Annotated in this window: 49 protein-coding genes, 1 tRNA gene, 1 rRNA gene, 2 pseudogenes and 1 riboswitch (1 of these 54 running past the window's edge); of the genes and pseudogenes, 22 read left to right on the top strand and 31 right to left on the bottom strand. The window is 47.8% G+C overall.

Features of this window, described 5'->3' with window-relative positions:
• The 4 genes from G614_RS0114410 to G614_RS0114395 all read left to right on the top strand — a co-directional run.
• Positions 1-924: the 3' portion of a PEP/pyruvate-binding domain-containing protein gene (locus G614_RS0114410; protein ID WP_027642510.1), read on the top strand. The gene continues 966 nt to the left of window position 1, outside the view; only the last 924 of its 1,890 coding nucleotides appear in the window; the start codon falls outside the window, past its left edge; its stop codon occupies positions 922-924.
• Positions 925-1,234: 310 nt separating this feature from the next.
• Positions 1,235-1,453, top strand: coding sequence for a spore coat associated protein CotJA (locus G614_RS0114405; RefSeq protein ID WP_002585055.1), 219 nt, complete (start codon positions 1,235-1,237; stop codon positions 1,451-1,453).
• On the top strand, positions 1,446-1,742 hold the full coding sequence (locus G614_RS0114400; protein WP_002576990.1) for a spore coat protein CotJB: 297 nt from the start codon (positions 1,446-1,448) through the stop codon (positions 1,740-1,742). The genes G614_RS0114405 and G614_RS0114400 overlap by 8 nt, the downstream gene beginning before the upstream one ends.
• Positions 1,743-1,761: 19 nt before the next feature.
• Positions 1,762-2,379, top strand: a complete 618-nt coding sequence (locus G614_RS0114395; protein ID WP_027642509.1) for a manganese catalase family protein — start codon at positions 1,762-1,764, stop codon at positions 2,377-2,379.
• A gap of 73 nt (positions 2,380-2,452) precedes the next feature.
• On the opposite strand, the gene G614_RS0114390 is transcribed toward G614_RS0114395, so the two are convergent.
• From G614_RS0114390 to gdhA, 3 genes are all read right to left on the bottom strand, one after another.
• Entirely contained in the window at positions 2,453-3,151 is a 699-nt protein-coding gene (locus tag G614_RS0114390; protein WP_027642508.1) for a GntR family transcriptional regulator, read from the bottom strand.
• A gap of 168 nt (positions 3,152-3,319) precedes the next feature.
• Positions 3,320-4,483 carry a DUF819 domain-containing protein gene (locus G614_RS0114385; RefSeq protein WP_027642507.1) on the bottom strand — a complete coding sequence of 388 codons (1,164 nt, stop codon included), beginning with the start codon at positions 4,481-4,483 and terminating at the stop codon, positions 3,320-3,322.
• A 320-nt stretch (positions 4,484-4,803) separates the two neighbouring features.
• Complete coding sequence (gene gdhA / locus G614_RS0114375) at positions 4,804-6,138, bottom strand: NADP-specific glutamate dehydrogenase (RefSeq protein WP_027642506.1); 1,335 nt, start codon at positions 6,136-6,138, stop codon at positions 4,804-4,806.
• Between the two features lie 140 nt (positions 6,139-6,278).
• On the opposite strand from gdhA, the pseudogene G614_RS0114370 reads away from it, so the two are divergent.
• Positions 6,279-6,527: pseudogene (locus G614_RS0114370) on the top strand (WYL domain-containing protein); the annotation flags it as partial.
• A 9-nt stretch (positions 6,528-6,536) separates the two neighbouring features.
• Positions 6,537-7,525 (top strand): annotated as a pseudogene (locus G614_RS27525) (WYL domain-containing protein).
• Positions 7,526-7,642: 117 nt separating this feature from the next.
• Here G614_RS27525 and G614_RS0114360 read toward each other — a convergent pair.
• Positions 7,643-7,903, bottom strand: coding sequence for a hypothetical protein (locus G614_RS0114360; RefSeq protein ID WP_027642504.1), 261 nt, complete (start codon positions 7,901-7,903; stop codon positions 7,643-7,645).
• A 134-nt stretch (positions 7,904-8,037) separates the two neighbouring features.
• Between G614_RS0114360 and G614_RS0114355 the strand changes: the two genes are divergently transcribed.
• Positions 8,038-8,298, top strand: coding sequence for a helix-turn-helix domain-containing protein (locus G614_RS0114355; RefSeq protein WP_027642503.1), 261 nt, complete (start codon positions 8,038-8,040; stop codon positions 8,296-8,298).
• An 86-nt stretch (positions 8,299-8,384) separates the two neighbouring features.
• Here G614_RS0114355 and adhE read toward each other — a convergent pair whose 3' ends face one another.
• The 11 genes from adhE to G614_RS0114295 all read right to left on the bottom strand — a co-directional run bounded on the left by adhE (position 8,385) and on the right by G614_RS0114295 (position 22,731).
• On the bottom strand, positions 8,385-10,997 hold the full coding sequence (adhE, locus tag G614_RS0114350) for a bifunctional acetaldehyde-CoA/alcohol dehydrogenase (protein ID WP_027642502.1): 2,613 nt from the start codon (positions 10,995-10,997) through the stop codon (positions 8,385-8,387).
• A 363-nt stretch (positions 10,998-11,360) separates the two neighbouring features.
• Positions 11,361-12,548 (bottom strand): methionine adenosyltransferase, encoded by a 1,188-nt coding sequence (metK, locus tag G614_RS0114345; protein WP_027642501.1) that lies wholly within the window; start codon positions 12,546-12,548, stop codon positions 11,361-11,363.
• A gap of 140 nt (positions 12,549-12,688) precedes the next feature.
• Positions 12,689-12,819: riboswitch (SAM riboswitch) on the bottom strand.
• A gap of 121 nt (positions 12,820-12,940) precedes the next feature.
• A complete protein-coding gene (locus G614_RS0114340; RefSeq protein WP_027642500.1) occupies positions 12,941-14,785 on the bottom strand; it encodes a bifunctional metallophosphatase/5'-nucleotidase in 1,845 nt (614 codons plus the stop codon).
• 326 nt (positions 14,786-15,111) lie between these two features.
• Positions 15,112-16,527 carry a glucuronate isomerase gene (uxaC, locus tag G614_RS0114330; RefSeq protein WP_027642499.1) on the bottom strand — a complete coding sequence of 472 codons (1,416 nt, stop codon included), beginning with the start codon at positions 16,525-16,527 and terminating at the stop codon, positions 15,112-15,114.
• Between the two features lie 15 nt (positions 16,528-16,542).
• Positions 16,543-17,343, bottom strand: coding sequence for an SDR family NAD(P)-dependent oxidoreductase (locus G614_RS0114325; RefSeq protein ID WP_044917818.1), 801 nt, complete (start codon positions 17,341-17,343; stop codon positions 16,543-16,545).
• On the bottom strand, positions 17,343-18,623 hold the full coding sequence (locus G614_RS27520) for a UxaA family hydrolase (RefSeq protein ID WP_242828095.1): 1,281 nt from the start codon (positions 18,621-18,623) through the stop codon (positions 17,343-17,345). Before G614_RS27520 ends, G614_RS0114325 begins: the two co-directional genes overlap by 1 nt.
• A complete protein-coding gene (locus G614_RS0114315) occupies positions 18,616-18,954 on the bottom strand; it encodes a UxaA family hydrolase (protein WP_027642497.1) in 339 nt (112 codons plus the stop codon). Before G614_RS0114315 ends, G614_RS27520 begins: the two co-directional genes overlap by 8 nt.
• A gap of 26 nt (positions 18,955-18,980) precedes the next feature.
• Positions 18,981-19,688 carry an RraA family protein gene (locus G614_RS0114310; protein ID WP_027642496.1) on the bottom strand — a complete coding sequence of 236 codons (708 nt, stop codon included), beginning with the start codon at positions 19,686-19,688 and terminating at the stop codon, positions 18,981-18,983.
• Between the two features lie 41 nt (positions 19,689-19,729).
• A complete protein-coding gene (locus G614_RS0114305; RefSeq protein WP_027642495.1) occupies positions 19,730-21,031 on the bottom strand; it encodes a TRAP transporter large permease in 1,302 nt (433 codons plus the stop codon).
• Positions 21,031-21,522 carry a TRAP transporter small permease gene (locus G614_RS0114300; RefSeq protein WP_027642494.1) on the bottom strand — a complete coding sequence of 164 codons (492 nt, stop codon included), beginning with the start codon at positions 21,520-21,522 and terminating at the stop codon, positions 21,031-21,033. Before G614_RS0114300 ends, G614_RS0114305 begins: the two co-directional genes overlap by 1 nt.
• 93 nt (positions 21,523-21,615) lie before the next feature.
• Positions 21,616-22,731: a TRAP transporter substrate-binding protein gene (locus tag G614_RS0114295; protein ID WP_044917812.1), complete on the bottom strand. Its 1,116-nt coding sequence runs from the start codon at positions 22,729-22,731 to the stop codon at positions 21,616-21,618.
• Positions 22,732-23,022: 291 nt separating this feature from the next.
• Here G614_RS0114295 and G614_RS0114290 point away from each other — a divergent pair, with 291 nt between their 5' ends.
• Complete coding sequence (locus tag G614_RS0114290; RefSeq protein WP_027642492.1) at positions 23,023-24,147, top strand: enolase C-terminal domain-like protein; 1,125 nt, start codon at positions 23,023-23,025, stop codon at positions 24,145-24,147.
• Between the two features lie 91 nt (positions 24,148-24,238).
• Here the strand turns inward: G614_RS0114290 and G614_RS0114285 are convergent, their stop codons facing one another.
• On the bottom strand, positions 24,239-25,312 hold the full coding sequence (locus G614_RS0114285; RefSeq protein ID WP_027642491.1) for a LacI family DNA-binding transcriptional regulator: 1,074 nt from the start codon (positions 25,310-25,312) through the stop codon (positions 24,239-24,241).
• A 93-nt stretch (positions 25,313-25,405) separates the two neighbouring features.
• On the opposite strand from G614_RS0114285, the gene G614_RS0114280 reads away from it, so the two are divergent.
• On the top strand, positions 25,406-26,155 hold the full coding sequence (locus G614_RS0114280; protein WP_027642490.1) for an SDR family NAD(P)-dependent oxidoreductase: 750 nt from the start codon (positions 25,406-25,408) through the stop codon (positions 26,153-26,155).
• Positions 26,156-26,223: 68 nt separating this feature from the next.
• Here G614_RS0114280 and G614_RS0114275 read toward each other — a convergent pair whose 3' ends face one another.
• The 6 genes from G614_RS0114275 to G614_RS0114240 all read right to left on the bottom strand — a co-directional run bounded on the left by G614_RS0114275 (position 26,224) and on the right by G614_RS0114240 (position 35,090).
• A complete protein-coding gene (locus tag G614_RS0114275) occupies positions 26,224-27,252 on the bottom strand; it encodes a transglutaminase domain-containing protein (RefSeq protein WP_027642489.1) in 1,029 nt (342 codons plus the stop codon).
• Positions 27,253-27,370: 118 nt separating this feature from the next.
• A complete protein-coding gene (locus G614_RS0114270; protein ID WP_027642488.1) occupies positions 27,371-28,663 on the bottom strand; it encodes a UDP-N-acetylglucosamine 1-carboxyvinyltransferase in 1,293 nt (430 codons plus the stop codon).
• A 163-nt stretch (positions 28,664-28,826) separates the two neighbouring features.
• Entirely contained in the window at positions 28,827-31,307 is a 2,481-nt protein-coding gene (locus G614_RS0114265; RefSeq protein ID WP_027642487.1) for a hypothetical protein, read from the bottom strand.
• Between the two features lie 1,555 nt (positions 31,308-32,862).
• Positions 32,863-33,375: a DUF4446 family protein gene (locus tag G614_RS0114250; RefSeq protein ID WP_002569293.1), complete on the bottom strand. Its 513-nt coding sequence runs from the start codon at positions 33,373-33,375 to the stop codon at positions 32,863-32,865.
• A 24-nt stretch (positions 33,376-33,399) separates the two neighbouring features.
• Entirely contained in the window at positions 33,400-34,320 is a 921-nt protein-coding gene (locus G614_RS0114245; RefSeq protein ID WP_027642485.1) for a ParB/RepB/Spo0J family partition protein, read from the bottom strand.
• Positions 34,320-35,090: a ParA family protein gene (locus G614_RS0114240; protein ID WP_027642484.1), complete on the bottom strand. Its 771-nt coding sequence runs from the start codon at positions 35,088-35,090 to the stop codon at positions 34,320-34,322. Before G614_RS0114240 ends, G614_RS0114245 begins: the two co-directional genes overlap by 1 nt.
• 291 nt (positions 35,091-35,381) lie before the next feature.
• Here G614_RS0114240 and G614_RS0114235 point away from each other — a divergent pair, with 291 nt between their 5' ends.
• Together G614_RS0114235 and G614_RS0114230 are read left to right on the top strand one after the other, a co-directional pair.
• On the top strand, positions 35,382-36,332 hold the full coding sequence (locus G614_RS0114235) for an alpha/beta fold hydrolase (protein ID WP_027642483.1): 951 nt from the start codon (positions 35,382-35,384) through the stop codon (positions 36,330-36,332).
• A 126-nt stretch (positions 36,333-36,458) separates the two neighbouring features.
• On the top strand, positions 36,459-37,289 hold the full coding sequence (locus G614_RS0114230; RefSeq protein ID WP_027642482.1) for a deoxyribonuclease IV: 831 nt from the start codon (positions 36,459-36,461) through the stop codon (positions 37,287-37,289).
• Between the two features lie 242 nt (positions 37,290-37,531).
• Here G614_RS0114230 and rsmG read toward each other — a convergent pair whose 3' ends face one another.
• The 9 genes from rsmG to G614_RS0114190 form a co-directional block, all read right to left on the bottom strand.
• Positions 37,532-38,311 (bottom strand): 16S rRNA (guanine(527)-N(7))-methyltransferase RsmG, encoded by a 780-nt coding sequence (gene rsmG / locus G614_RS0114225; protein ID WP_027642481.1) that lies wholly within the window; start codon positions 38,309-38,311, stop codon positions 37,532-37,534.
• Positions 38,312-38,322: 11 nt separating this feature from the next.
• Entirely contained in the window at positions 38,323-40,200 is a 1,878-nt protein-coding gene (gene mnmG, locus G614_RS0114220) for a tRNA uridine-5-carboxymethylaminomethyl(34) synthesis enzyme MnmG (protein ID WP_027642480.1), read from the bottom strand.
• 110 nt (positions 40,201-40,310) lie between these two features.
• Complete coding sequence (mnmE, locus tag G614_RS0114215; RefSeq protein ID WP_027642479.1) at positions 40,311-41,690, bottom strand: tRNA uridine-5-carboxymethylaminomethyl(34) synthesis GTPase MnmE; 1,380 nt, start codon at positions 41,688-41,690, stop codon at positions 40,311-40,313.
• 96 nt (positions 41,691-41,786) lie between these two features.
• Positions 41,787-42,578: an RNA-binding cell elongation regulator Jag/EloR gene (jag, locus tag G614_RS0114210; RefSeq protein WP_027642478.1), complete on the bottom strand. Its 792-nt coding sequence runs from the start codon at positions 42,576-42,578 to the stop codon at positions 41,787-41,789.
• A gap of 11 nt (positions 42,579-42,589) precedes the next feature.
• Positions 42,590-43,906 carry a YidC/Oxa1 family membrane protein insertase gene (locus G614_RS0114205; RefSeq protein WP_027642477.1) on the bottom strand — a complete coding sequence of 439 codons (1,317 nt, stop codon included), beginning with the start codon at positions 43,904-43,906 and terminating at the stop codon, positions 42,590-42,592.
• An 18-nt stretch (positions 43,907-43,924) separates the two neighbouring features.
• Entirely contained in the window at positions 43,925-44,137 is a 213-nt protein-coding gene (gene yidD / locus G614_RS30050) for a membrane protein insertion efficiency factor YidD (RefSeq protein WP_080664513.1), read from the bottom strand.
• A gap of 7 nt (positions 44,138-44,144) precedes the next feature.
• Positions 44,145-44,489 carry a ribonuclease P protein component gene (gene rnpA, locus G614_RS0114200; protein WP_002569303.1) on the bottom strand — a complete coding sequence of 115 codons (345 nt, stop codon included), beginning with the start codon at positions 44,487-44,489 and terminating at the stop codon, positions 44,145-44,147.
• Positions 44,490-44,604: 115 nt separating this feature from the next.
• The gene (rpmH, locus tag G614_RS0114195) at positions 44,605-44,739 is read right to left on the bottom strand and encodes a 50S ribosomal protein L34 (protein WP_002578936.1); all 135 of its coding nucleotides are present in this window, start codon (positions 44,737-44,739) and stop codon (positions 44,605-44,607) included.
• Between the two features lie 228 nt (positions 44,740-44,967).
• Positions 44,968-45,609, bottom strand: coding sequence for an ECF transporter S component (locus G614_RS0114190; RefSeq protein WP_027642476.1), 642 nt, complete (start codon positions 45,607-45,609; stop codon positions 44,968-44,970).
• Positions 45,610-46,056: 447 nt separating this feature from the next.
• On the opposite strand from G614_RS0114190, the gene dnaA reads away from it, so the two are divergent.
• The 11 genes from dnaA to G614_RS0114135 form a co-directional block, all read left to right on the top strand.
• On the top strand, positions 46,057-47,427 hold the full coding sequence (gene dnaA / locus G614_RS0114185; RefSeq protein WP_027642475.1) for a chromosomal replication initiator protein DnaA: 1,371 nt from the start codon (positions 46,057-46,059) through the stop codon (positions 47,425-47,427).
• Between the two features lie 280 nt (positions 47,428-47,707).
• The gene (gene dnaN / locus G614_RS0114180) at positions 47,708-48,826 is read left to right on the top strand and encodes a DNA polymerase III subunit beta (RefSeq protein ID WP_027642474.1); all 1,119 of its coding nucleotides are present in this window, start codon (positions 47,708-47,710) and stop codon (positions 48,824-48,826) included.
• Positions 48,827-48,850: 24 nt separating this feature from the next.
• Complete coding sequence (locus G614_RS0114175) at positions 48,851-49,060, top strand: RNA-binding S4 domain-containing protein (RefSeq protein WP_002569308.1); 210 nt, start codon at positions 48,851-48,853, stop codon at positions 49,058-49,060.
• Positions 49,061-49,079: 19 nt separating this feature from the next.
• Positions 49,080-50,165, top strand: coding sequence for a DNA replication/repair protein RecF (recF, locus tag G614_RS0114170; protein WP_027642473.1), 1,086 nt, complete (start codon positions 49,080-49,082; stop codon positions 50,163-50,165).
• A gap of 33 nt (positions 50,166-50,198) precedes the next feature.
• Positions 50,199-52,112: a DNA topoisomerase (ATP-hydrolyzing) subunit B gene (gene gyrB, locus G614_RS0114165; RefSeq protein ID WP_027642472.1), complete on the top strand. Its 1,914-nt coding sequence runs from the start codon at positions 50,199-50,201 to the stop codon at positions 52,110-52,112.
• Positions 52,113-52,143: 31 nt separating this feature from the next.
• Entirely contained in the window at positions 52,144-54,690 is a 2,547-nt protein-coding gene (gyrA, locus tag G614_RS0114160) for a DNA gyrase subunit A (protein WP_027642471.1), read from the top strand.
• Between the two features lie 143 nt (positions 54,691-54,833).
• Entirely contained in the window at positions 54,834-55,676 is an 843-nt protein-coding gene (locus G614_RS0114155) for a fumarate hydratase (RefSeq protein WP_027642470.1), read from the top strand.
• A gap of 22 nt (positions 55,677-55,698) precedes the next feature.
• Positions 55,699-56,250: a Fe-S-containing hydro-lyase gene (locus G614_RS0114150; protein ID WP_027642469.1), complete on the top strand. Its 552-nt coding sequence runs from the start codon at positions 55,699-55,701 to the stop codon at positions 56,248-56,250.
• Positions 56,251-56,259: 9 nt separating this feature from the next.
• On the top strand, positions 56,260-56,982 hold the full coding sequence (locus G614_RS0114145; protein ID WP_027642468.1) for a lysophospholipid acyltransferase family protein: 723 nt from the start codon (positions 56,260-56,262) through the stop codon (positions 56,980-56,982).
• Between the two features lie 85 nt (positions 56,983-57,067).
• Positions 57,068-57,155 (top strand) — tRNA-Ser (locus G614_RS0114140).
• A gap of 413 nt (positions 57,156-57,568) precedes the next feature.
• Positions 57,569-57,671, top strand: a 16S ribosomal RNA gene (locus tag G614_RS0114135); the annotation flags it as partial.

The raw sequence follows: 57,671 nt of genomic DNA, 5'->3' as shown, positions 1-57,671 counted from the left end.
CTCTGTACCAAATCCCTGGAAAAAATACTGGACCTCTTTCCCAAATGGCAGAAGAAAATGGTCCTCAGCAGGGATACGGACGCCGAGGACATGCTGGCCGAACGCCACATATACAGAACCATCTATTTTGCGGACTGCCAGGGCCTGGTGGACAATCTGGAGTTCATCCGGATGATGCGCTCCCTCATGAAGATGCTGGAGAAAGAATATGAACGCCCGGTGGATGTGGAGTTTGCCGTCACTAGTCCGGAGGAAGGCGTATGGAGGCTGAACCTGCTGCAATGCCGTCCCCTCCAGACTGCCAAATCCGATCAGGTACATATACCGGACGGTGTGGACCACGAATTTCTCTTTGACGTGCGCAGGACATCCATGCGCCGGTCCAAGGAGGAACGCATCGACTATATTGTGTGGGTGGACCCTCAGAAATACTATGAATACGAATATGCCAAGAAGCCGGATGTGGCCCGTTTAATCAGCCGTATCAACCAGCATTTCGAGGACACGGATAAGAAGCTGATGCTGCTGGTGCCCGGCCGCATCGGAACCTCATCCCCTGAATTAGGCGTACCCGTGGTCTACGCGGAAATTAGCCAGTTCAGCGCCATCTGCGAGGTGGCCTACGGAAAGGCAGGCTACCACCCGGAACTATCTTACGGCAGCCACATGTTCCAGGACATGGTGGAGGCAGATGTGTATTACGGCGCCATCAATGATAACAGCAAGACCAGGCTGTACCGGCCTGAACTCCTTACCAGATATCCTGAGGTGTTAAAGGATATTCTGCCCGGTGAATCCCAGGAGCTGGCTGACATCGTAAAGGTCCATGACGTAAGCCGGTCCGGGGCCACCCTGACCCTGGATGCCCAGGAGGGCCGTGCCGTGTGCCGGATACGGGGCGCGGGGCAGACTGCCGAGCGGTAATGGGCTGACAGCGCGCTCGGACTGTTCCGCCTTGCGGACATAAGAGCACACGCTCCAGTTTGCCAACCTCTATTTTTAAATCAGAATCTTACCCAGCAGCAAAGCCCCCACCGTCGGTGAGGGCTTCAGACTGTGCTTCCCCGCCTTTTTTTATTTAAAAATGAATTTCCAGGCAAAAAATCCCATAAAAAACACTCCGACTATTTCTGGATATACTGACAGTTTTTAAATAACCTAAAAAAACGCATCAAGCTCATACTAATCATGAAGCCTGCAAAAGGCCATCAACAGAAAGGAGTGAATCAATCATATGAATTTATGCAATTGTGACGCCAAAGTACCTGTATCACAATGCGGGTGCGGCAAAGAGCTTCCCGCTCCCGGACCAGGAGTACAGCTGGCCATTGCCACTGTTCCCATGCAGCCCTGGGAAACGCCCTATGAGCCATCCAAAGCCCTGAAACAGGGGACTATTTTCCCCTGCCTGGATCTGCCGTTTTTTATAGTAGGAGGTGAAAAAAATGCCTGACCGCTGCCAGCTGCTTCAGCAGATTAATGAGATAAGTTTTGTTGTCAATGACCTGAACCTGTATCTGGATACCCACCCCACAGACGACCAGGCATTAGACGCGTTCAGCCAGGCTATGGCCCAGAGAAAACAGCTTCTGGATTCCTTTGCAAAGGAATATGAACCCCTTACCCTGAACTGTGTCTGCCCTGAAACCAATAACAAGTCCGAATCCCATACCAAGTATCCCGGCCAGAAGCATTTTACCTGGTCAGACGGACCTCTGCCTTGGGACTGCCCGGAACATTAAAATAAGGAGGTGTCTAACCATGTGGACTTATGAAAAACGGTTACAATTTCCCGTAAAAATTACCAAGACCTGTCCCAAGACAGCGTCTCTGATTATCAGCCAGTTCGGCGGGCCTGACGGCGAATTAGCTGCTTCCATGCGTTATCTTTCCCAGCGTTACACCATGCCATGCAAGGAAGTGGGCGGACTGCTGACAGATATTGGCACAGAAGAGCTTGCCCATCTGGAGATGATCTGCGCCATTATCTATCAGCTGACCAAGAATCTGACCCCGGAACAGGCCAAGACAGCGGGCTTTGACGCTTATTATATCGACCACACCACGGCTCTGTGGCCAACGGCTGCTGCGGGCGTTCCCTTTAATGCCTGTGAATTCCAGTCCAAGGGAGATGCCATAACAGACCTCCATGAGGACCTGGCAGCGGAACAGAAAGCCAGGACCACGTATGACAACCTGATCCGTATTATTGAAAACCCGGAGGTAAGAGAACCCCTTAAATTCCTCCGGGCCAGGGAAGTCGTTCATTTTCAGCGTTTCGGGGAGGCGCTGGAAAAGATAAAGTCCAAGCTGGATGAAAAGAATTTCTACTACTTCAACCCAGAGTTTGATAAGCAGTTTGTACAGAACCAGAAATAAAAGATTAAACACGACGCCGCTTCGTATACTGAACTGTATGAGGAGCGGCGGATTACATACAATCCGCTTCTTTTCACACCCAACCATCGATCACATCAATTGAAAACTTAAAATGATCTTCCGGCATGCCCTGTTCCTTCAGCCGCCGTCTGATGGTCTTCATATAATGGTTTGATATCGCCCTGCATATATCCTCCGTATTCCCGGTGCGGCACACGTCCACCAGCTCCTTATGAATTGGGTACTGGCGGTCTATCATGGCCCTGCTGTCAGGGTTGCCGGCATAATAATTGATGGCATTTCCATAGTTTAAGTCCGTCCACCCCTTAATCAGCCGCGGCAATCCGCTGGAGCGTATGATGGCCTCATGAAGCATGTTATCACAGGCAATGGATTTGTTATAATCCGTTTCCTTTAAATCCTTCATAGACTCCAATGCCGCATCCATCTCGGCAAAGGCAGCCTCTGAAAACACTCCCCTGCACAACTTCACTGCCAAAATCTCATAGGTGGCCCTCAGCAGATAAATCTCGTAAATGTCCTCCAGGGTGATATTCTTCACTGAACACCCCACATTTCTCACATATTCCACCAGGCCTTCCTGTTCCAGCTGTCTCAGGGCCTCCCGAATCGGACCGCGGCTCACCCCAAGTTCGTCTGAAATGTCCTGTTCAATAATTCTCATTCCCGGCGCCAGCTCGTGGTTGAATATCTTCATACGAATGACGTCCACTACATTTTCACGCAGTGTCTGATACGTTAATTTTCCCATAAAAGCGTTTCCTTTTCATATTCCAACAACATTTTTCAATTATTCTGTCACAAAATAATATTATCATAAGAAAATCCCACGGTAAACATGTTCTGAAAAAATGGCAATACTCCGGCACCTTAGACCACAAGCGCCGGAGTTTGTCTTAGGCTTACGCCTTTCTTATGTTTACAGGCCGCATATACCCTTGATGACATAGGATACAAAGATTCCCACATAGTTTCCGCAGGCCCCGGATATTACACCCATAATTAAGCCGACGTTAATCAGGGATTTCCAGTCTGCACCTGCCGCGGTCAGGGATGAGGTTGGTCCGTCTACAATACATCCCACCATGGACAGGATTACATACTCATACTTAATCTTAAATATGCGGCAGATAATAAGGTGCAGTACGATACAACCAATCAGCATGAACAGTACATACAGGGTCATCATAAGCGCAGAACCGATGAACTGCTGCAAATCCACTGCAAATCCGATGGTTGCAAGGAAGGTCAGGGATATAAACAGACCTAGGTCAAGATTTCCGCGCAGCTTCTGGACAGGCTTTAACTGTGCCAGGCCAATGGATACCGTTGTAAGAATCAGCAGCCGTCCCGCTTTCCAGAAGGTATCCGGAAAAATGGACTGTGCAATCACAGTACATACAAAGGACACGCCGAAACCAATGGTCAAAAGCCATGCAATATCCCGGATGGACCATCTCTTATCGGACATCAGGGGCTCGTCCTCTCCGTCGTCCAGCTCCTCTTTTGTAAACTGATAAGGCCACAGCTTGTTCCAGCGTTTGGAAGCCTTTAAGATGGCCGGCGCCGCGAACAGAAATACCATTAACGGAGTTGACACTACGTAGTCAGCTGCATTGGCTGCCGCAAGGGTTTCCCTTGAACAGTCCAGACCTGTTGCGATGGCTGTCAGGTTAGGTGTTCCGCCTGTGTAGGTGCCTACAAACATACCGGCGCACTTCCAGCCCTCGGTAATCCTTGGGGCAAAGAATAATCCCAGTATGATGGCAATAAAACATACGGAAAAAATAGCCGATACCAAAGCAATGACCGGCTCCCTGTTCAGCTTCTTCAGCTCATGCATGTCCATGCTGAGCAGACAGATGGATATGGCGGGTGTCACGCAGTATGTAGACAATGCGCTGTAAAAATCATGTGAAATCGGCACCACATGGGTGTTGGAAAGAATGATTCCCAATACCACAACTGTCAAAACCGGCCCCAGTGACTTAAATGCTTTGAATCTCTGTAGCCAAAGTGCAAATGCTACCATGATTAAAATCACGAATATCAGGCCTTCCGTACGTGTAATAAGTGCTTCCATCTTTTTTTCCTCTTCACCTTTCATATGTATTGATGATTGTAGATTGTGGATTGTTAACAATCTGTATTAACATCATATTAACATAACTTTTAAATATATTCAATATCTAAAAGTAAAAACTCTGTTTTTTATGCATTATTTCCAGTCTCTGTTGATTCTTCAGACGAAAATGGCCTGCCAGTATCCTCTTCGGATAAAAAATGTTTCAAAAAAATCCCGCAGACAAACCATTTTGGCCTGCCTGCGGAATTCATTCCGCATTATATTCCGATTATATTACGGCTGCATAATACCCTGCTGACTGCACCTTACCTTACAGACTACACAATACCCTGTCCCAGCATAGCTTCAACCACCTTCTCAAATCCGGCGATATTAGCACCAGCCACATAGTTGCCCGCAACTCCGTAGCGCTCTGCTGCCTCTGATACCTTTGCAAAGATATTTACCATGATTGTGTGAAGCTTATCATCCACTTCCTCAAAGGACCATGACATCCTTAAGGAGTTCTGGCTCTGCTCCAGTCCGGAAGTTGCCACGCCGCCTGCATTGGCAGCCTTGCCCGGCATGAAGAGGATCTTCTTCTCCACAAACAGGTCTGTGGCCTCTCTGGTGGAAGGCATGTTAGCGCCCTCTGCCACTGCAAAACATCCGTTGGCAAGAAGTGTCTGGGCATCGTCCAGATTCAGCTCGTTCTGTGTTGCACATGGAAGGGCGATATCACATGGGATGCTCCAGATTCCTCTTCCCTCTGTATACACTGCGGTTGGAACCTCATCCACATACTCCTTGATACGTCCTCTGCGCACTTCCTTGATTTCCTTGACAATATCCAGCTGAATGCCGTCCTTGTCATAGATATAGCCGTTGGAATCGCTTAAAGCCACTACCTTTGCTCCCAGCTGCTGTGCCTTCTCAATTGCGTAGATAGCCACATTGCCGGAACCGGATACAACTACGGTCTTGCCTGCCATATCCTTGCCGTTGTGCTTTAACATCTCATTCAGAATGTATACCAGGCCATATCCGGTTGCCTGTGTCCTGGCCAGGGAACCGCCAAAGGTAAGTCCCTTGCCTGTAAGTACGCCCTCATATAATCCTGTGATTCTCTTATACTGTCCAAACAGGTATCCTACTTCCCTGCCGCCTACGCCGATATCTCCGGCCGGGATATCCGTATCCTTGCCTATGTGGCGGTACAGCTCTGTCATGAAGCTCTGGCAGAAAGCCATGACCTCACGGTCTGATTTACCTTTGGGATCGAAGTTGGAACCGCCCTTGCCGCCGCCCATGGGAAGGCCTGTCAGGGAGTTCTTAAGTGTCTGCTCAAAACCAAGGAACTTGAGAATGCTCTGGTTTACAGATGGATGGAAGCGTAAGCCGCCCTTATATGGTCCGATGGCGCTGTTGAACTGCACCCTGTATCCCTTGTTCACCTGGACTGCCCCATTGTCATCTACCCACGGTACCCTGAAAGAAACAACTCTTTCCGGCTCTGTGAAACGCTCGAGGATACCTTCCCTGCGGTACTTCTCCTCATTGGCATCGATGACCAGCTTCAGGGAATCCAATACTTCCTTGACAGCCTGATGGAACTCCGGCTCACCCGGGTTCTGTGCTACAACTCTCTCGTAAATCTCATCAACGTATGACATTTCAATCGACCTCCTGGATTTTTGTTTGTGAAGTGTGGGGATGCTGTGCCAGCAGTGGGTCCGGCACACACTTTAGAAAAAGTATAGCAAGTTAATATGCTAAAGTCAAGAAGTATGTAAATCGATTTCACTCCTTTGGCATCGACGAGGAAAAGGAACCTTACATCCTAAACCGCCTCTACCGTGAAGGCCGGGGAGGGGAGGTTATGAAGATACGTGAGAACCAGTTTCTCTACACGGGTACATTTTTCGATACCAATGAAATGCTGTCCTGGGTCAAGACCTTTACAGGCCGTATCATGGACATTCAGGGCACCAATTCCTTTGCCATAGCCAAAATAACCCGCGATTGGGAGAAGATGTATGAGATGAACTGCGGGAATGAGTAGTAAGAGACCATGGAGTTATATCACAAAATATACAGCTGTTATTACAATGTGGTCCGCCACATACTGGATGAAGCCTGGCAAAGCCCCATAACCAGGCAGGACATGGAGCATATATGCCGTGCTTACGGTTTCCAGGAAAGCGCCCTGTCCATCATCCCCAAACTGACGGACGGCACATGGGCCCTTCTGGAGGAACAGGACATACATGCCTTTACGTCCCGCCTGGGCCATGGGGTTCCTGCCGTCCCGCTTACCAACCTCCAAAAAGCATGGTTAAAGTCCCTGACTCAGGACCCTCGTTTCCAACTGTTTTTCACAGACAGACAGTTAGAACTACTGGACAGGGAATGGGAGGGTTTGCCCTTCCTTTACCGTGAGGACGACTTTTACTGCTATGACCGCTACAGGGACGGGGATTCCTATGGTTCCCTTGCCTACAGGAAGCATTTCCAGGCCATCCTTAAAGCGATCAGGGAGGAACGGATTATTCTGGTGGCTTATGAGGGAAAACACGGCCGTATCCACGCCTTTGAAGCCGCTCCTTACCAGCTTCAGTATTCATCCAAGGATGACAAATTCCGGCTCTGCTGTCTCCAGTTCCACAGAAATACGTTCAGCCGCAGCACCATACTGAATTTAGCACGTATAAAGGACTGCCGCGTCACCGAAAAACCATGTCCGGCGGACTTAGAATACCGCTGTTTTAAACCTGTTCAGAAGGCTCAGAACCAGTGGTCCTGGAAATCAGCGGGGAGCGCAACTCCCTGGAGCGGTGTATGCTGCATTTTGCCAACTATGAAAAACACACGGAATATGACGGGGAAAAGAAATGCTGGATCTGTACCATCCACTATGATTTGGCAGATGAGACAGAACTTCTCATAGATATACTCTCCTTCGGTCCTGTGGTCCGCGTACTCGGCCCTTCATCCTTTGTTCGGCAGATTCGTAAACGGGTCAAACGGCAGCATGAGCTGTTTCACAGCGATATTATATAGGGTATGGCCGGTGACACTGCAAATCACAGCAAGGGGTCTACAAATTTAAAAAGGATGCTGTATGGCAGCCCGGGTGTATTAGTATACACCCGGACCGCCATACAGCATCCTTTTTATCTATGGTTCCTTATTTTCCTCTAATCTGAGAATCAGATTCTTAACAAGCTCTTCCTTACTCTTAAATTCCATCCTGATGCCAGAAATATACCGGAAAGCCTCCTCCCATTCGCTAATGGAATAAGATGATATGCTTACCGTGCGCACGGCATATATAATATCCTCTATATAAAACGGACTGTGAAGGTCCGAAAGGTACTGGCAGCAGGAGAGAGCCTGCAGTCTGGCCAACAGCCCCCCCTGGGATTTATCTGACATCATATAAAACTCCTATTCTACTTTCTGCATGTATATTTCCAATTTCCTCTGTGCAATCTATACATTGCAATTATATATTACATTTGTCGTAAAATCAAGGAAATGCAACCTATTTCTTGCATATTCCGGAGGAAGCCATGGATCAAAAATTAAAGCAGGATTTAAGGATAGGGCCAAACATCAGAAAATACCGTCTGCAGTCACATCTCACCCAGGATCAGGTCACTGCAAAGATGCAGCTGATGGGGATCAATATTTCACGCAGCATATATTCCCAGATAGAAAGCGGCACATATAATATACGAATCTCCGAGCTGGCTGCCATGAAGGAAATCTTTAACATCAATTATGAATCTTTTTTTGAGGGTATCATGCTGAACCACAGGGATAAACAATAACACAACATGAACAGGCCGCCTGTCAAGCGACAGACGGCCTGTTCCAAACACAAAGGATAAAGGTATTTACCCGCAATGGGTACGAATTATTTACCGTAGTATGCTTTTAAATACATTTCTTTAATCTCGCTCATAAGCGGATATCTTGGGTTAGCGCCGGTACACTGGTCATCAAATGCCTGCTCAACCATTGCATCCAGCCTGTCTAAGAAGTCTTTCTCATCAATGCCATAATCCTTGATGCAGGACTTGATGCCTACGGTCCTCTTAAGCTCCTCAATCTTGACAATCAGCTTCTGAACTGCCTCAGCATCATCCTTAGCCTGGATTCCGCAGAATCTTGCGCACTCCGCATACCTTTCACGGGTATGTGGATACTGATACTGGGAGAATGTACCCATCTTACGCGGATTCTCAGCAGCATTGAAATCAACCACCAGGGAAATCAGCAGGGCATTGGCAACACCGTGTGGCAGGTGATGGAATGCACCCAGCTTATGAGCCATGGAGTGGCATACGCCCAGGAATGCATTGGCAAACGCCATACCAGCCATACAGGAAGCATCAGCCATCTTCTGACGTGCCTCAACATTTGTTGGCTCATTGTAAGCTGTTGGAAGGTAATCAAATACGTTCTTCATGGCCTTCAGTGCAAGGCCGTCTGTATAGTCGGTAGCCATGACGGAAGCATATGCCTCCAGTGCATGGGTCAGTACGTCAACGCCGGATGCGCTGGTTAGACCTTTTGGCTGGCTCATCATGTTGTCTGTATCAACGATTGCCATGTTAGGCAGCAGCGCATAGTCTGCCAGAGGATACTTGATACCGGTCTCCTGGTCTGTGATAACCGCGAAAGGAGTAACCTCGGAACCTGTACCGGAAGAAGTAGGAACAGCAATGAAATATGCTTTCTCACCCATCTTCGGGAAGGTGTATACACGTTTTCTGATATCAATGAAGCGCATGGCCATATCCATGAAATCCACTTCCGGATGCTCATACAGCACCCACATAATTTTGCCTGCGTCCATAGCGGAACCGCCGCCCATAGCCAGGATTACATCCGGCTCAAATTCCCTCATGAGCTTGGCGCCGGCCTGTGCGTTAGCCAGTGTTGGGTCAGGCTGTACATCAGAGAATACGGTATATGTGATGCCCATTTCGCTCAGACGGTCTGTGATGACATGGGTGTATCCGTTCTTATACAGGAAGGAGTCTGTTACGATGAACGCCCTCTTCTTGCCTAAAACGTCCTTCAGCTCTTTTAATGCTACAGGCAGACAGCCCTTCTTAAAGTAAACCTTCTCAGGTGCGCGGAACCACAGCATGTTCTCTCTCCTTTCAGCAACGGTCTTGATATTCAGTAAGTGCTTGACCCCAACGTTCTCAGATACGGAGTTGCCGCCCCAGGAACCGCAGCCCAGTGTTAAGGACGGAGCTAACTTGAAGTTATACAGGTCACCGATGCCGCCGTGGGAAGAAGGCGTGTTGATTACGATACGGCAGGTCTTCATCCTTGCTGCATGCTTTAAAATCTTCTCTTCTTCATTTACATTCACATACAGGGATGAGGTATGGCCGTAGCCGCCGTCTGCTACCAGACGCTCTGCCTTGTCCAGAGCCTCGTCAAATGTCTTGGCCTTGTACATAGCCAGTACAGGAGACAGTTTCTCATGTGCGAACTCTTCGCTGATGTCAACAGATTCAACCTCACCAATCAGAATCTTGGTATCCTCAGGAACCTCAACGCCTGCCAGCTTGGCAATGGTTGCCGCCTTCTGTCCGACAATCTTGGCATTCAGGGCGCCGTTTACGATAATGGTCTTGCGGACCTTATCAATTTCACCCGGCTTTAAGAAATAGCAGCCTCTGTATTCAAATTCTTTTCTTACTTCGTTGTAAATGGATTCCATGACTGTTACGGACTGCTCGGAAGCACAAATCATACCGTTGTCAAATGTCTTGGAATGAACGATGGAGTTAACCGCCATCTTAATATCTGCTGTGTCGTCGATGATGACCGGTGTATTGCCGGCGCCAACGCCCAGTGCAGGCTTTCCTGAAGAATAAGCAGCCTTAACCATGCCGGGACCGCCTGTTGCCAGAATCAGGTCGGCATCCCTCATTACCTCATTGGTCAGTTCCAGTGAAGGAACATCAATCCATCCAATGATGCCTTCCGGTGCGCCGGCCTTCACTGCCGCGTCCAGAACCACCTTAGCCGCCGCAATGGTGCAGTTCTTAGCACGCGGATGTGGGGAAATGATGATTGCGTTGCGTGTCTTTAAGGCTATCAGTGTCTTAAAGATAGCTGTGGAAGTAGGATTGGTGGTAGGAATAACAGCTGCAATCAGGCCGATTGGCTCGGCAATCTTCTTAATTCCGTATTCCTTATCTTCCTCAATCACACCAACCGTCTTGGTGTCCTTGTATGCGTTGTAGATATACTCTGCTGCGTAGTTGTTCTTGATGACCTTATCCTCAACCACGCCCATGCCGGTCTCTTCTACTGCCATCTTTGCAAGCGGAAGACGCATTTTGTCAGCTGCGCTTGCTGCTGCAAAGAAGATTTTATCTACCTGTTCCTGTGTAAAGGTAGAAAAAGCTTTCTGCGCTTCGCGCATTGCATTCATTTTTGCATTCAGTCCGTCTACGCTGTCAATGATTTCCGGAACAACCTGCTCGATTTTCTTTGCCATTTCCTTATCCTCCATTTTCCTTGTGTTTGTTTCAGTACATTAAGGCTGTACCTGCCTGTCAAGTTATTTTTAATTGCTGCTTAATTTGTATTGATAATTAATTAACAATCTTACTGTTTGCATTATATACCTTCGTTAAAAAAATGTCAATATATAAATGAAAGATTTTATAATTTTTTTAGGAGGACTTTAATCCCTAATCTTTAGCCATGTATACCCTTGCGGGCGAGGGGGCTATTTGCTGCGATGATTTTAACAGCCTGTAGGGAAAATTGCCGCCACGGAAGATGGCTAGGTTGCAAAACTAAATCAAAAAATCGCTGCAAGCCTGCTAATATACCGGCTTACAGCGATTTTCCCTGCCTATAAATAACTTTTTAACAGTTCCACCTTATCCAACCGCTCCCAGGGCAGGTCCAAATCATTGCGGCCAAAGTGACCATAAGCAGCTGTCTGCTTATAAATCGGACGGCGCAAATCCAGCATCCTGATGATTCCGGCCGGACGCAGGTCAAAGTTGGAACGGATGATATCCACCAGCTTCTCATTGCTCAATTTACCGGTTCCATAGGTATCCACCATGATGGAGGTAGGATGGGCCACGCCGATGGCATAGGACAGCTGAATCTCGCACTTATCAGCCAGACCGGCTGCCACGATGTTTTTGGCAACATAGCGGGCTGCATATGCAGCAGAGCGGTCCACCTTGGTGCAGTCCTTTCCTGAGAATGCACCGCCGCCGTGACGCGCATAACCGCCGTAGGTGTCAACGATGATTTTACGTCCTGTCAGACCGCTGTCGCCCTGCGGTCCGCCGATAACGAAACGTCCCGTAGGGTTGATAAAGAACTTCGTGTTCTCGTCGATCATATCCTGCGGAAGGATCTCGTCAAAGATGTACTTCTTCACATCCGCATGAATCTGTTCCTGGGTCACGCTCTCATCATGCTGTGTGGATAATACCACGGCATCCAGGCGGACCGGCTTGTCATTCTCATCATACTCCACAGTTACCTGGCTCTTGCCGTCCGGACGGAGATACTTAAGCGTGCCGTTCTTGCGGACATCCGTAAGACGCTTAGCCAGCTTGTGGGCCAGGGAAATGGGATAAGGCATGTATTCCTCTGTCTCATTGGTGGCAAAACCAAACATCATGCCCTGGTCTCCTGCTCCAATGGCGTCCAGCTCCTGGTCTGACATCTTGTTTTCCTTTGCCTCCAGAGCCTTATTCACTCCCATTGCAATGTCCTGGGACTGCTCGTCAATGGCTGTGATGACGCCGCATGTATCACAGTCAAAACCATATTTGGCACGGTCATAGCCAATCTCTCGCACGGTCTCACGCACCAGCTTCTGAATATCCACATAGGCGTTGGTGGTTATCTCTCCCATGACAAGAACCAGTCCTGTGGTGGTAGCTGTCTCGCATGCCACACGGCTCATTGGGTCCTGCTCCATCAATGCGTCCAGAATCGCATCGGATATGGCATCGCACATTTTATCCGGATGCCCTTCTGTTACGGACTCAGATGTAAATAGTCTTCTCTCCATTTCAAATCTCTCCTTCTTGTTCAGATAAATGATTAACAGCAGCTGTAACATCAGACATTTACAAAAAACAAAGTCCGCAGCAATTGCGGACTTGAAAATATCTTTAAATCTTCAAATCCTCTTATTGCTCGACCAAGCATGCTTTATCCTGCCAGCATACTCCTCGCTCAGGCTGGCACCTTCCGACCCTTTCGCATATCATGCTGATATACTCAACCGGGGTTGCCGTGACTTCACAGGTCCTTTGTACCTCCATCACTCTGAATAAGGGATATTCACGAACTCTTTAATTGTAAAATGTGTTACCTTCCATATCTTATAGCAATTATATATATATGTCAATATTAAAATTTATCATTGCCTGTTCTTCCATTGCCTGTTCCGTCCTGTTTCTATCTTATGGAAATCCTTCCCTGCCCGGCCGGGTTCCCATACTCAGATGTCACGGAACCTCCCATCCGCCTTATATAGGAAGATAAGATATCCACGTCCACCATGACCTCATCCCGGATTACATTACATCCCTTGAACATGGTCATGCCGTCTCCGCCCTGTTTCAGCATATAGTTATGGGACGCTACGGTATATGTCTTGGTAAGGTCAATGGGCTCTCCCCCAACCTTGATGTCCGTTACCCTGTAAGCGCCTGACACACCGGTAAAATTTCCCTTGTCGTCTGTCCGGACGCCGGATTGCACAGATGGGTCAATGGTGTAGGTCAGACCGGACACCTGAAGGAAACCGCCGCTCTCTTGCGGATAATTCTTAGACGCCATCTCCAGTGCATCCTTAATCTGCTGTCCCGTTGCCTCGATGACACATCCCATATTTCCATAAGGGAACACGGCCAGGGTGTCGTTATATGTAATGTTACCCGGCTTAATAATGCTTCGGATTCCGCCTCCGTTGCTGAGTCCGATATCAGCCCCCAGCTCCACACGGTAAGCATCCGCTGTCAGGTCCCCCAGATTGGTCTCTGCATTTCTGACAATACGCTGCCCTGTGGCAGGGTCATTGACAGTCAGCTCGTAGGGCGTGGTGCCCAGAACAGTCTTTAATGTCTCATTGTATTGGTTCTCAATGGACAGGATGAACTGGCTGGTTCCATAATCCACAGCCCTTCCGTCCTCATTGATAAAGCTTCCGCCGGGAATCACAAGCTTAAGACCTACCGGGAGTACGTTAGTATCTTTTATCTTATCCAGATTGCTGTTATAAATGTCAATCCAGCGGTTGTAATTTCCCAGCTCCCTTTTTGCAATCCTGCTTAAGGAATCATGTTCCTTTACCGTATATTCCCTGGCCAGGTCCACGGCAGGCACCTCTGATACCAGCTCGGACCGAATGGAACCATTGGCAGATATGATCAGCTTTCCAATATGATTCAGCTTGGTTCCTGTCTGGGTCAGGACCACATTCTGTCCATTCTTATTCTTTATGTTCTCCGACGGAACGGTTTCATGGGAATGGCCGTCAATACATGCGTCAATTCCCGTGGTATTGGCAATCACACTGACGGATGACCATTTCCGGGTAATGCCGTTTTCCCCAAGATGGCCTGCCAGAATAACATAATCAGCCCCGGCTGTCCTGGCTGCATCCACGCTGGCCTGCACCTGACTGTACAGCTTCTGTCCGCTCTCATCCTCACAGAAGGAATACATATAATTTCCCTGGCTGTCCTGGAAATATGCAGGCGTGGATTTTGTAAAGCTCTCCGGCGTGGTCACGCCTACAAATGCCACCTGGGTATCCCCGTATGCAAACATCTTATATGGAGCAAAAACAGGAGCGCCTGTGGCGGTGTTTAAGAAATTGCAGGAATAATATCCGCAGTTTAATTTACCGGCCAGCTCCAGAAACCTGGACATTCCATAATCAAACTCATGGTTGCCCGGAACCGCAAAATCATATCCCACATAGTTCATAATATTGATAAGATAACCGCCGTCTGAAAGCGTACCAATGGGCGCCCCCTGAATGGCATCCCCTGTATCCACCAGAGTCACATAAGGTGTCTGCTGCTGCATCTCCTTCTTGTACAACGCCAGACCGGCATAGCCGATGTTGTCATCCACCCCGCAGTGGACATCATTGGTATACAGCACCACAATATCCTTGTCCGCTGCCAGTGCCGTGATTGGACTGCCTGTCAGGGGCAGGCCCGTCATTGTTACCGCGGCCAGGACAATTGCAAGAAACAAATCCTGCAGCCATTTAAAGCTCCTGTTCTTCATGAATTTTCCTCTCTTTCTCCAACAAACCTTACACAACTCGTATCATATATCCATCATATCACATTTCCTGTAAAAAAACGAAAGAAACAGCAGATGCACTGCAGCAGTCCAGAAGCAGCATCCCCTGGCGGGCCATGTGCCAGATAAATGCAGGCGGGGTCCGGGCATCCACATAGGCTTCCATCCGGACGGATTGCAGCCTGGTCTTCTGCGGCGAAAAGGCATTCATCGTTCCAGTGCACGCCCAGGTTGGCAGCGCGCACCCTGCCCACTTCCGCGGCTGCCTGTCTAAGAGGCGTTGTCCCAAGGGCTCAATCCGACCACCTCTATCCTTCATTTACATGAAAGCCAAAGAATTCATTCACATTGTTGAAGCACACATCCTCAATCACCTGTTTTAAGGCTGCCTCGCCGGAGAAATACTCCCCTCTGTCCACCAGCTCACCCAGGTAATTGCACAGCACCCGCCTGTAAAGCTCATGGCGGGGATAGGAGATAAAGCTTCTGCTGTCCGTCAGCATGCCCACGGACAGGCTGACCGGATACAGGCTGGCGCATGCCTCAAACTGGCGCTTGATGCCAAATGCCTGGTCATTGAACCACCAGGGCGCTCCTAACTGTACCTTTCCCTTTACGCTGCCGTCACAGAAGCCGGCCGCAAGCACGGCCCATGTCTCAATCTTCATGCCGTCCAGGGGGTAAAGTATGGTCTTAGGCAGTTCCCCTGCTATGGTCAGCCGGTTCAGCAGTTCGCCCACACTTGTCACGGAGCACCGGTCGTCCGTACAGTCGAAGCCGGTGGAATGCCCTGTCCGCCTGACCCCGTCCCTATTAGCATCCAGGTAGGTCCCGACATGAAGCTGCATCACATAATTGTTCCGGCTGTACCTGCGCCCCATCTCATAAAGGAACGCGCTCTGGTACTGGTCAACCTCATGGGGTGACAGAGGTTCATTCTTCCTTGCCTTTTCAAATATCCCGGCAATCTCCGTATCCGTATAATCAGCCCATGTAAAATGTGGGATCCCGTCATCACTGACCGTGGTGCCGGTTGTTTCCTGGAAGAACTTAAGCCTTGCCTCCAAAGCATCCAGCATGGTTTCAAAAGAAACAATCCCGATGCCGGACACCCCTTGAAGCTGGTCCAGATAATCAGAAAAGCCATCCTGTTCAATAAACATGGCCTTGTCCGGACGGAAGGCAGTGATGACCCTTGTAAACATCTTCTCTTTCTGAAGGGCAATGTGGCAGTGCAGGTCATCCACCGGGTCCTCGGTGGTGCTTACCAGCCTGACATTGGAGTGCTCCATGCACCAGCGCCTGGTCATGTGGCGCTTCACAATCAATTCCTTTGTCCTCTGATAGATTTCTTCTGCATTTTCCGCTGTCAGGGGCTCATCGATGTCAAAATACCGCTTCAGCTCCAGGGCGCACCAGATATACACAGGATTTCCAATAAGCTTTGGGAATACAGATGCAAAGGCAAGATATTTGTCATGGTAACCCGCCTTTCCTGTGATGTATTCCTCATCAATCCCAAAGGTACGCATGGCGCGCCATTTGTAGTGGTCCCCCCGCAGCCACATTTCACCCAGGTCCTCGAATTCCCTGTCATCGCATATCTCAGAGGTCTTGAGATGACAGTGATAATCTATGATTGGCAGGTTTTCAGCATATTCGTGATACAGCCTGCTTCCTGTTTTGCTTGTGAAGAACAGCTCCTCGTCAAATTTTGTGTTCATTTTCATATCCTCCGGTTAAAATCCAATCAGGGCGCCGCCGTCCACAGGGATGCAGCTTCCGCTGATGTAACGCGCGGCATCGCTGCAAAGGAATGCGGCGCACATGCCCACGTCCATGGGGTCGCCCACGGTCTTGGCAGGTATCCTTCCCATAATCTTGGCCAGACGCGGCGGATCGTTATCCACGGCCTGATGGAACATGGGCGTGTCAATCCAGCCAGGCGCAATGGCGTTTACTGTCACGCCAAACTCGGCAAGCTCGGCTGTCAGGGTGTGGATCATGCCCAGGAAACCTGCCTTGGAGGTGGAATATCCTGCCACCTGGGGCTGTCCGATGTAGCTGGTCATGCTGGCCTGGTAAATAATCCTTCCTCTTTTCTGTTCCTTCATGTAAGGAACCACAGCCTTTGTCATGGAAAATGAGCCTACCAGATGGACCTCCAGGACCCGTTTATAATCCTCCACCGTCATATCCCAGATAAATTTCTTGCAGTGGTTTCCGGCATTGTTGACCAGGATGTCCACACGTCCCTGCTCTGCCACGATCCGGTCCACCAGCTCCTGGGCATGGCTTGTATCCGTGATGTCAAACTGGTAGAATACCGTCTTATCCCCAAATACTCCCAGCGCCTCTGCCGCCTGTTTGGGGGACTCAAAGCTCACAACGCACACCTTTGCCCCGGCGCTTACAAGGCACCGGGTAATGGCAAGTCCCAGCCCCGTGGAACCGCCTGTGACCACGGCCACCTGGCCGGAAAGGTCATACCATTTTGTGATATTAAATTCCTTTATTTCATTTTCAGTAAATGCAGCCATTATCTCTCTCCTGTCTCATAAGACATGTCTGTCAATGGTTTCCTGTCCAGACATGCCCGTTTATACGCAACCGCTTTTTCCTGATACTTGTATGGGATATAGAATTCCTTATGACCCAGGACCTCGCTCTTTGTGGGCGTGCCTCCGGCTGTTTTGGCCACATGTCCGGCCAGATTAAGGGCCATATCGTTCCGGCTCATCCCTCCGTACAGGATAGGGCTTGCATCGAAGTCCATGTCCTCCTCCATGCGCGTGAATGTCTCATGGTTTCCCGTAATCTTGATGCAGGGCGCAACCGCGCTTCCCACCACATTGCCCCTGCCTGTCACCAGGAACACGATATGGGCGCCGCAGCTGATCAGGTCCATAAGGCCCTCATTGTCATTGGGGTTGGTAATCCCAAACTGCATGAAGTGGGGGTCCGGCGTGGAATCCAGCAGCCACAGGCCGCCATGCTTCGGGGGGACCGATACCTTTAATACGCCTTCAATGGGGCGTGAACCGCTTTTAATCACTGCTCCCATGCTCTTTTCCTCAATGGTAGACAGGCCCCCGGCAAAGTTCCCCGGGCTTACCGAATACTGGCGCACGGATTTGCAGTAATCCAGGGCCTTGTCATAGGTGTAGCGCAGTTCCTTGGCAGCTTCAGGGTTTGCCGCCCTGCCCACCAAAAGCCCGTCCAGTCCGATGGCCTCCACAATCTCCTCAAATATGGCGCAGCCGCCAAGGTCCACCAGACGGTCAAAGAAACGCCCCACCACAACATTGCCTGCCAGGCCGCTGGTGTAATCGCTGCCGCCGCACTCCGCGCCGATGACCAGGTCTTTGAACCCCATCCTTACCCGCGGGGTGTGCTTAAGCCGCTCCAGGGTTTCCCTGACCCAGGCCGTTCCTTTGGCGATTGCCGGTTTTGTGCCGCCCTCCTGCTGTATGAACATCCATAAGGCTTCCTTGCCCTCTTTGACGGACACGTCCGCCAGCCACCGGGGCTGAATGTATTCGCAGCCCAGCCCCACGGTCAGCACAGCGCCCACATTGGGATGCCGTATGAGGCTGATCAGCAGGTCCACCGCATACTGGTTGTCGGTACACCCGTCAAAACCAACCAGCTCCACATCCGGATGCCCGGCCTTATCCACGATTCTCCTGGCCACGAACTCCGAACATTTGACCGTATAGATGACCAGCACCCGGTTGCGTATGCCGGGCGCCCCATGCTTTCTCTGATAGCCCTGCCATGACCAATCCGTCAGTTCCATTCTCTTTTCCTCACTACTCATATTTTGTATCCTTTGGCGCGCCTGTCCGGACATCCAGGTGGCCGGACCGCTCATCATAAATGCTCTGCATCACATGCAGGTGGACCCAGCTTCCCTTTGGTATGTCCGCCGTGGCGCGCCCAATCACAACACCGTATTTTACAATATGCCCGCCTGCCCCTATATCCTTAAGGGCAATCTTATGTCCGGCAGGAATATCCGTTGCCGCCATGACGGATTCCTCACCGTGGTCCCCGGTCAGCCTGACCTCCTGCGCTGCCCTGACCTCAGCCAGGGCAGTGGCCACATTATCCGCAAGGTCAATCTGAAACGCCTTAATCTCTTTTTCCATATAAACCTACGCTCCCGCATTTTCCTTTACAGTATTCCAAATTCTGCAAATGCATCTGTAGCCGACATGCCGCCCTCAATGGCCCGGCGCACGGTTTTCTCTCCTGCCGCCTTAATCAGGGCCTTTTCGATTACCTCGTCCTTAATTTCAGCCGGTATGATCAGGACGCCGTCAATGTCACCGAATACAAGGTCGCCGTCATGGATGGTCACCTGGCCGATCTCAATGGTGCAGCGGTAATCGCATACATAGGTGCGGACCGAGGAATCCTGTGCCCAGCACTGTGTACAGAATACAGGGAAATTCTGCTCAAGCACCTGGGGTGTATCCCTGCTGTAGCCATCCAGCACAGCGCCCACCGCGCCTCTTGCCTTGGCAGTTGCTGTCAGCAGTTCCCCCCACAGCGCGCTGTGATGGGCTCCGGTGGCAATGTAAATATCGCCCGGCCTTAACTGGTCCAGGGCCTCGGTCAGATAGCCAAAGGGTTTTTTAGGACTGTCAAATACATCATTTTCCAGAACCGTACACGCATACCCGGCCAGCTTCAGCCGGTTGTCCGGCTGGCTGCGGTCAATGAACGCGTCCGCCGGCACCAGAGCCTCCAGGGGCCGGATGGCAGCCGGAAGGAACTGGTGCTTATATCCCATCTGGTCCAGGATATCCCCCACCACAGGGGTGTAGAGTTTTTCTTTCATCAGGTTAAATAATTCTTCGTCATTATTCCATTGTGCCATGGTATATCCCTCCATTCAAAATACCATATTAAATGGCTATATTATATCGCCATATTAGGAAGCCACATAAAGCTCTGCGGGAAGTAAGTAAGAATCAGCAACGCAATGCCCATTACAATATAAAATGGGATCATCGATTTTGCCAGTTTCTCAATCTTAATACCCGAGATGGCGCTTCCAATAAACAGGGTGGAACCTACCGGAGGCGTCAGAAGGCCTATACCAAGGTTCAGCACCATTATCACTCCCAGATGGATGGGTGATAACCCAAGGGACATCCAGATTGGAAGGATGACCGGTGTCAGCATCAGGATCAGGCAGGCCATCTCAATCATGCAGCCCAGAAGCAGCATCAGGATGTTCAGCATGATGAGGATTAAAATCTTATTGTCCGTCAGGCCGAACAGGGCTTCGGATACAATGGACGGCACCTTAAGGTAGGTCAGAAGGTATGTAAATGCACCTGATACGCCAAGAAGGATCAGCACCTTTCCAAGTGTCATGGTAACGTTGTTGAAAATATGGGGAATATCCTTAAAGCTGAAACCTTTGTAAATAAACAGGCCCACCACCAGGGACCACACCACTGCACAGGCAGCTGATTCCGTTGTGGTAAACACGCCGGTGATAACGCCCACCACCACAAACAGGACAGAGAGCATACCCCAGACAGCCCTGCTGAACGCGCGCAGACAGGCCCTCAGGTCAAACCTTCCCGTTACAGGATAGTTCATTTTAACAGACACGTAGTAAGAATATACCATCAATACAATGGACAGCACCGCGCCCGGAACATAACCTGCCAGAAACAGCTGGCCGATGGAAACGCTTGTGACACCGGAAGCTGCCAGGGTAAAGATGACCATGTTCTGGCTGGGCGGCACCAGGATGCCTTCCACGGAGCTTGCCATGGTAAGACAGGTGGCAAAATCCCTGTCATATCCCTGGTCCTCCATCATCTTAATCTCAATGGGACCCAGGGATGCACAGTCAGCCGAGGAGGATCCGGAGATGCCTCCGAAGAAAAAGGAAGCAACCACATTGACCATGGCCGCGCCGCCCCGAAACCACCCTACCAGTTCCTTTGAAAAATCAATCAGGGTATCCGTTATCCCGCCGGCGCTCATAAGTTCCCCCATAAGGATGAAGAAGGGAACCGCCAGCAGCGTATAAGAGTTCAGGTTCCCCACAAACTTAAGGGCCATCTGCATGGGATTGATGCCCAGGTAAAAGAAGTCAGCCAGGGAAGCAATCCCGATGGCGTATACTATGGGCACCCGCAGGAATACCAGCACAAGGAACAGACCCACCAATAACAATGTTGCAGCAACAGTTGTACTCATTACTCACCAATCCTCCTTGTCCACTGTGTAATCAATGCCAGAATATACAGGACTCCTGTCACCGGAAGGGACAGATACATCCACGCATAGGGAATGTTAACGCCTGCCATGGTATTGGTCCTGGCCTGCTGCATCAGCTGTCTTCCGTACACAAACATAAACACGGCAAAAGCAAAAATGCACGCGGTTGCAAGCAGGTCCGTCACGAGAAGGGCGCCCCTGCTCATCTTTTCATCAAACATGGTCACTTTCAGATGTTCATCCGTGCGAAGCACCAGGGAAGAACCAAGGATGCTCATCCAGGTCAGCAGGAACAGGGACATGGGTTCTCCCCACATCGGGGATTTATGTATGAAATACCGTCCCACAAAAATATAAAACACGATTGCCACCAGGGCGCCCAGCATAATGACGCAGATATGTTTTACGATTCCGAATACAACCCTATCCAATGACTCCCATAATTTTTTGAATTTTTTCAGTTCGTTCATAAATTTTCCTTTTCTTTAAAAGAAAAGGATGCTGCCGGGATTATCCGCAGCACCCTTTTACAGTTATTCACGCACCGTCAGGATCATCTCTGATTAATACTCTGCATTCCTAATCTTTTCAATGATTGCCTGTGAATCTGCATCATAGGAAGAGTAAACGCTCTCACATGCCTCTGACCACTTGTCCAGGTCGGCAACCTCCAGCTTTGTGACGCCTTTTTCCTCAAAGCTGTCAAAGGTAGCCTTAATCTTCTCCTGGTTGTACTCATAACAGGTCTTACCTGCTGCCTCGGCCGCTTCCTTCATCCAGCCCTGCTGCTCCTCTGTCATGGAATTCCATCTGTCCCTGTTCATCAGGATAACGCCGCAGCCAAAGGTATGTGCATCCGGAATGAAGTAAGGCGCAACCTCGTTATAGGAATTTGCCATGTAATTAATCACATCATTCTCCGCCCCGTCAACAACCCCTGACTGTAAAGAGGTATAAAGCTCGGAGTATGCAATGGGGGTTGCGGATGCTTTTAATGCTGTCATGGTATTAACCATCAGGTCAGTCTCCGGAACCCTCATCTTTAAGCCGTTCATCATATCCAATGAGAACTCGGCAGGGTTACCCAGCTTCTTATACGTATTTTCCGTGATGAATATGTGTCTCGGTCCCTCTGTGAGCCAGCCCAGGGCCACATAACCGCAGTCCGCCTCGTCAACAGATGCCAGTAATTCCTGGCCCAGGCCGCTGACCGCCATCTCGTGGAACTGCTCCATATCCTTAAACAGGAAAGGGAGTCCGCTCAGGCTGATCTTATCCGCACCGTAATTAGAAAGGGATGAAGCATTTCCCCTGAATATATCCAGGGTCCCCATCTGGATTCCCTGCATGCTCTCTTTTTCATTGCCAAGCGTACCATTGAGATAAAGCTCAACCGTAATCTGTCCGCCGGACAGCTCCTCAATCTTTTTGGCAAACTCCTTTGCTCCTACGGTGGCGCCATAGTCCTCGCCGTTTACCTCGCTCCAGGTAAGCCTGATACTGTCGCCGCTTGCTTGCGCTGCAGGCGCTCCTGTCTCTTCCTTAGAATCCCCTGCTTCTTTTGCTGCCTCTGTCCCGGCCGCAGCTGCTGTCTCTGCCTTTCCGGAACCGGAGCCGCATGCAGTCAGCGACATTGCCGTGAAAGCTGCCAAGGTAATTGCAAATAAAGTTTTTTTCATGTTCTGTACCCTCCTAAAATTTGCAAAAACGTTTTTGTTAACGCGTATGATATCTTCGTAATTTAGCATACCACCATTAAAATACTTTGTCAATCCGTAGAGGGTTTTAGTTTGTTTTGTTGATAATTTGGTAAAAACAGCACAAAACATCTTAGTTTTTTCCGACACATTGACAGTTTAAAACTAAACTTTATTCCTTCCTTTACTTTCTTCCCGCTTATTGCTATAATCTCCTAAAACGTTTTTTTAGCTATTTATGCGTTAAATATCCATATCGGAGGTAATATTTGTATGATTATTACAAGATTTGAGAGCTGGTGGGTGGAAAGAGGAAAATGTCTCTTCGACGAACGGCGCCAGGGCGGTGCAAAGATGGGATGGGATGTGATTGTCATCAAGCTTACCACCGACAAGGGCGTGGAAGGAATCGCTACCTGTATGGCGGCAAGAAGCGGGGCTGTCAGCGAGTCTTACCTGCAGGAAAGCATTGCCCCTGTTGTATTAGGAAGGGACCCCCATGACAGGGAAGCTATCTTCCAGGAACTCTGGGTCATTGACCGGCACGAAGCATTTTTCCCTGTATTCCTGCCCGGGCCCGTGGATGTGGCCCTGTGGGATATCTGCGCCAAGGAAGCCGGGCTTCCCTTATATAAGTACATCGGCGCTTACCGCAGCAGCCTGCCCGTATATGCCAGCAGTAACTTCTTAAGCTCAGTCCAGGATTACGTGGACGAAGCCCTCTATTATAAGAGCAGGTGCATCAAGGGCTACAAGGCACATCCCGCGGGACCTGTGGAATTCGACATGATAGTCCATGCAGCTGTCAGGGAAGCGGTGGGCGGGGATTTCGTTTTGATGACAGACCCTGTGGGCGATTATACCCTGGACGAGGCCATACGGGTGGGACGCCAGCTTGAAAAGCTGGACTATAAATGGTTCGAGGAGCCTTTCCGCGATTTTGAACTCTACAAATACACAGAGCTCTGCCGCACCCTGGACATCCCCATCGCTGCAACGGAAACCACGCGGGGCTGTCACTGGGGCGTTGCCCAGGTCATTGCACAGAGGGCTGCCGATATCGTCCGGGCCGACGTAAGCTGGAAGGACGGCATCACCGGAACATTAAAAATCGCACATATGGCGGAAGGCTTTGGCCTGAACTGCGAAATCCACACAACTACCATGAACTATATGGATATGGCCAACCTGCATGTCAGCTGTGCGATTAAGAACTGCGAATATTTTGAATATTTCGTGCCGGAGGACAACTACCGCTTCCCCATGAAAGGCGACCTTCCCATTGATGAAAACGGCATCATCCATGTGCCGGACAAGCCGGGCGTAGGGGCTGAGCTTGACTGGGATCTGATCCAGTCTGCCTGCCATAACTATATCTGTCAGGAGTATGGTAAATAGCAGGGATGTGGAATGGCGTTTTAGGGAACCTGCACGCAACGCAGATGGCAGCAACCGGCATTAACCGGCAGTAACTCATGACATCCAGCAGTCAGAGGAACATATAGCGGTACTGCTCATGCTCATACATCACAAGGTTGCTCTTTAGCACCACTTCGCTTCCCACAAATACCCTTTTCTGCTCCGGCACCTTGCCGCTAATCAGGTATTCAGCCAGGGTACGTATGCCCACATATCCCTGGGCATAGGGATTCTTCTGGATCACGTTATTAAGCACGGAGCGCCGGAGCCGTTCTGCCGTAACATCCGGGAGGTCGGAACCAACCGCATATACCTTTCCCGCCTTTTTGCTCTCCTCCAGGGCCTGCCCCAGCATGACCGTGCCCTGGGAATAGACGCTGCAGCACGCCGCCACATCCGGGCGTGTAAGTTTGTTGAAAATATTAAGATAATTCTGCCGGTTTATGGAGTAGGAGTAATCCTTATACACCATGTTGGGGCAGCTGTTTTCAGCAAGATAATCATCAAAACCCTTTACAATCAGGGAGTGGGCATCCCATTTCGGATTGCCCGCACAGAGGAAAATGCTTCCGAATTCCGGAATCCGGTCAATTATCAGCTCCGCCATGGTCCGGCCTATCACATCATATTCCGGCTGGATACAGCAAAGGCTGTCGCAGAGCTTGTTCTCCGAATTGATGCTTACAACTGATATATCCCTGTCATGTATATCCTGCCAGTCCTGGGCCGTGGAAAATCCGTCCACATGCCCCACGGTAAGGATGCCGTCAATCCGACCTTCCATGGCAAGCTGTTTCAGCTTTTCAAATACTTCATTCTTATCAGCCTCATAATAAGGCAGTTCAATACATTCAACATTGGCGTTGAGCTTGGACAGATAGTCATGGACCCCTCTCCACATGGGCTGGTAATAATATTTATTATCCCCGGCATCGCTGGGAAGCAGGATAGCAATCCGCTGGGTGCTGCGTTTTAAACTGGAGGCAAGGGTATTGGGCTGGTATCCCATCTCCTCAGCTGTCCTGCGGATTTTTTCCCGGGTTTCATCGCTTACCCCCGCTTTTCCGCTGAGGGCAAAATGCACTGAACTGATGGAAACGCCTGCCTTTGCCGCCACATCCCTGATTGTCACTTTTATATTCACAGCGCCGCACCTTTCAAAGAAAAAGTATCGTCCTGAAAACGATCACTGTTATTATACAACAAATATGGATTTATTTACAAGGAGGAAGAAAAAATGTCAGATTTACAGAATAAAGTGGGTATTGTCACAGGCGGAAGCAGCGGCATCGGGTTTCAGATCGCCAATGTGCTGGCTGGTGACGGCGCCACGGTCTACTCCATCAGCCGTACCGGAGCACCCAAGGAGGGGATGGGCGAAAGCGCGCCCGGAGTAATCCACCTGAAAGGCGATATCAGCAATATGGACTCCATGAAAGCATTGATAGATGAGATTGCAGCAAAGAATGACGGCTGCCTGGATTTCCTTGTGAACAACGCCGGGGCCACCTTTAAATGCCGGGCCGAGTCCTTCCCCATGGACCAGTTTGACCGCATTATGGACGTGAACGTAAAATATGTGTTTGGGATGAGCCAGCTCTGTTACCCTTATCTGAAACAGTCGGCCGGAAGAGGCCGCATCATCAACATCACAAGCATGAGCGCCCACCTTGGCTTCTCCGAAGTTGTTCCCTACTGCACCAGCAAGGGCGCCGTATTATCCATGACCAGGGGCCTGGCTGTTGAGTGGGCCCAGGACAATATATGCGTCAACAGCATTGCTCCCGGCTGGTTTCAGAGCAAGATGTTAAAGCAGGTGGCCGACCCTGCCAGGGAGCAGAAAATCCTCAGCCGCATGCCTCTTCATTCCTACGGCGACACCAGGGACCTGGGCGCCCTTGCCAGCTTCCTCTGCGGCTCAGGCGCCAGCTATATAACTGGCCAGGATTTTGCGGTTGACGGCGGGGCGCTGGCTTTTGGATATTGATGCAATGCCGGCCGGCCCAGCCTTTATATGGCTGCGCTGAGTGATTTTTGATTTCCGGCGCACGTTTATCAGTCTCCAGACAGCTCCCCTTCATTGGCCTCTTCCCTGCATATCTCCTGCCCGGGCTGGTAATCCGTCACAGCCAGCTCCATCACGGCCTGGGGGTAATTCACGGACATCCTGACAAACTTTCCCTTTTCCCTGGCAGCCTCAGACGCAATTCCCGCAATCTGCTCCAGCACATCCCTGGTCAGATACCCGCCCCGCCAGTGGAATACATAATAGGGCTGTTTCTTCCTCAGCACTGCCTTAAAACGCCCGGCCACATCCTCCAGCTTGGTCAGGGACAGCCGGTTCTCCCTGTAATAAAACCTGCCTCCGTCCGTGCATGCAGGCACCTTATACACCAAAGGCTGATGGTCCCTGAACATCATCTTGTCATCCAGGTTAAAATAATCAAACCGCTTCTGCCCATACCGTCCCAGGGAATTATCAAAGGTCGCATCCAGGTGGTACCATGTGTTCTTTAGCTTCACCAGATTCCATGCGTGGCGGTATTTGATTCCCCTGTCAGGAGCTGATTCGCTTATGGCTATGAGGCACTCCAGTCCCAGCCTGTCACACAGTATTTTCACGGTCTTGGCAATGCCTTCGCAGACGCCGATTCCCTGCTGGAGAGGGCCTATGATTTCATGGGAATACTGCTTTTTCAGTTTGTCATAGGTAACATTGGAACAGATAAAATCATGTACATACTTCTCCTTATCCTCCGGCGTCATGCCCTCTGCCTGCCGTACCAGGCGGCTGATTCTGGCCTCCAGAGCTGTCCGCATTTCCTTTATTTTCTTTTTCCCAAACATATATTCCGGTATCATCTGCACATACTCTGAATTCTGGGCAAACCTGTAATGAAAGCCCTCCGCAAAAAATATGGCCGGATGGTCCAGGCGCAGCCTGAAGAAAATATCCGACAGCTCCTTTCCATCCAGACGCAGGACCGGAAATTCCGGCGATAAGGACTCAAATCCACCCAACATGGCCCTGTAGGCGCTCTGCTGCGCTTTATTCATTTGCTGGTAATAAAATTCATGTTTCATATTCGTTCCACATATCCTTCTTATGTCTGTTTGTCCGGCTTCTGTTCTGCCTCTGAAAGAAAAGGCAGGAACCATGCACCTTCCGGTACACCCTCCTGCCTTGTATTCTCTCCTGTTATCAACCGACCCTCAGTTTAAACTTCTGTACTTCCCGGTCAGAATCTACTTTTTCAATCATGGCTCCCAATCCCTGGAGCTTTTCCTCAAAACACTCATATCCGCGCTGGATATAACCGATTTCATCCACCACCGTATAGCCGTCAGCCGCCAATCCTGCAATCACAAGGGCTGCTCCCGCCCTCAAATCCGGCGCATTGACCTGGGCTCCTGTCAGGCGTTTCACGCCGTCTATGACAGCCACATTGCCCTCTACCTTTATATTGCTGCCCATGCGGGCCAGCTCGTCCACATATTTGAACCTGTTCTCAAAAATACTCTCAGTCACCATGCTGGTACCATTGGCCAGAACCAGGGCAACCGACATCTGAGGCTGCATGTCCGTAGGAAAGCCGGGATAAGGAAGTGTCTTTATATCCGTATGTCTCTGGGAAGGTTTTCCCACCACACGGACAGCATCATCAAATTCAACAACCTCGCAGCCTATCTCCGTCAGTTTGGCGGAAATGGCTTCCAGATGTTTGGGAATCACGTTCTTAACCATGATATCGCCTCTGGTAGCTGCTGCTGCGCACATAAACGTACCTGCCTCAATCTGGTCCGGAATAATGGAATACTCGGTGCCATGGAGCCGGTTCACGCCTCTGATACGGATGGTATCCGTACCTGCGCCCTTTATATTGGCGCCCATGCTGTTTAAGAAGTTGGCAACGTCAACAATATGGGGTTCCTTTGCAGCGTTCTCCAGAATGGTCTGTCCCTCTGCCAGGGCTCCAGCCATCATGATATTGATGGTGGCTCCCACAGAGACCACATCCAGATAGATGTGGCTTGCCACCAGGTCGATGGCATGGGCTATGACAGCCCCGCGCTCAATGGTCACCTCGGCTCCCAGCGCCCTGAATCCCTTTATATGCTGGTCAATGGGCCTGCTGCCTATATTGCATCCTCCCGGAAGAGGAACCTGGGCGCTCTTATACTTGCCCAAAAGAGCTCCTATAAAATAGTATGAAGCACGTATCCTCCTGATATACTCATCATCAACAGATACCTCGCTTATATTGCTTCCATTTATCTTTACAGTGTGTCGGTCAATTCTGTCAACCCTTGCACCGATTTCCTGAATCGCCTCTAACAGTACATTGATATCCCTTACATCCGGCAGATTATCAATCACCACATCCTCGTCTGTCATGATAGAAGCAGCCAGTATTCCCAGTGCGGCATTCTTGGCTCCGCTTATGGTCACATCTCCCACCAGTGGATTCCCGCCTTTTATAATATATTGTTCCATTCCACACCTCTGATTTTTATTTAAACAAATCCAATATATAAGGAAAATACTCCTAAAGAAATCTTTAAAATTTTGTTCATAATTTATTTACATCTTCTTAGATTATACCATAAGAATCAGATTTGTAAAGTAAAACGAAAATGCACACTCTAAAGTACACTGTCTACTCCACTGCCAAAGCGCACAGGAAATCATTCTGCAGGTTCTTAAAATACTCCGTGGCATCATTGAGTCCCATCTTCTGTGTTTCCTGGGTCTGAGGGTCATAGAGGGTCACATTATACTGGTCGTAGCCGGACAAAAGCACATACTGGCCTGATTCCACATAAGCAATCACAGGTATACCCTTGTCAATATAGTACAGAATCTGGTTCAGGCTGCATCCCCCTGCATCGATGAGTATAAGTCCGTTCTCATAGACACGGCTGCCGTCAAATGAATCCAGGTACTTTGTAACCTTCCTGGCCTCGTCCACCGGGGCTTTTATATTGCGTATGGGCTGCCTGTTGATTCTGTCCCACACAATATGCTGGTTGCTGTCCGTCACATAGCCCATCTGACCATAGGCCATCTCCACTGCCTGGCTGAAGGTTCTGGATGAGCCAATATAATGTCCGCCCCCGTAAGCCCTGAATACCATGCTGTTATCAGATGACGCGGAAGCAGCACTCCCCGTATCCAGAACGCTTGTATATTCATAGGAAAATGCCTTTGGCGCAGATGTATGGACCTTATCCCCGTGTATTTCCGAATCTGCCTGGACAAAATAAACCTTTCCCTTATCCTGGGAGGCAAACCAGCCGATTCCCTCTAAGGGGTCCTTATCAACCCTCTGGTTGCATACAATAGTATCCTCGTTCTGATACAGATACTGATTTTCTCCCAATGGAACCAAACGTTTCAGGTGAATCCTCCCATCCTGCGCCACTACATCCGTTATATAGATGCCGTCCTTCTTGTATTCGCTCTCCACCTGCATCTGTGTATCCACAATGTACATTGCATACATAGGCATACCCTTCAGGCGGCCGTTGACAATCCACTTATCCTTGGAACTGCTCAGCCCATATATCAAATCATTTCCAACAAATCCCAGTACTCTGACATAATCATTTACCTCTCCCACGATTTCCTGGTTCTGGGAAGTATTAAAATCCATGACATGGACCTTCTGGGATTCATACAGGTTCTGGCCTTCCTGCCATGCAAACCGGCTGGCGTCCCCGCTGACAGCATAACTTCCCTCCGTCAGACCCTGGGCCACTACAAGGGATTCATTGCTCTTAAGGTCAATACCGTATACAGTGCCCTGAAGCATAATGTACATCATGTCATTTTCACTGAGATAGGACAATTTGTCCACGTCTGCTTTCACCATCTCATAGGATTCAGATGCAGGCAGGAAAAACTTCTCCTGAACCGTGTCCTGTTCCTTATCATAATGGTAAAATACAACACCCATCCGGCCCTCGTATTTGCCCCTGTTCATATATCCATACACCAGGAAATCAATGGAACCATCGTCCTGCACGGACAATATCTTTATATCATGTCTGTCGTAACCGCTTCTTACCCTGTCGTCTGAATTGCTTCTGAATGAAAATACACATACTGCCTGTTTATCATCATAATCATAACACCACAGATCTCCGCCTGTTTTAAACGCCACATAATTGGACTTTGGACTCTTCATGGTCCTTACCTTGTGGTCATTGGTGATTCCAAGAAGAATCTTTTTGCCTGAAAATGACTGAGGACCTCCGTCAAATTCTTCATTCGCATTGCGCTCATAATTCATCAGGTAGATTCTCTGTTCATTCCACTTCATGGTGAAATTATCCTCTGCATTTACCAGTGAACGTGTTCCGTCCTCCTCATTAATGGCAACCTGATACCGAATCTGGATTTGTCCCATGATGCCGTCAAACTCCTGAAGTGTCACCTGGGGCTCACCCACCATCTCCACATCCAGGCCATCCCAGGTCAAATGACTGAAACTGGCCCTGATGGTAACATGCCCCAAGGAGCTGTTATCCTCTGTGTCATTGGTTTCCAGATAGGACACCAGGTCCCTTGCCTGATTATAATCCAGGCTCTTCCTGGTAAACTCCTCAGCCATCCGGACCATATCCGAAGCATAGGTGTTATCCGGCCACATGATTCTGGTGTAATAATGTATTTCCTTTTCCCCTGTAGTCACTGTGATTGACAGAAGATAAGTTTCATTCCTGGCCAACAGGTTTTGAATCGGCAGCACTGCACTGACACTTCCGTCCCCGCTGTCCCACTCTTCCACCTCAGTCCGCTCCACCAGCCTGTCCAGAGTAAGATTCCTCACTTCGTAACTGATGCCTGTAATGGTATTGCCATACTCCTGAATCCGGATATGCAGCCCACGGTCTTCAGGCAGCACAGAGATGCTTTCCCTGGCTGCCTGATTCCCCATCTCCTGCATGTATCCGTGCAGGCAATTGATTTCCTGACTGCCCAGTTGTGTATAAACCACTGGCAGAGACGGTTCTTCCATAGATGTATATACAGCTGATTCTTTTTCCATTGTGTTTCTGGCACTGATGAAATATACAACCAATGCCCCTATGAATATCAGGAACAAAATCCCTGCTTTTTGCAATATTTTTTTCATATGTGATTTTTATCCTTTATACTGGTTGCTCTGTATCATTTCTATTTTATATAATATCCATTAAAACTACAACTTAATCTTTTCGGAATTTTATTAATAATATCTTTGCTGCTCCTATAAAGCGCACAGGCCTCTGGCGCATCTTCGGTGGAACATCTCGTTCAACAGAAGCACCTTAACCATGTCTCTTAACCAGGATGGTTTGTTTCCGTGATTAGGAGGCGGCGGAACCGGCCTTGGGGGCCTGGGTGGTCTGGGGGGCTGCGGTGGTCTTGGGGGCTGCGGTGGTCTGGGGGGCTGCGGCGGCCTGGGGGGCTGCGGCGTTGGCCTTGGCGGCTGCGGCGGTCTCGGCGGCTGCGGTGGCCTCGGCGGCTGCGGCGGTCTGGGGGGCGGCGGCGTTGGCCTTGGCGGCTGCGGCGGTCTCGGCGGCTGCGGCGTTGGCCTCGGCGGCTGCGGCGGTCTGGGAGGCGGCGGCGTTGGCCTCGGCGGCTGCGGCGGCCTGGGGGGCGGCGGCGTTGGCCTCGGCGGCTGCGGCGGTCTCACTGGTCCAGGTCCTCCCATAGGTGGTCTGCCCGGATTAGTTCCTACCGGCGGTCTCACTGGGCCGGGTCCCATAGGCGGTCTGCCTTGGCCGGGTCCCATAGGCGGTCTGCCTTGGCCGGGTCCCATGGGCGGTCTGCCTTGGCCGGGTCCCATGGGCGGTCTCACCGAGCCGGGTCCCATGGGCGGTCTCACCGGGCCGGGTCCCATAGGCGGTCTCACCGGGCCGGGTCCCATAGGCGGTCTCACCGGGCCGGGTCCAATAGGCGGTCTGACTGAATTATTTCCCATGGGCGTTCTGCCTGACCCCTGCCCCATATTAGGTCTTCCACCCATTCTTCCATTTCCGGGAAAGCCAGGTTCTATAGCTCTCATTTCCTGGGTCTCCATTATGTTTCCGGAAGGATTTACCACGGACTCCCTGTATCCCTGGAAACCATATTGGATATTGGAAATGGTCTGCTCCTCCTGTAATTCTTCAGTGTTTTCTATGTCCTCAGTCTCACCTATGTCTTCCGCCTCACTTATGTCATCTGCCGGAACATTTCCCAATTCCTGCTCCCGCTCTACTTCCAACTCATCATCCTCTGTAAACGAATCCTCATCCAGCCGTTTCATATCCTTTTTGAGTTCTGCCATTTCCATAACAGATTTATCATTTTCTGATATGTTCCACATGCTCCTGACCTTTTCCGCGCCTTCGGATGCAATCACCGTATCACAAATTGTATCACAAAGCCGGTTAATCATCATATGGTCAGGATACTCATCATACATGGGACTGTTTTTATAATCCAATCTGTCGCAAGCTTCTGCCACATACCCCTGTAGAATTCGTATTCCTGATGGATACATGCTTTTCAGGTATTCAATGTCCTGCATCTACTCTCCTTTTTCCAACTTTCTCTTACCAATATCATATGCAGGCTAAATCCATTATGCGCCAACTTTGCTCTCATTTTACAAAATAAATAAAAGACCAGATGTTTTCCAGTCTTTTACAATTAATATACGTTTAATTTTTCTTAATATAACCAAGAGCCTGTTCCAATGCCTCCTGTTCCTCATTCCCCAGAACAATATCGGTCTGTCCCATATCCACCACCTTAATATACAGATAGCACCCCTCTCTGCTGTGAACACAGTTTAATACAAAGCCGCTGTTTGTATAATCCAACATGGCAAAAGCAAAGCTGAGGTTTCCTCCCATCCCTTTAAAGGCATTGTACTTGACAAGCCCATACTTTTGGAATGAGGCTCTCTGATTCCGGTTCAATGTTCGGATGGAATCCTTATTCGACCTGTCCTCGGCCCTTAAATCCCTGATTTCTTCAATCTGGTCCAGAATGACATCTTCCAGAGTCTCTGCATCTTTTCCTCTCATAAAATAGTCATATTGGCGATCCAGCCTTCTTACTTTTGTCATTGTTGTAATCGTCAATATCAGCAGCAGAACCACTAATATCAATAATCCCGCTATTATGTATGCAGGATCAAAGGGAATTTGATTTAAGATGCTGTTCTCCATATAATATCCATCTCTCCTTTGTACCTAGCGAATTGATTCAATCATTTCTACAATCCGCTCTAATTCTGCTTCAGAATAATATTCAATTTCAATGCGTCCTTTATTTTTATCCTTGTTGTGGATGCTGACCTTTGTACCCATGACGCTTTTCATACGTTCTTCCAAACTCTGATATATCAAAGCCAGGGCCTCGTCCTTAGATTTATCCTTCTTCTCTTCCCCGGTCTCTGCTTCCTTTGCAAGGCGCTTTACAAGACGCTCTGTTTCTCTGACACTGAGCGATTCATCCAATATCATTTTTGCTGCCTTCAGCTGAAGCCCTTTATCCTCCAAGGACAATAAAGCCCTCGCATGACCGCTGGAAATAAGATTCTGAATCAGCATTTCCTGTATCTGTCCGTCCAGTTTTAAAAGGCGCATGGAATTGGTAATGGTAGCTCTGTTTTTTGATACTCTGGCTGCAATTTCCTCCTGAGTCAGCTTGAATTCTGTCACCAGACGCTGATAAGCCAATGCCTCTTCAATAGGATTCAAGTCAGCTCTCTGCACATTTTCAATCAGTGCTATTTCCATGCTTTCCTGCTTATTGTACTCCCGCAACACAACGGGTATTTCCTTTAATCCGGCTATCTTGGCTGCACGCCATCTGCGTTCTCCGGCAATAATCTCATAAAATGTCCCCTTTTTCTGAACCAAAAGGGGCTGTAAAATACCGTATCGTTTGATGGAATCAGCCAGCTCAGCCAACTGCTCCTCATTGAAATCTTTTCTGGGCTGTTCTCTATTGGGTTCAATCAAAGCCATTTTCACCATCAATTCCCCGCTTTTGCCATCCCCTTTTTCAGACGTAGCCGCTTTTGCTTTTGCAATCTCCTCTTCGCTTTCCTTTATGACATCTTCTCCAAAGATGGCTCCCAATCCTTTACCCAATCCTTTTTTAGCCATTACAACTCTTCTCCTCTGCTCATTACTTCTGCCGCAAGCAACCTGTAGCTCTCGGCCCCCGTTGATCTGGAATCGTAAAGATTAATAGACATTCCATGGCTGGGTGCCTCAGCCAGACGTACGTTTCTCGGTATAATGGTTTTATAAATTGTTCTGTTCAAACTGCTCTTAACACTTTCCACTACTTCCAGTGACAGATTTGTTCTTGCGTCATACATGGTAAATACCACGCCTTCCAATTCCAACTCCGGATTCAACTTTCTTTTAACCAGATCCACTGTCTTTAATACCTGATTGAGTCCCTCCAAGGCATAGTATTCACACTGTATAGGAACCAGTACGGTATCTGCTGCCGTCAGTGCATTTATGGTCAATATATTTAGAGATGGGGGACAATCAATGATGATGAAATCATATGTATCTCGAACTTGATTTAGATAGCTGCTCAAAAGCTTTTCCTTATTCTCGACTTCCTGAAATTCAATCTCCGCTCCTGCCAGGTTCATATCAGAAGGAAGCACATCGAGATTCGGCTGTATTTCCTTAATAATACATTCGTCCACAGATGCCTCTTCAATCATCATATCATAAACAGTTCTATTAAAATCTTCCTGTTCCAGCCCCAGTCCGCTGCTGGCATTTCCCTGGGGATCAAAATCCACCAGCATAACATGTTGTCCTGCTTCAGCCAAACAGGCAGAAAGATTAATGGCTGTAGTAGTCTTACCTACTCCACCCTTCTGATTGGCTATTGTTATGATTCGTCCCATATGTATAAATTCCTTTCTCGAAAAAAACAAACCTTTCTTCGATTACTTTTACGATTATAACACAAGTCCTATTCTTTTCCTACGGGAAATTAGGAAAAAAGGAGAATTTTCATGTTTTATACAAAAAAATGTTTCACGTGAAACATTTTTAAGGCAGAAAAGTGGGCATCCTAATCTTCGTGTCTTAATAATAATTTAATTCTCTAACAGTTGTAATAGCCCCCAGCTTGTATTATAATGGAGATAATCAAAAGATCGGTTATATAATATGTAATTTCAGGAGACTATTGAATGAAAACCAGGAATAAATTACTGACCTTACTTATACTGTCATCCGGAGCTGCTGCTACTACTGCTCTGATTAACAAAGCGATAAAACTTTCGGCCACGTCCCGAAATGTATTGGAAGAACCAGAGGCACTGTGTTATAAGTGGCGTTTAGGAAATATACATTATACTAAGACAGGTACCGGTAAACCGATTCTGTTGGTACATGACCTTGCTCCTGCTTCCAGCGGGTACGAGTGGAAGAATTTGGTTGGTAAACTTGCGGAGATATATACTGTATATACCATTGACTTACTCGGTTTTGGCCGCTCAGAAAAGCCTAATCTTACCTACACCAACTATCTCTATGTGCAGCTTCTATCTGATTTCATAAAATCAGAGATAGGACATAGGACCGACATGATTGCCAGTGATTCCTCTGCTGCGCTGGGTATCATGGCTTGCAGCAATAGTCCCGAATTATTTAATCAGTTATTATTCATAAATCCGGAGAGCCTTCTGTCCTGTAGTCAGGTGCCTGGAAAGAATGCAAAGCTTTACAAGATTATATTGGATTTGCCCATTGTCGGAACCTTGATATATAATATAGCCTGCAGTAAACAGTTCATAGCAAAAGAATTTTTAACTAATTACTATTATAATCCTTACTCAGTAAAGACCAGGATAATTGATGCATATCATGAATCGGCCCATTTAGGCGAATCGCCCAAGTCTGTCTATGCCAGCTTAAAATGCAATTATGTTAAATGTAATATAGCGGCTGCCTTAAAGAAAATTGATAACAGCATATATCTGTTAGGCGGAGGTGCCATAGATGATATAAGTGAATGCATGGAAGAATACAAAGAATACAATCCTGCTATTGAATGTACTGTTGTACCCAATACAAAATTGCTTCCTCATTTAGAAAAACCCGCAGAAGTATTCGATGTGATTCAAACTTATCTATCCTAAAGCAAGAAAATGTTTCACGTGAAACATACGGTTCGGTATATACTCCGAACCGTTTTTACTATCATTGCTGTACGATGAAGCCCTTTGATTAATTACAGAATATATATTCAGAAAGGAAACCACAATATGCTGCGAATTGGATGCCATTTGTCCTCATCAAAAGGATATCGGGTCATGGCTAAGGATGCAAAAAAGATAAACGCAAATACTTTTCAGTTTTTTACCCGTAACCCACGTGGAGGGAATGCCAAAGCCATAGATGAAAATGATGTAAAAGAATTTTTGATAGAAGCCCAATCACTGGATATTAATCCTATATTAGCCCACGCCCCTTACACGCTAAACGCCTGCTCGGCTGATTTTAAATTAAGAGACTTTGCTAAACGAACCATGGCTGATGATTTAGTAAGAATGGAGTATACACCTGGTAATATGTATAATTTCCATCCGGGAAGCCATGTGAAACAAGGAACTGAAATTGGCATTAAATTTATCGCTGAAATGCTAAATGAAATTCTTTCTCCGGAACAGACCACTACTGTTCTGCTTGAAACAATGGCAGGAAAAGGCAGTGAGGTAGGAGGAGCTTTTGAAGAATTAAGACAGATTCTTGATTTAGTTGACTTAAATACCCACATGGGTGTTTGCCTTGATACCTGTCATATATGGGATGGCGGATATGATATAGTCAACCATTTAGACGATATCTTGACAGAGTTTGATAATAAAATTGGTTTAAAACTTTTAAAGGCCATACACTTAAACGATAGCCAGAATCCATTAGGTTCACATAAAGACAGACATGCGAAGTTAGGTGAAGGGTATATAGGATTAGACACTTTCAAACGAATTGTCACACACCCGGAATTGAGACATCTCCCATTTTATCTGGAAACGCCTAATGATTTGGATGGATATGCACGTGAAATACAAATGATGCGTGAGGCGGCAGATTAAATCAATGAATTAATAAGAAAACCGGCAGGTTACGTGGGCCATGGAAACGTGCGTAAATGACTCCAACGCTCCTTGCCGGTTTCCCTGCGTAAATATTAAAAACACAGTCGAAAACGCATTCTGACCCGCTATAAAAAGTTAAAAGAGATGAACGTTTACCGGTGTCAGCAGCGGGATATGGGCTGACAAATGGTTTACCTATATTCCCTTTACCCTCACTAATGCACTCCCCTCAACCACCTCTACCCCAAAGGCTCCTTAGTCGGCATCCCCGCCTTTCTCGGATACTTCTTAGAAATCTCTTTTACCTTCTTAATAACTACCAAAGATCTGGAAACATCTGTACCGGGCAGCATGAATTTATCTACGAATCCAAGCTCTCCACCCAATATGCTAACAGCTTTACCGGCAGACTTCAGCTCACTTTCTATTTCTCCGGATTTATAGGGAACAAAGAAACCGCCAATCTTCACAAAAGGCATACAATACTCAGACAGTGAAGCCAAAATTGCCACAGCCCTGGACACACACAAATCATACATTTCTCTGTGCTCTTTCTGCCTTCCTATATCCTCCGCTCTCCCGTGAATAAATTTCACATTCTCTAATCCCAACTCATTGCAGACTTCCTCCAAAAATTTGACCCTCTTATTTAATGAATCCAGCAAGGTAAGTTTCATTCCGGGAAATGCTATCTTAAGAGGTATCCCGGGAAATCCTGCGCCTGTACCCACATCAATAACCGATTTCCCCTTCAACATACATTCCTCATAAACGCCGCTGCCGCAGCATCCTTCACCGGAATCCATTACCTTTTTCAATACCCTAAAAAGTGACATGCTGTCACTAAAATGTTTGGATACTACATCCGCCTCATCTGTTATGGCTGTCAGATTCATTACCTTATTCTTTTCCACCAGCATTTCATAATAAATGAAAAACTGCTCCAATTGTTTCTCACTTAATTTTATCCCCAGAAGACCAAGCTCCCGGTCCATCTGCTGTCTAAATGTATCTGTCATATCAGACCCTCTCACTGCTTTCTTGTAAAATGCACCAGCAAAACAGATATATCCGCCGGTGATACACCTGATATACGGGATGCCTGTCCAATGGTAGCCGGCTGCACTTTATTCAACTTCTGCACTGCCTCCCTGCGAAGGCTGTTGACTCCCGAATAGTCAAAATCCTCCGGCAGCTTCTTATCCTCCAGCTTCTTAAACTGTGCCACCTGCTGCATCTGGCGCTTTATATAACCTTCATATTTAATCTCAATATTAACCTGTTCTCTGACATCATCAGGAAGTTCAGGCCTGTCCTCATCCAGTTCCGCCAGTTTATCGTAATCCAATTCCGGCCTCTTGACCAGCTCAGCCAGTGTGATTCCGGACTTCAATAAGGTACTCCCATGTTTTTTCAAAAAAGTTTGTACCTGGTCGTTCACTCCTATAACAGTCTTTTCCAGCCGTTTGAGCTCTGACTGCATATCATCCATCTTCTTTAAAAGATGTTCATACTCCCCATCGCTTACCAGGCCGATATCATGACCGATTTTCCTGAGTCTGATATCTGCATTGTCCTGGCGAAGCAAAAGCCTGTACTCTGCCCTGGAAGTCATCATTCGGTAAGGCTCGTGGTTTTCCTTTGTTACCAGGTCATCAATAAGAACGCCTATATATGCCTGTGAACGGTCCAGAACCACGGCCTCCCGTCCCTGTATCTTCATCACTGCATTCACGCCAGCCATGAAGCCCTGGACAGCCGCCTCCTCATACCCTGAGCTTCCGTTAAACTGCCCGCCTGCAAACAGACCGGAAATCTTCTTAAACTCCAGGGTAGGCTTAAGCTGAAGGGCGTTAATGCAGTCATATTCAATGGCATAGGCATTTCTCACTATCTTTACCTTTTCAAGTCCCGGAACCGTACGGTACATTGCATACTGTACATCCTCCGGCAGGGAACTGCTCATGCCTCCCAGATACATCTCATTGGTGTAAAGGCCCTCCGGCTCCACAAATACCTGATGACGGTTCTTATCCGGAAATTTGACTACCTTATCCTCGATGGAAGGACAATATCTTGGTCCGGTTCCCTCAATGGCCCCTGAAAACAGAGGTGAGCGGTCCAGATTATCCTTGATGATGCGGTGGGTATCTTCATTCGTATACGTCAGCCAGCAGGAAACCTGTTCCTTCTGGATTTCATCCGGATTGGTTGAAAAGGAAAACGGCACCACCCGGGAATCCCCAAACTGCTCTTCCATTTTGGAAAAATCAATGCTCTTCTTATCCACTCTGGCCGGTGTCCCTGTCTTAAACCGGAACATCTCAATCCCATTTTTCTTCAGGGAATCCGTAAGATGGTTGGCTGCCTGAAGGCCGTTAGGTCCTGTAGGATTGCTCACATCCCCATAGATACACCTGGCCTTCAGATACGTTCCTGTGCACAGAACCACAGCCTTTGCGTGATACACTGCGCCGGAAAACGTCTTTACGCCCCTGATTTTCCCATCCTCCGCCATGATTTCGGACACCTCTGCCTGACGTATGGTGAGATGCTCTGTGTTTTCCAGGGTCTTTCTCATGTGCCTGCTGTAATCCTGCTTATCAGCCTGAGCCCGCAGGGAATGAACAGCCGGTCCCTTGGATTCATTGAGCATCTTGGACTGTATAAAGGTCCTGTCTATGTTCTTCCCCATCTCTCCGCCAAGTGCATCCAGCTCCCTGACCAGATGACCCTTGGAGCTCCCTCCAATGTTAGGATTACAGGGCATCAGCGCTATGCTGTCCACGCTGACAGTAAACATGATAGTTTCCATGCCCAGTCTTGCACTGGCCAGGGCGGCCTCGCATCCTGCATGGCCGGCACCGACAATCACCACATCGTATGTTTCTTCTAAATAAGGCATCATTCCACGTTCCTCTTCCATATACATGAGTCAAATTTTACCGGTAACAACTTACAGCCCATCCTTCACAATCCCGCGGATATGAATGCAGGCGTGCTCTGACGTAAACCCCCCTATTTACCCATACAGAATTTTCCAAATATCTCATTCACAACATCATCATCCACTGCCTCCCCTATAATGAATCCCAGCTGTTCATATGCATTCATCAGGTCAATGGAATAGAAATCCTCAGGCATACTGTCTTCAACGCTTCCCTTTACCATCAAAAGGCTCTCCAGGCACTGCTCCAGAGCCTCCTTATGGCGCGCATTGGTAATGTAAACCTGGTCATTAAAAGACAGGTCGCCGTGATAAAACAGCTTCTTGATTTCCTGCTCTAACAGCTCAATTCCCTGTTCTTCCTTTGCCGAAACAGGGATCACCTTATGGCCGCAGAGCTGTTCCAGCTCCTCTGTACCCACTTCCAAATCCAAATCCGATTTATTCAGCAATACAATGGTTTTTCTGCCACGGATAAAATCCATGATTTCCCTGTCGCTTTCATCCAACGGCCTGGAACCATCCACCACACAGATAATCAAATCAGCGTCCCTGGCCGCTTTCAGCGCCCGGTCCACACCGATTTTCTCCACCACATCCTCCGTATCCCTGATTCCCGCCGTATCCACCACATTAAGGCTGATTCCCTGCAAATAGATATGCTCTTCCAGAGTATCCCTGGTGGTTCCCGCAACCTCAGTGACAATGGCCCTCTCCTCTCCTAAAAGCACGTTCATCAGAGAGGATTTACCTGCATTTGGCTTGCCCAGTATGACTGTCTTTACCCCTTCGGACATAACCCTGCCGTCATCCGCGGACAGGAGCAGCTTCCTCACCTCATCAATCATTGGTACCAGAGCTTCCATAAGCTGACTCCCATATCCATCAAGTGATATATGTTCCGGGTCATCCAGAGCTGATTCGATAAACGCAATCTGATACAGTATCTGGCTGCGCAGCTCCTTAATCTTATTGGATACCGAACCGCTCAGCTGGCTCACGGAGCTTTTTAACGCATATTCATTGGTGGCATGAATCACATCTGCCACCGCCTCGGCCTGAGACAAATCCAGCCTTCCATTTAAGAAAGCCCTCTTTGTAAACTCTCCCGGCTCAGCTGTTCTGGCTCCCGCGTGAAGAACGGTCTCCAGAATCCGCCTGACCATAAGTACTCCCCCGTGGCAGTCAATCTCCACCGTATCCTCAGCCGTATAGCTGTGGGGTCCCTTCATGATGATAACCAGGGCCTCATCCACCCTCTCATCCCCGTCATATATATACCCATAATGGACTGTATGGGACTGGGAAAGGCTCAGTCTGACCCTCTCTCCCTTCCTGTTCCGGAATATGGAATCAATCACGGAAAATGCGTCCTCTCCGCTGATTCGCACGATTCCGATTCCTGAGTTGCTCATGCCTGTAGCTATGGCCGCAATCGTATCTGTCTTCATAGGCTCTCCTCACAATAGAGCAAAAAGGCCGTCGCTTCAGCAACAGCCTCTTAACCTGTTTCATTACTGCCTGCATCCAACCAGTCATGGATGGGCTTATTCTTCTTCACCGGCAGCAGTCTCTGCTGATGCATCTGAACTTGTCTGAGATGCACTGTTTCCATTGGTGCGGCGGTTATTCCTATATCCGCCGGAGCGGTCAAAACTTTCAAAACGTCCGCCTTTATTCCTGTCATAGCGTCCTTTACGGTCGCCGGATGCAGCCTCCTTCTTAAGCGCAATCACCACATGGCGGAAGGGCTCTTCCCCTTCGCTTCTGGTGGTCACATACTTATCATTCTGAAGGGCCGCATGGATGATTCTTCTCTCATAAGGATTCATAGGTTCAAGGGATACCGGTCTCTTAGTCCTCTTAACCTTATAGGCAATATTCTTAGCAAGGGTCTCCAGGGTTTCCTTCCTTCTCTCACGGTAATTCTCAGTATCCAGCTTTACCCTGAGATACCCTTCCGTTCCCTTGTTCATAATAAGGCTCACCAGATACTGGAGAGAATCCAGCGTCTGGCCTCTCTTGCCAATGAGGATTCCCATATCCTCGCCTTCCAGGTTTAAGGACAGCTCCTGCTCCTCCTCGTTATATGCAGCCGTGATGTTCACTTGCATATTCATTAACTCAAAAATCTGAGACAGGAAAACCATCGCCTTATCCTCAATGGACTCTTGTTTCTTAGCACGAATGATGGCAGGTTTTGCGCCGATACCAAGGAACCCTGTACTTCCTTTATCAACTACTTCATATTCCAGTTTGTCGCTGGTGGTTTCAAGTTCGATTAACGCCTTTGTAACTGCTTCGTCCACTGTCTTGGCAGTAACTGTAATCATATCCATACAAAACCCTCCTACTTTTTACCCTTCTCGTGCTTCTCATTATACTTGGAAACCATGTTAGCCTTAGCCGCCAGACTTCCGGGCCTGGCATTATCATTATAGTACTTGGTAGACTCCTCAACAATGGACTTAGTCTTAGCGATCTTAGCCATCTTGGCCTGTTCTGCCTTTTCTTCCTTTGCTTCAATTTTCTTAAGCATCTCGTCTACATTGCCCACTTTTGTAGGAGGAAGGCCTTTCTTTGCGCGCTTCTTGTTGGTCTTTTCAATGTTCTTTTGAACCAGGTCGTCAATATCAACTTTATTAAGATAAGAATTGATTCCCACCTGCTGGATAATGGTGAATACACTCTGTGCAACCCAGTAAAGTCCGATACCGGATGCAAATGAGAAACAGAAGAATACGGACATTAAAGGCATGGTCACATTCATGCTCTTCATCATGTTGGCGCCCGGAGCATCTTCAGACTGCTGGGGCTGATTGGCTGTCATCAGCTTGGTACTGTACCACTGGCTTAAACCTGCCAGCAGCGGAATGCAAAGTGCCGCAAATGCAGTCATTAGCGTGGTATTGTCAACCTTATTAAAATAGTTCATGATAACCTGCAGGGGTGTGTATGCAATATTCAGACCAAAGAAGTTCTGCATGTTCTCAATGGCATCCACCACTCTTACACCTGTCTCCGTAACTGCCTGTCCCACCGAAGAAAAGGCGTTGACCAGGGAATCCCACTGCTGTCCTGTGAGCTTATATAATAAATCAATGACTGTGTTTACATTGGTATAGTCAAATCTCTCACCCACCATCTTGTGGGCCTGTGCCAGGTCTGTAAATGCCTGAGACGCCTCATATCCGCTGGGAAGCTTGCTTACCACTGCTTCATAATATCCCCTTACGGACTGTACGTATGCAGGAATATTGTAGATGACGCGGTACAATGCGAAAATAATAGGCATCTGAATCAGGAGAGGAAGACATCCGCCTGTCATGGATGTGCCGTACTTCTCATAAACTGCCTTGATTTCAGTCTGCATCATCATGGCGTACTTCTGGTCATTTTCCTTGCCCTTGTACTTTTTCTGGATGGCTGTAATCTCGGGCTGCATGACTGCCATGAGTTTCGATGATTTCTGCTGCTTAATGGTAAGAGGTATCATCAGCACCTTGGTTACAAGGGTAAATAAAATGATGCATAAACCAATATTCAATACCCCGAAGGTACTGGTAAAACGGAACAATAAGTCCATGATCCACCCCAGGATATCAGCTATCGGCCCCAAAATACCTCCTGCTTTTGTCAATAATACTGCGCCAGCTATACTGTTCAATACACTACCTCCTTCGTTCTACGGAACTGGATCATAACCGCCTTCTGCAAATGGGTGACACCGGAGTATCCTCTTGCAGGCCAACCATGCACCCTTTAACGCACCATACTTCTTTATTGCTTCAATGGCGTATTGAGAGCATGTAGGTGTGTAAATACAGTGAGTTCTTACTTTAAGGGGTGACAGAAACTTCTGGTAGCCCCTTACCAACAAAATCAGACATCTTGCCATAATCACTTCACTTCGATTCTTTTAAAATGTGATGCAGTCCGCACAGGTGCAGGTAAGCACCCTCCAAATGTTTGTAATCCGATTGTCTGGCAGCGCCTCTTGCCACCAGGATGATGTTTAACCCAGTCTTTATTCTGTTATTGTTCAAACGGAAAATCTCTCTTAAAAGCCTTGTTATATGATGGCGGACAACGCTGTTGCCCACCTTTTTGCTCACAGATATGCCAATGCGGTTTTCATCTTCCCCGGTTTTCATAACATACATCACCAGCAGTCTGTTCGCATAGGAAGTTCCATTCCTGTATATCACCTGGAACTCACTGTTCTTCTTAACGGAAGGAAATCGTTTCATCCGAAACTCCTTACAATCAGGTTGTCAAAACACTCCCCTTTTTCCGGGAAGGTAAGAAAAGAAAAGGCCACATGATGCTGTGGCCCGTAGTTCTTTTGCTTTAAGCTTGAAACAATTAAGCGGATAATTTTGCTCTACCTTTAGCTCTTCTGGCAGCAATAACTTTTCTACCGCCTGTAGTCTTCATTCTTGCTCTAAAGCCATGAACTTTCGCTCTCTGTCTCTTCTTGGGCTGAAATGTCATCTTCATATCCGGGCACCTCCTATCAAAATTATGTGGCAATGTGAAAACACACATTTAGACTAGTATAATTAAACATCTTCTCAATTATATAGAAGAAATCCGCCTTCGTCAAGCGGATTTTCTCAAAAAATCAACAAAAAAGCAGCAAAAAAGGACAGTCTCAGAGACTGTCCCAACAAAATGTGTGCATTGCAAAACTACATTACTATATTTAGTATAAATCCGGTTCCCTGCCTATCCTCTGCTGTCAGGTATTACCTTCAGCAGGATTCCGGCCACAGCCGTCACAATGATTCCGGCCACCAGAGCTTCCGGCACTCCCTGCATACCGATGATTCCCAATATTACTCCATATACCCATTTGGCTGTCCAGCTGGCAGCGGATGCATACTGATCCCCAAACAAAATATAAATCAGGTTCATAACCAGAAGTGTGTTGGTCAGGGAGCCGGCTACGCCTGCCGCAAACAATGCGGTCCCCTGCTTATTTCTCCTGTTCTTAAGCATCCTCATGAACAGACGGTACACATAATAGGCCGCAACCCCAATAAGTATTCTTGGAACCAGGCAGATGACCAGGCTTCCCAGATTTCCGTGAAACTGCCCCATGGTAACAAAGGGCGAAAACACAAAGGACGTGGGATTTGGCATGAAGGTATTCTTCCACAAACTGGTCAGGCCGAATGTCAACCCCAGGAATGCCCCATATTTCGGTCCCAGAATAATGGCTCCGATAATAACAGGTATATGAACGGTGGTCGCATTCATGAATCCAAGCGGAATATACCCTAAGAATGGCACAAAGGCCATGATTACGATAATGGCTGCAATCACTGCTGCCAATACCAGGTTACGGGTTTTGGATAAAGTATTCATTTTTTCCTCCTGCTACTGTTCTTATGAAAAAGATACAATGCAATGCTACAACGTAATTATAAGTAAAAATCACCTTAGCGTCAATGTTTCAGGCTTATGTTTCCCTTTCTATGCAAGGATATTTTCACATCGGATCCCAGATTAACATAATATTATCCACAAAATGTGGATAAGTTGTGGATAAGTATAGGATAATGCCTGTTTTTTCCCCAGTCCTATCTAAAAAAACCAGAATTTATGAATATTTCCACCATGTGTAAATCTCCAGTTAACTTTTTCACGATTTTTGTGGACAAAGGATCTTTCCACACTGCTTACACAGGGCTTCCACCCCCAATTCACAAAGTTATCCACAATATTTTACACTTGTCATTGAAAAAATTTTTACTTTAGTATACAATATATTTAGATTGGGCAATTCTGCAATACAGTTTTAGGAGACAAAAAATGATCGAAAAAATCAAAGAAAACTGGGACAAAATCTTACTTACTTTAAAAGAAGAACACGAAATAACCAATATCTCCTACAGTACCTGGCTGGAACCCTTAAAGCCGCACTCTTTTAAAGACAACACAGTAACCATCATTGTTCCCGAACAGACCTTTTTACAATATGTAAATAAGAAATATGGATTTTTATTAAAGGTAACCATCTCTGAATTCCTTGAAAAGGAATGCGAGGTGGATTTCAAAGTTAAGGAGCAAATTGCGGAGGCGGAGGAACCGTCTGCGCCCCAGCTGATTAAGAATAACAAGGCTTCTGTCAGCCCCGATGTCATACAGAGTGCTAACTTAAATCCCAAGTATACCTTTGATACCTTTGTTGTAGGCGGAAATAACAACCTGGCCCATGCTGCTGCCCTGGCTGTGGCTGAATCCCCAGGTGAGATATACAACCCTCTTTTTATATATGGAGGCGTGGGGCTTGGCAAAACCCATCTGATGCATGCCATCGCCCACTTCATATTAAAGAACAACGCGAAATCCAAGATACTGTACGTCACCTCAGAAACCTTTACCAATGAGCTGATTGACGCCATCCGTAATAAGAACAACATAACCACCACGGAATTCAGGGAAAAATACAGGAACAACGATGTCCTGCTCATTGACGATATCCAGTTCATCATAGGTAAGGAAAGCACCCAGGAGGAGTTCTTCCATACCTTTAACACATTATATGAATCAAAGAAGCAGATTATCATATCTTCAGATAAACCGCCAAAAGAAATCGAGACACTGGAAGAACGTCTCCGATCCCGTTTCGAGTGGGGCCTGACCGTGGACATCCAGTCTCCTGATTATGAGACAAGAATGGCGATTCTGCGCAAAAAGGAGGAGATGGAAGGATATAATATAGATAACGAGGTAATCAAATACATCGCTACCAATATCAAATCCAATATCCGTGAGCTGGAGGGAGCCCTGACAAAAATCGTTGCATTATCAAGGCTTAACAAGTGCGACATCACCCTGGAACTGGCCGAGGAAGCCTTAAAGGACATCATCTCCCCCAATGCCCAGAGGGAAGTGACTCCTGACCTGATCATTCAGGTGGTTTCCGATCATTTTGGCCTTACCCCCCTGGATATCTCATCCCAGAAACGTAATAAGGAAATCGTATATCCAAGGCAGATCGTCATGTACCTGTGCAGGGATATGACGGCCACCCCTCTCCAGGCCATCGGACGGTACCTGGGAGGAAGGGACCATACCACCATCATACATGGTGCTGAAAAGATAACCGGTGACATGGCAAAGGATGACACATTGAGGAATACCATAGAGATACTGAAAAAGAAGATCAATCCACAATAGGAAGTGGAATCCATGTGGACGGGCTGTTGATAACTGATCTTTTCTGAAGGACCTGTGAATGACTTTTAACCACCTGTGGATAAACTTTAAGTTTTCCCTCATTAAAGTGGATGGTTTGCACATCCTGTTCCACAGGTACTTGTCCTTAATTATCAAGGACTTCAGACAGTTTTGCACAAACCCACAACCCCTACTACGGTTTCTACGAAAATTTTCTATATCTTCACACACAGATGACACACCGGGCACGCAATTACTTTGAAAGGAAGTTATCAACATTATGAAGTTAAGATTTCAAAAAGACGCCATTGTTAATGGAATTAATATTGTAATGAAAGCTGTACCTTCCAAGACCACCATGACCATTCTGCAATGCATACTCATTGACGCCAGCACCAACGAAATCCGGCTTACAGGCAATGATATGGAATTAGGAATCGAGACAAGGGTTGAGGGAGACATACTGGAACACGGCAAGATCGCACTGGATGCAAAGCTTTTCTCTGAGATTACCAGAAGACTTTCCAGTGAAAATGCATCCGTTACCATTGAATCAGATAATATGTTCAACACAACCATCCGCTGTGAGAACTCCGTGTTCAATATCCAGGGACGGGACGGGGAAGAGTTCGCATACCTTCCCTATATAGAAAAGGATAAATATATCTGCCTGTCCCAGTTTACCTTAAAGGAGGTCATCCAGCAGACCATCTTCTCCATTTCACCTAATGACAGCAATAAGATGATGGCCGGAGAGCTGTTTGAAGTCAATGAAAACCAGCTGAAGGTGGTATCCCTGGACGGACACAGAATCTCCATACGCAAGGTACGCCTAAAAGACCACTATGAGGACACCAAGGTAATCGTACCCGGCAAGACCTTAAGCGAGGTCAGCAAAATATTAGGCGGAGATAATGAAAAAGAAGTGCTGATTTACTTCAGCACCAACCATATCCTTTTTGAATTTGACAATTCAATCGTGGTATCCCGTCTGATTGAGGGTGAATATTTCAGAATCAGCCAGATGCTTTCCAGCGATTATGAGACAAGGGTATCTGTGAACAAGAAGGAATTTCTGGACTGTATTGAGCGCGCCACCATCCTGATACGCGAAAACGATAAGAAACCGCTGATTATCAATATTGGTGATAATTCCATGGAACTGAAGCTGAACTCCAGTTTTGGCTCCATGAACGCAGATTTGATGATTCACAAAACCGGTAAGGACATCATGATTGGATTCAATCCCAAGTTCCTCATCGACGCGCTGCGCGTCATTGATGACGAGGAAATCAATATTTATATGATGAATCCAAAGTCCCCGTGCTTTATCAAGGACGAGGAGGAAAATTATATCTATCTGATTCTTCCTGTTAATTTTAATGCTGCTACTGTCTAGCAGGATGTCTAAGAGAGGAAAAGTATGGAAATAATAAAACTTAGGGAAGACTATATCAAGCTGGGTCAGGCGCTGAAAGCGGCTGGCCTGGCAGAATCAGGCGTAGAAGCCAAATATGCCGCCCAGGACGGCCTTGTATCGGTAAACGGCGAGACTGTTTATCAGCGTGGGAAAAAACTGGTGGACGGTGATGTGGTCACCTATAAGGGTGAAACCATTAAAATTACGAAGTAACAGACTGGCAGGGATATCCATGATTATAGAATCCATAGAACTGAAAAATTATCGCAATTACAAAGAACTACATATGGAGTTTAATCAGGGAACCAATATACTCTATGGGGACAATGCCCAGGGAAAGACCAATATCCTGGAGGCAGTGTATGTGTGCTGCACGTCCAAATCACATAAAAGCGCCAAGGACAGGGATATCATCCGGTTCAATCAGGATGAATCCCATATTAAATTGCAGATAAGGAAGAACAATGTCCCTTACCGTATTGATATGCATCTGAAAAAGAACAAGCCAAAGGGCATTGCCATCAATGGGGTTCCCATACGCAGGGCCAGCGAGCTGTTCGGCATAGCCAATGTGGTATTCTTCTCGCCGGAGGATCTGAATATCATAAAGAACGGGCCTTCCGAGAGGAGGCGGTTCATTGATATGGAACTGTGCCAGCTGAATAAGCTCTATGTCCATTCCCTTGTACAGTACAATAAGGTCCTCCTTCAGCGCAACAAGCTGTTAAAGGAACTTTTTTTCAGGCCTGAGTATGAGGAAACCCTGGATGTGTGGGATATGCAGCTGGTGAACTACGGACGTGAAGTGATTAAGTTCCGAAGGGAATTCATTAAACAGCTGAATGAAATCATACACGCCATTCATCTGAGTCTGACAGGCGGCAGGGAGGACATATCCATTTCCTATGAACCCTACACCCAGGAAGACCAGATGGAGGATATCCTTAAAAGGAACCGGGCCCAGGACATGAAACAGAAGACCACATTGTCGGGACCTCACAGGGATGACATAAGCTTTATTGTAAATGGTATTGATATACGCAGGTTCGGGTCCCAGGGGCAGCAGCGCACAGCGGCCCTGTCCCTTAAGCTGTCAGAGCTACAGCTGGTCAAGCAATTAAGCCATGACGACCCAATCCTGCTTTTGGATGATGTGTTATCAGAGCTTGACAGCAGCAGGCAGAACCATCTGCTGTCGGCCATTAAACATATACAGACCATGATTACCTGCACGGGTCTGGATGATTTTGTCAATAACAGGTTCCAGATTGATAAGGTATTCAAGGTAATTGACGGGACTGTCATCAACGAGAATTAATGCCGTACTAGAAAGAAAGGATGATAATATAACATGGGAGAGCAATACGGAGCAGATCAGATTCAGATTTTGGAAGGACTTGAGGCGGTCAGGAAGCGGCCTGGCATGTATATAGGCAGCACATCTGCCAGAGGTCTCCATCATCTGGTGTATGAGATTGTAGATAATGCGGTAGATGAAGCATTGGCGGGATATTGTGATTCCATCGATGTGACCATCAACGAGGACAATTCTATCACAGTGGTGGATGACGGCCGCGGTATTCCGGTAGATATCCAGAAAAAGGCAGGCCTTCCTGCCGTGGAAGTTGTATTCACCATCCTCCATGCCGGCGGTAAGTTCGGCAACGGCGGATATAAGGTATCCGGCGGCCTTCATGGCGTTGGTGCTTCGGTTGTCAATGCATTGTCTGAATGGCTGGAGGTCCAGGTCTATAAAGACGGAAAAATTTACCAACAGCGGTATGAAAGGGGAAAGGTAACATACCCCTTGAAGATCGTGGGCAAATGCGGTCCGCAACAGCATGGCACAAAGGTCACCTTTCTGCCTGACAAGGAAATATTCGAAGAGACAGTCTATGATTACGATACCCTGAAAATCCGGCTCAGGGAAACAGCGTTCCTGACTAAGAACCTGAAGATAATCCTTAAGGATAACAGGGAAGAAAAGAAGGAAAGGGTCTTCCACTATGAGGGCGGAATCAAGGAATTCGTCACATACCTGAACAGGGGCAAGACACCTATCTACGATCAGGTTATTTACTGCGAGGGAACCAGGGAGGGCGTGAATGTGGAAGTGTCCATGCAGCACAATGATTCCTATACAGAGAATATTTACACATTTGTAAACAACATCAATACGCCTGAGGGAGGCACCCATCTCACCGGCTTTAAGAACGCCCTGACCAAGACCTTCAACGACTATGCCAGGGAGAAAAAGCTCTTAAAGGACAGCGAGGATAACCTGTCCGGTGAGGATATACGTGAGGGCCTGACAGCCATAATCAGTGTTAAAATCGAGGAGCCCCAGTTTGAGGGCCAGACAAAACAGAAGCTGGGCAACAGCGAGGCCCGTGCAGCAGTAGACAATATTGTCAGCGAGCAGCTGACCTATTTTCTGGAGCAGAATCCGGCTGTGGCCAAGTCCATGTGTGAGAAATCCATACTGGCACAGAGGGCCCGTGTAGCTGCCAGAAAGGCCAGGGACTTAACACGCCGTAAATCAGCCCTTGACGGCATGGCCCTTCCGGGCAAACTGGCTGACTGTTCCGACAAAAATCCGGAAAACTGCGAGATTTATATTGTAGAGGGAGATTCCGCAGGCGGTTCCGCAAAGACAGCCCGTTCGCGTGCCACCCAGGCCATTCTTCCCCTGCGAGGTAAGATTCTCAACGTGGAGAAGGCCAGAATGGACCGTATTTACGGCAATGCGGAAATCAAGGCCATGATAACTGCATTTGGAACAGGTATTCATGACGATTTTGATATATCCAAACTCCGCTACCACAAAATCATCATCATGACGGATGCCGATGTGGACGGGGCTCATATCAGCACCCTTCTTCTGACCTTTATTTACAGGTTTATGCCGGAATTAATCAAACAGGGATATGTATACCTGGCCCAGCCTCCCCTGTATAAGGTGGAGAAGAATAAAAAGGTATGGTATGCGTACAGTGATGAGGAGCTGAATTCCATCCTCATGGAGATTGGACGCGACAACAGCAATAAAATTCAGCGTTACAAAGGTCTGGGAGAGATGGATGCGGAGCAGCTGTGGGAGACAACCATGGACCCGGAACGCAGGATACTTCTGCGTGTCACCATGGATGAGGAAACCACGTCTGAAGTAGATTTGACCTTCACCACCCTCATGGGCGACCAGGTAGAACCCAGAAGGGAATTCATTGAGGCCAATGCGAAAAAGGTGAAGAACTTAGATATCTGATTTTAGACTGCAAACATAAAGGAGATTGAATATGGAACCAAATGTATTTGACAAGGTTCATGAAGTAGACCTTAAGAAAACCATGGAACAGTCCTATATCGACTATGCCATGAGTGTTATCAGCGCCAGGGCCCTGCCTGATGTCAGGGACGGCCTTAAGCCCGTACAGAGGCGTGTGCTTTATTCCATGATAGAGCTGAACAACGGTCCGGATAAGCCACATCGTAAGTGCGCCCGTATCGTCGGTGATACAATGGGTAAGTACCACCCCCATGGAGACAGCTCCATCTACGGTGCGTTGGTTAACATGGCGCAGGAGTGGTCCACCCGTTATCCTCTGGTGGACGGACACGGAAACTTTGGTTCTGTGGACGGCGACGGCGCGGCAGCCATGCGTTATACTGAGGCCCGCTTAAGCAAGATTTCCATGGAAATGCTGGCAGATATCAATAAAGATACAGTGGACTTCGTACCTAACTTCGACGAAACCGAGAGGGAGCCCATTGTCCTTCCCTCCAGATACCCTAACCTGCTGGTAAACGGCACATCCGGTATTGCCGTTGGTATGGCCACCAATATACCTCCCCACAACCTGAGGGAAATCATCGGCGCAGTGGTGAAGATGATTGACAACAGAGTGGAGGAGGACCGCGAGACCTCCCTGGAAGAAATCATGGAGATTGTAAAGGGACCTGATTTCCCCACCGGCGCCACCATTCTGGGAAGAAGGGGAATCGAGGAAGCTTACCGCACGGGCCGTGCCAAAATCAAGGTGCGAGCCGTGACTAACATAGAGACCATGGCCAACGGAAAGTCAAGAATCATCGTGACGGAACTTCCCTACATGGTAAATAAAGCACGTCTCATTGAGAAAATAGCAGACCTGGTCAAGGAAAAGAAAATTGACGGCATTACCTACATTGGAGATGAATCCAACCGTGAAGGCATGCGGATAAACATAGAGCTGCGCAGGGATGTAAATGCCAATGTAATCCTGAACCAGCTGTTAAAGCATACCCAGCTGCAGGACACCTTCGGTGTTATCATGCTGGCCCTTATTAATAACCAGCCAAAGGTACTCAACCTGCACCAGATGCTGGAGGAGTACTTAAAGCATCAGGAAGAGGTAGTTACCAGAAGGACCCGGTATGATTTAAACAAGGCGGAAGAAAGAGCCCACATATTAAAGGGACTGCTCATTGCCCTGGATCATATTGACGAGGTGATCCGCATCATCCGCGGATCAGCGAATGTGGCGGATGCCAAGAACCAGTTGATGGAGCGCTTCGGGCTTTCTGACGCACAATCACAGGCCATCGTGGATATGAGGCTCCGCGCTCTCACAGGTTTGGAACGTGAGAAGCTGGAGAATGAATACAGGGAACTTCAGGCAAAGATCGAGGAGTTGAAGGCAATCCTTGCAGATGAGAAGAAACTGCTTACCGTTATCCGGGATGAAATCATGATCATCTCTGATAAATACGGGGATGACCGCAGAACAGCCATTGGATATGACGACGATATGTCCATGGAGGACCTGATTCCGGACGAGGACACCATCATTGCCATGACCCATCTGGGCTATATCAAGCGTATGGACGTGGATAATTTCAGGAGCCAGAACCGGGGCGGCAAGGGAATCAAGGGGATGCAGACCATTGAGGAGGACTATATCGAGGACCTTCTCATGACCACCAACCATCACTATATGATGTTCTTTACCAACACCGGGCGAGTGTACCGTCTGAAGGCATATGAGATACCGGAAGCAGGACGTACGGCCAGGGGAACGGCTATTATAAACCTTCTGCAGCTGATGCCGGAGGAGAAGATTACAGCCATTATTCCCATGCGTGAATTCAACGATGACAAATATCTGTTCATGGCTACCAGGAACGGCATGGTCAAGAAAACACCTATGGTGGAGTATGAGTATGTGCGCAGGAACGGACTTCAGGCTATTGTGCTCAGGGACGGCGATGAGCTGATTGAGGTAAAGGCAACGGATAATACCCAGGATATCCTTCTTGTCACACGCAAGGGCATGTGTATCCGTTTCAACGAGACTGATGTAAGAGTGACCGGCCGTGTATCCATGGGCGTCATTGGAATGCGTTTCGAGGAAGATGACGAAGTCATCGGAATGCAGATGCAGAGCCAGGGAGACAGCCTTCTGGTGGTTTCCGAGAACGGCATGGGCAAGCGTACTATGATTACGGAATTCAGCACCCAGAACAGGGCCGGAAAGGGTGTTATCTGCTACAAGTGTACGGATAAGACCGGCTATCTGGTAGGTGCCAAGCTGGTAAATGACGGCAGGGAAATCATGATAATAACAACAGAAGGCATTATTATCCGCATGACGGTTGACGATATATCAGTGATTGGACGCAATACCTCCGGCGTCAAGCTCATGAGCATTAATCAGGATTCTGACATCAAGGTGGCAAGTATAGCCAAGGTAAGGGAAAGCGTTACCAAGGACAGCAATGTATATGATGAAGAGTATTATGAAGAAGAGAACGGGGATTCTGAAGAAGATAGTGAAGCAGATGTAGATTCAGATGAATCGGTTTAAGATTCAGTTCCATGAAAAGGCTGTCAGTCACGGCAGCCTTTTTATGAAATAGTCATTGCTTTTTTTGTTCCAGTTCGAAGGAACAGATAGAATTACTGAGACAATTCGGCTGCAATGGCAAAAGGATGGGAGGAATAAAGAAAATGAGGGAGATACCCGCAGCAACCATTACAGAAGCAATAAGGGACATGTGTATTGAGGCCAATTACGGTCTGGCCCCGGATATGAGAAAGGTCTTTGAAAAAGCAGTGGAGGTGGAGGAATCCCCTCTGGGGCGCCAGGTTCTGGGACAGCTTAAGGAGAATCTTAGAATCGCGGGAGAGGACAGCATACCTATCTGCCAGGATACAGGTATGGCTGTGGTATTCATGAAAATAGGCCAGGATGTACATATCACAGGGGGAAGACTGGCTGATGCTGTCAATGAAGGCGTACGCCAGGGATATGAACAGGGATATCTTCGAAAATCCGTGGTCGGGGACCCTATAGAGAGAATCAATACAAAGGATAATACGCCGGCTGTCATTCACTGTGATATTGTAGATGGGGAACAGATAGACATCACAGTGGCTCCTAAGGGATTTGGAAGTGAGAATATGAGCCGTGTGTTCATGCTAAAGCCGGCTGATGGCCTGGAAGGGGTAAAGGAATCCATCCTTCAGGCAGTGAGAGAGGCAGGACCAAATGCCTGTCCGCCCATGGTGGTGGGAGTGGGCATAGGCGGGACCTTTGAGAAATGCGCCCAGATGGCGAAGCACGCCCTGACCAGGGATATAGAGGATAAGCCTGAGAAGCAGTGGGTCAGAGAGCTGGAAGAGGATATGTTAAACCGAATCAATCAGTCTGGCATAGGACCCGGGGGACTGGGAGGGCGGGTGACAGCCCTTGCCGTTAACATAGAGACCTTTGCCACCCATATTGCCGGCCTTCCCCTTGCCGTAAATATATGCTGCCATGTAAACCGTCATGCCCGCAGAGTACTGTAAATGAGAAAGGAGTCCTGTTCAGATGAATCGGCACATGAATGTACCAATGACAAAAGAGGAAGCTGCCTCCTTAAAAGCAGGAGATTATGTATATCTTACAGGAACCATTTATACGGCCAGGGATGCCGCCCATAAGCGGATGGACGAGGCCCTTGACAGAGGGGAATCACTGCCATTTGACATAGAGGGCAGCATCATATATTACATGGGACCGTCCCCTGCCAGGGAGGGAAGAACCATCGGCTCTGCCGGTCCTACTACAGCCAGCCGTATGGATAAGTATACGCCCCGCCTTCTGGACCTGGGCATGGGGGCCATGATAGGAAAGGGAAAGAGAAGCAAGGATGTTATGGATGCCATTGTGCGTGACGGAGCTGTTTATTTTGCCGCTGTGGGAGGAGCAGGAGCCATTCTGTCCAAATGCATTCTTTCATCCGAAATTGTTGCATATGAAGATTTAGGTACGGAGGCAATCCGCAGACTGACCATTCAGGATTTCCCGGTGGTTGTGGTGACGGATGCCCTTGGCAATAATCTATACGAAACAGCAGTAAAGGAATTTTGCACTCTGTAGCGAGGGGATATGAAGCGGATTATATATATGGTACTCATGAATTTACTCCATGCACCGATGTGGTTCTTCACCATTTCGCGTATGGCCAGGGAAGAAGATACAAGGACAGCCGCTGAGAAGAATGGGTATATATCAGAGATGGTAAAGAGGATTAACAGAAGGGGAAGGGTTACGGTCACTGCAACGGGAACAGAGCATATTCCGTCTCAGGATGGGTTTATACTGTTTCCGAACCATCAGGGGCTGTTTGATATGCTTGCCCTGTTTTCAACCTGCCCAAGACCTTTATCTGTTGTAATAAAGAAAGAGGCATCCAACTGGATTCTGGTAAAGCAGGTACTGGGGGCCACCAAAAGCCTTGCCATGGACAGGGATGATGTAAAAGACCAGGTTCGCATCATATCTGAAGTCGCCAAACTGGTAAAGTCAGGCCGTAACTTTGTTATATTTGCGGAAGGCCACCGAAGCCGCAACGGTAATGAGATACTGGATTTTAAGAGCGGTACATTTAAGGCCGCTGTAAAAGCAGGCTGCCCCATTGTCCCTGTAGCCCTGATTAATTCTTTCCGTCCCTTTGATATGAACTCATTAAAAAGGGAAGAAGTGCAGGTTCACTATATGGAGCCCATTATGCCGGATCAATATATGGGAATGAAAACCTCAGAAATAGCACATCTTGTACACGAAAGGATACAGGAAGAAATAAATAAAAATCTCGCCAAAATGGCTTGACAAGCTAAAATCTATTTAGTATAATGGTCAATGCGTCTAAGGACAAGCATGTCAAAAGAAGCAATCATATGGAAAATATCAATTCGGAGAAATACTCAAGAGGCCGAAGAGGCGCCCCTGCTAAGGGTGTAGGTCGGGAAACCGGCGCGAGGGTTCAAATCCCTCTTTCTCCGCTCCATTTTCCAAATGATTATTTTTTTCACACTTGTTTAAAGAAGAAAAAAAGTTTTAAAAAGTTGTTGACAATAAACAACGGTTATGGTATAGTTAGTATTCGCTGGACAAAAAAACAACAGCGATTGATGATTGAGGAAAGCCGATTGGCTGAAAACAAAAATCAAAAAAAATAAAAAAGTTGTTGACAAACACAAGCGACTGTGATAAGATATAAAAGTTGCTGCTGAACAAGCCGACAACAAAGAACCTTGATAATTGAAGATTAGACAGTATGTAAAACCCTGAAAATTCTAAAGACAAAAGGTCTGGTTTAGACCTTTGGATTTGAGAAAATTCAGAACAAAACCAAGTAATGAAGGTTAAAGATAACTAGCCAAGCTAAGTAGTCTGAAACCTGGAATCAACTTTTAAACATGAGAGTTTGATCCTGGCTCAGGATGAACGCTGGCGGCGTGCCTAACACATGCAAGTCGAACGAAGCAATTGAATGAAGTTTTCGGATGGAATTTAAT

It is taken from the genome of [Clostridium] clostridioforme AGR2157, assembly GCF_000424325.1.
In the GTDB taxonomy this organism is placed as follows: Bacteria; Bacillota; Clostridia; order Lachnospirales; family Lachnospiraceae; genus Enterocloster; species Enterocloster clostridioformis_A.
This window is presented reverse-complemented; position numbering and strand designations above follow the sequence as displayed.

What these genes read in the sequence shown, in the direction of transcription:
- mnmG (WP_027642480.1), bottom strand. Translation starts at nt 40,200, where the DNA reads ATGATGCCTTATTTAGAAGAAACATACGATGTGGTGATTGTCGGTGCC.
- G614_RS0114190 (WP_027642476.1), bottom strand. Translation starts at nt 45,609, where the DNA reads ATGAATACTTTATCCAAAACCCGTAACCTGGTATTGGCAGCAGTGATT.
- G614_RS0114245 (WP_027642485.1), bottom strand. Translation starts at nt 34,320, where the DNA reads ATGGCTAAAAAAGGATTGGGTAAAGGATTGGGAGCCATCTTTGGAGAA.
- uxaC (WP_027642499.1), bottom strand. Translation starts at nt 16,527, where the DNA reads ATGAACACAAAATTTGACGAGGAGCTGTTCTTCACAAGCAAAACAGGA.
- G614_RS0114250 (WP_002569293.1), bottom strand. Translation starts at nt 33,375, where the DNA reads ATGGAGAACAGCATCTTAAATCAAATTCCCTTTGATCCTGCATACATA.
- G614_RS0114355 (WP_027642503.1), top strand. Translation starts at nt 8,038, where the DNA reads ATGGATCAAAAATTAAAGCAGGATTTAAGGATAGGGCCAAACATCAGA.
- G614_RS0114175 (WP_002569308.1), top strand. Translation starts at nt 48,851, where the DNA reads ATGGAAATAATAAAACTTAGGGAAGACTATATCAAGCTGGGTCAGGCG.
- G614_RS0114290 (WP_027642492.1), top strand. Translation starts at nt 23,023, where the DNA reads ATGATTATTACAAGATTTGAGAGCTGGTGGGTGGAAAGAGGAAAATGT.
- G614_RS0114155 (WP_027642470.1), top strand. Translation starts at nt 54,834, where the DNA reads ATGAGGGAGATACCCGCAGCAACCATTACAGAAGCAATAAGGGACATG.
- gyrB (WP_027642472.1), top strand. Translation starts at nt 50,199, where the DNA reads ATGGGAGAGCAATACGGAGCAGATCAGATTCAGATTTTGGAAGGACTT.
- G614_RS0114305 (WP_027642495.1), bottom strand. Translation starts at nt 21,031, where the DNA reads ATGAGTACAACTGTTGCTGCAACATTGTTATTGGTGGGTCTGTTCCTT.
- G614_RS0114340 (WP_027642500.1), bottom strand. Translation starts at nt 14,785, where the DNA reads ATGAAGAACAGGAGCTTTAAATGGCTGCAGGATTTGTTTCTTGCAATT.
- G614_RS0114395 (WP_027642509.1), top strand. Translation starts at nt 1,762, where the DNA reads ATGTGGACTTATGAAAAACGGTTACAATTTCCCGTAAAAATTACCAAG.
- G614_RS0114385 (WP_027642507.1), bottom strand. Translation starts at nt 4,483, where the DNA reads ATGGAAGCACTTATTACACGTACGGAAGGCCTGATATTCGTGATTTTA.
- G614_RS0114360 (WP_027642504.1), bottom strand. Translation starts at nt 7,903, where the DNA reads ATGATGTCAGATAAATCCCAGGGGGGGCTGTTGGCCAGACTGCAGGCT.
- G614_RS0114300 (WP_027642494.1), bottom strand. Translation starts at nt 21,522, where the DNA reads ATGAACGAACTGAAAAAATTCAAAAAATTATGGGAGTCATTGGATAGG.
- G614_RS0114310 (WP_027642496.1), bottom strand. Translation starts at nt 19,688, where the DNA reads ATGGCACAATGGAATAATGACGAAGAATTATTTAACCTGATGAAAGAA.
- G614_RS27520 (WP_242828095.1), bottom strand. Translation starts at nt 18,623, where the DNA reads ATGAGTAGTGAGGAAAAGAGAATGGAACTGACGGATTGGTCATGGCAG.
- G614_RS0114230 (WP_027642482.1), top strand. Translation starts at nt 36,459, where the DNA reads ATGCTGCGAATTGGATGCCATTTGTCCTCATCAAAAGGATATCGGGTC.
- rpmH (WP_002578936.1), bottom strand. Translation starts at nt 44,739, where the DNA reads ATGAAGATGACATTTCAGCCCAAGAAGAGACAGAGAGCGAAAGTTCAT.
- G614_RS0114280 (WP_027642490.1), top strand. Translation starts at nt 25,406, where the DNA reads ATGTCAGATTTACAGAATAAAGTGGGTATTGTCACAGGCGGAAGCAGC.
- mnmE (WP_027642479.1), bottom strand. Translation starts at nt 41,690, where the DNA reads ATGAAGACAGATACGATTGCGGCCATAGCTACAGGCATGAGCAACTCA.
- G614_RS0114400 (WP_002576990.1), top strand. Translation starts at nt 1,446, where the DNA reads ATGCCTGACCGCTGCCAGCTGCTTCAGCAGATTAATGAGATAAGTTTT.
- G614_RS0114265 (WP_027642487.1), bottom strand. Translation starts at nt 31,307, where the DNA reads ATGAAAAAAATATTGCAAAAAGCAGGGATTTTGTTCCTGATATTCATA.
- dnaA (WP_027642475.1), top strand. Translation starts at nt 46,057, where the DNA reads ATGATCGAAAAAATCAAAGAAAACTGGGACAAAATCTTACTTACTTTA.
- rsmG (WP_027642481.1), bottom strand. Translation starts at nt 38,311, where the DNA reads ATGACAGATACATTTAGACAGCAGATGGACCGGGAGCTTGGTCTTCTG.
- G614_RS0114235 (WP_027642483.1), top strand. Translation starts at nt 35,382, where the DNA reads ATGAAAACCAGGAATAAATTACTGACCTTACTTATACTGTCATCCGGA.
- metK (WP_027642501.1), bottom strand. Translation starts at nt 12,548, where the DNA reads ATGGAGAGAAGACTATTTACATCTGAGTCCGTAACAGAAGGGCATCCG.
- G614_RS0114270 (WP_027642488.1), bottom strand. Translation starts at nt 28,663, where the DNA reads ATGGAACAATATATTATAAAAGGCGGGAATCCACTGGTGGGAGATGTG.
- gyrA (WP_027642471.1), top strand. Translation starts at nt 52,144, where the DNA reads ATGGAACCAAATGTATTTGACAAGGTTCATGAAGTAGACCTTAAGAAA.
- rnpA (WP_002569303.1), bottom strand. Translation starts at nt 44,489, where the DNA reads ATGAAACGATTTCCTTCCGTTAAGAAGAACAGTGAGTTCCAGGTGATA.
- G614_RS0114405 (WP_002585055.1), top strand. Translation starts at nt 1,235, where the DNA reads ATGAATTTATGCAATTGTGACGCCAAAGTACCTGTATCACAATGCGGG.
- jag (WP_027642478.1), bottom strand. Translation starts at nt 42,578, where the DNA reads ATGGATATGATTACAGTTACTGCCAAGACAGTGGACGAAGCAGTTACA.
- G614_RS0114325 (WP_044917818.1), bottom strand. Translation starts at nt 17,343, where the DNA reads ATGGCTGCATTTACTGAAAATGAAATAAAGGAATTTAATATCACAAAA.
- G614_RS0114240 (WP_027642484.1), bottom strand. Translation starts at nt 35,090, where the DNA reads ATGGGACGAATCATAACAATAGCCAATCAGAAGGGTGGAGTAGGTAAG.
- yidD (WP_080664513.1), bottom strand. Translation starts at nt 44,137, where the DNA reads ATGGCAAGATGTCTGATTTTGTTGGTAAGGGGCTACCAGAAGTTTCTG.
- G614_RS0114315 (WP_027642497.1), bottom strand. Translation starts at nt 18,954, where the DNA reads ATGGAAAAAGAGATTAAGGCGTTTCAGATTGACCTTGCGGATAATGTG.
- recF (WP_027642473.1), top strand. Translation starts at nt 49,080, where the DNA reads ATGATTATAGAATCCATAGAACTGAAAAATTATCGCAATTACAAAGAA.
- adhE (WP_027642502.1), bottom strand. Translation starts at nt 10,997, where the DNA reads ATGGCAAAGAAAATCGAGCAGGTTGTTCCGGAAATCATTGACAGCGTA.
- G614_RS0114145 (WP_027642468.1), top strand. Translation starts at nt 56,260, where the DNA reads ATGAAGCGGATTATATATATGGTACTCATGAATTTACTCCATGCACCG.
- gdhA (WP_027642506.1), bottom strand. Translation starts at nt 6,138, where the DNA reads ATGTCATACGTTGATGAGATTTACGAGAGAGTTGTAGCACAGAACCCG.
- G614_RS0114390 (WP_027642508.1), bottom strand. Translation starts at nt 3,151, where the DNA reads ATGGGAAAATTAACGTATCAGACACTGCGTGAAAATGTAGTGGACGTC.
- G614_RS0114275 (WP_027642489.1), bottom strand. Translation starts at nt 27,252, where the DNA reads ATGAAACATGAATTTTATTACCAGCAAATGAATAAAGCGCAGCAGAGC.
- dnaN (WP_027642474.1), top strand. Translation starts at nt 47,708, where the DNA reads ATGAAGTTAAGATTTCAAAAAGACGCCATTGTTAATGGAATTAATATT.
- G614_RS0114295 (WP_044917812.1), bottom strand. Translation starts at nt 22,731, where the DNA reads ATGAAAAAAACTTTATTTGCAATTACCTTGGCAGCTTTCACGGCAATG.
- G614_RS0114150 (WP_027642469.1), top strand. Translation starts at nt 55,699, where the DNA reads ATGAATCGGCACATGAATGTACCAATGACAAAAGAGGAAGCTGCCTCC.